Annotated in this window: 48 protein-coding genes (2 of these 48 running past the window's edge); 40 read left to right on the forward strand and 8 right to left on the reverse strand. The window is 72.2% G+C overall.

Going from position 1 to position 57541, the window contains the following annotated elements; genetic code table 11:
- From R2S09_RS08315 to R2S09_RS08400, 18 genes are all read left to right on the forward strand, one after another.
- Positions 1-215 carry the final stretch of an ABC transporter ATP-binding protein gene (locus R2S09_RS08315; RefSeq protein WP_316740289.1) on the forward strand. It extends 751 nt beyond the left edge of the window, so the window shows 215 of its 966 coding nt (coding positions 752-966); its start codon lies beyond the left edge, outside the window; its stop codon occupies positions 213-215.
- Positions 212-1015: an ABC transporter permease gene (locus R2S09_RS08320; RefSeq protein WP_316740290.1), complete on the forward strand. Its 804-nt coding sequence runs from the start codon at positions 212-214 to the stop codon at positions 1013-1015. The genes R2S09_RS08315 and R2S09_RS08320 overlap by 4 nt, the downstream gene beginning before the upstream one ends.
- 173 nt (positions 1016-1188) lie before the next feature.
- Positions 1189-2145, forward strand: a complete 957-nt coding sequence (locus R2S09_RS08325; RefSeq protein WP_316740291.1) for an ACP S-malonyltransferase — start codon at positions 1189-1191, stop codon at positions 2143-2145.
- Positions 2132-3721, forward strand: coding sequence for a class I adenylate-forming enzyme family protein (locus R2S09_RS08330; protein WP_316740292.1), 1590 nt, complete (start codon positions 2132-2134; stop codon positions 3719-3721). Before R2S09_RS08325 ends, R2S09_RS08330 begins: the two co-directional genes overlap by 14 nt.
- Entirely contained in the window at positions 3702-3980 is a 279-nt protein-coding gene (locus R2S09_RS08335) for an acyl carrier protein (RefSeq protein WP_189895502.1), read from the forward strand. Before R2S09_RS08330 ends, R2S09_RS08335 begins: the two co-directional genes overlap by 20 nt.
- A 5-nt stretch (positions 3981-3985) precedes the next feature.
- Positions 3986-5179 carry a PLP-dependent aminotransferase family protein gene (locus tag R2S09_RS08340; protein ID WP_316740293.1) on the forward strand — a complete coding sequence of 398 codons (1194 nt, stop codon included), beginning with the start codon at positions 3986-3988 and terminating at the stop codon, positions 5177-5179.
- Positions 5179-7560 carry a lantibiotic dehydratase gene (locus tag R2S09_RS08345; RefSeq protein ID WP_316740294.1) on the forward strand — a complete coding sequence of 794 codons (2382 nt, stop codon included), beginning with the start codon at positions 5179-5181 and terminating at the stop codon, positions 7558-7560. Before R2S09_RS08340 ends, R2S09_RS08345 begins: the two co-directional genes overlap by 1 nt.
- Positions 7557-8615: a 2,3-diaminopropionate biosynthesis protein SbnA gene (sbnA, locus tag R2S09_RS08350; RefSeq protein ID WP_306189522.1), complete on the forward strand. Its 1059-nt coding sequence runs from the start codon at positions 7557-7559 to the stop codon at positions 8613-8615. The genes R2S09_RS08345 and sbnA overlap by 4 nt, the downstream gene beginning before the upstream one ends.
- Positions 8612-9640, forward strand: coding sequence for a 2,3-diaminopropionate biosynthesis protein SbnB (gene sbnB / locus R2S09_RS08355; protein ID WP_316740295.1), 1029 nt, complete (start codon positions 8612-8614; stop codon positions 9638-9640). The genes sbnA and sbnB overlap by 4 nt, the downstream gene beginning before the upstream one ends.
- Complete coding sequence (gene fabG / locus R2S09_RS08360; RefSeq protein WP_306189520.1) at positions 9637-10407, forward strand: 3-oxoacyl-ACP reductase FabG; 771 nt, start codon at positions 9637-9639, stop codon at positions 10405-10407. Before sbnB ends, fabG begins: the two co-directional genes overlap by 4 nt.
- A 43-nt stretch (positions 10408-10450) precedes the next feature.
- Complete coding sequence (locus tag R2S09_RS08365) at positions 10451-10741, forward strand: acyl carrier protein (RefSeq protein WP_030176434.1); 291 nt, start codon at positions 10451-10453, stop codon at positions 10739-10741.
- A gap of 2 nt (positions 10742-10743) precedes the next feature.
- Positions 10744-11253 (forward strand): 3-hydroxyacyl-ACP dehydratase FabZ, encoded by a 510-nt coding sequence (fabZ, locus tag R2S09_RS08370; protein ID WP_316740296.1) that lies wholly within the window; start codon positions 10744-10746, stop codon positions 11251-11253.
- 86 nt (positions 11254-11339) lie between these two features.
- Positions 11340-13364 (forward strand): GNAT family N-acetyltransferase, encoded by a 2025-nt coding sequence (locus R2S09_RS08375; RefSeq protein ID WP_316740297.1) that lies wholly within the window; start codon positions 11340-11342, stop codon positions 13362-13364.
- Between the two features lie 59 nt (positions 13365-13423).
- The gene (locus R2S09_RS08380) at positions 13424-14458 is read left to right on the forward strand and encodes an aminomethyl transferase family protein (RefSeq protein ID WP_316740298.1); all 1035 of its coding nucleotides are present in this window, start codon (positions 13424-13426) and stop codon (positions 14456-14458) included.
- Positions 14458-16773, forward strand: coding sequence for a beta-ketoacyl-[acyl-carrier-protein] synthase family protein (locus R2S09_RS08385; protein WP_306189516.1), 2316 nt, complete (start codon positions 14458-14460; stop codon positions 16771-16773). The genes R2S09_RS08380 and R2S09_RS08385 overlap by 1 nt, the downstream gene beginning before the upstream one ends.
- A gap of 15 nt (positions 16774-16788) precedes the next feature.
- Complete coding sequence (locus R2S09_RS08390) at positions 16789-17448, forward strand: hypothetical protein (RefSeq protein ID WP_306189515.1); 660 nt, start codon at positions 16789-16791, stop codon at positions 17446-17448.
- Entirely contained in the window at positions 17445-18605 is a 1161-nt protein-coding gene (locus R2S09_RS08395; protein WP_316740299.1) for a hypothetical protein, read from the forward strand. The genes R2S09_RS08390 and R2S09_RS08395 overlap by 4 nt, the downstream gene beginning before the upstream one ends.
- 44 nt (positions 18606-18649) lie before the next feature.
- Complete coding sequence (locus R2S09_RS08400; RefSeq protein WP_316740300.1) at positions 18650-20122, forward strand: DHA2 family efflux MFS transporter permease subunit; 1473 nt, start codon at positions 18650-18652, stop codon at positions 20120-20122.
- 29 nt (positions 20123-20151) lie between these two features.
- Here R2S09_RS08400 and R2S09_RS08405 read toward each other — a convergent pair whose 3' ends face one another.
- Complete coding sequence (locus tag R2S09_RS08405) at positions 20152-21156, reverse strand: LuxR C-terminal-related transcriptional regulator (protein ID WP_306189512.1); 1005 nt, start codon at positions 21154-21156, stop codon at positions 20152-20154.
- 508 nt (positions 21157-21664) lie between these two features.
- Between R2S09_RS08405 and R2S09_RS08410 the strand changes: the two genes are divergently transcribed.
- The 3 genes from R2S09_RS08410 to R2S09_RS08420 all read left to right on the forward strand — a co-directional run bounded on the left by R2S09_RS08410 (position 21665) and on the right by R2S09_RS08420 (position 24346).
- A complete protein-coding gene (locus tag R2S09_RS08410; RefSeq protein ID WP_316740301.1) occupies positions 21665-21964 on the forward strand; it encodes a hypothetical protein in 300 nt (99 codons plus the stop codon).
- Positions 21965-22147: 183 nt separating this feature from the next.
- Complete coding sequence (locus R2S09_RS08415; protein WP_316740302.1) at positions 22148-22327, forward strand: hypothetical protein; 180 nt, start codon at positions 22148-22150, stop codon at positions 22325-22327.
- 102 nt (positions 22328-22429) lie between these two features.
- Positions 22430-24346 carry a BTAD domain-containing putative transcriptional regulator gene (locus R2S09_RS08420; RefSeq protein ID WP_316740303.1) on the forward strand — a complete coding sequence of 639 codons (1917 nt, stop codon included), beginning with the start codon at positions 22430-22432 and terminating at the stop codon, positions 24344-24346.
- 67 nt (positions 24347-24413) lie between these two features.
- On the opposite strand, the gene R2S09_RS08425 is transcribed toward R2S09_RS08420, so the two are convergent.
- Complete coding sequence (locus R2S09_RS08425; protein WP_316740304.1) at positions 24414-25325, reverse strand: LysR family transcriptional regulator; 912 nt, start codon at positions 25323-25325, stop codon at positions 24414-24416.
- Positions 25326-25453: 128 nt separating this feature from the next.
- On the opposite strand from R2S09_RS08425, the gene R2S09_RS08430 reads away from it, so the two are divergent.
- Positions 25454-26284 carry an oxidoreductase gene (locus R2S09_RS08430; RefSeq protein WP_306189507.1) on the forward strand — a complete coding sequence of 277 codons (831 nt, stop codon included), beginning with the start codon at positions 25454-25456 and terminating at the stop codon, positions 26282-26284.
- Positions 26285-26352: 68 nt separating this feature from the next.
- Here the strand turns inward: R2S09_RS08430 and R2S09_RS08435 are convergent, their stop codons facing one another.
- Complete coding sequence (locus R2S09_RS08435) at positions 26353-27459, reverse strand: pyridoxal-phosphate dependent enzyme (RefSeq protein ID WP_316740305.1); 1107 nt, start codon at positions 27457-27459, stop codon at positions 26353-26355.
- Positions 27460-28179: 720 nt separating this feature from the next.
- On the opposite strand from R2S09_RS08435, the gene R2S09_RS08440 reads away from it, so the two are divergent.
- From R2S09_RS08440 to R2S09_RS08460, 5 genes are all read left to right on the forward strand, one after another.
- Positions 28180-28932: a GntR family transcriptional regulator gene (locus R2S09_RS08440; protein WP_306189505.1), complete on the forward strand. Its 753-nt coding sequence runs from the start codon at positions 28180-28182 to the stop codon at positions 28930-28932.
- A gap of 607 nt (positions 28933-29539) precedes the next feature.
- A complete protein-coding gene (locus R2S09_RS08445; RefSeq protein WP_306189504.1) occupies positions 29540-29743 on the forward strand; it encodes an SPOR domain-containing protein in 204 nt (67 codons plus the stop codon).
- 73 nt (positions 29744-29816) lie between these two features.
- The gene (locus R2S09_RS08450) at positions 29817-30233 is read left to right on the forward strand and encodes a (deoxy)nucleoside triphosphate pyrophosphohydrolase (RefSeq protein ID WP_306189503.1); all 417 of its coding nucleotides are present in this window, start codon (positions 29817-29819) and stop codon (positions 30231-30233) included.
- Positions 30234-30336: 103 nt separating this feature from the next.
- The gene (locus R2S09_RS08455; RefSeq protein WP_306189502.1) at positions 30337-30765 is read left to right on the forward strand and encodes an ATP-binding protein; all 429 of its coding nucleotides are present in this window, start codon (positions 30337-30339) and stop codon (positions 30763-30765) included.
- 298 nt (positions 30766-31063) lie between these two features.
- Positions 31064-33697, forward strand: a complete 2634-nt coding sequence (locus tag R2S09_RS08460) for a SpoIIE family protein phosphatase (RefSeq protein WP_316740306.1) — start codon at positions 31064-31066, stop codon at positions 33695-33697.
- Between the two features lie 33 nt (positions 33698-33730).
- On the opposite strand, the gene R2S09_RS08465 is transcribed toward R2S09_RS08460, so the two are convergent.
- Positions 33731-35494 (reverse strand): hypothetical protein, encoded by a 1764-nt coding sequence (locus R2S09_RS08465; RefSeq protein WP_316740343.1) that lies wholly within the window; start codon positions 35492-35494, stop codon positions 33731-33733.
- A gap of 215 nt (positions 35495-35709) precedes the next feature.
- On the opposite strand from R2S09_RS08465, the gene R2S09_RS08470 reads away from it, so the two are divergent.
- The gene (locus tag R2S09_RS08470; protein WP_316740307.1) at positions 35710-36888 is read left to right on the forward strand and encodes a glycoside hydrolase family 18 protein; all 1179 of its coding nucleotides are present in this window, start codon (positions 35710-35712) and stop codon (positions 36886-36888) included.
- A 9-nt stretch (positions 36889-36897) separates the two neighbouring features.
- On the opposite strand, the gene R2S09_RS08475 is transcribed toward R2S09_RS08470, so the two are convergent.
- The 4 genes from R2S09_RS08475 to R2S09_RS08490 are packed head-to-tail and all read right to left on the reverse strand — an operon-like array spanning position 36898 to position 40802.
- Positions 36898-37674 (reverse strand): succinate dehydrogenase/fumarate reductase iron-sulfur subunit, encoded by a 777-nt coding sequence (locus R2S09_RS08475; RefSeq protein ID WP_316740308.1) that lies wholly within the window; start codon positions 37672-37674, stop codon positions 36898-36900.
- Positions 37674-39626, reverse strand: a complete 1953-nt coding sequence (locus R2S09_RS08480; RefSeq protein ID WP_316740309.1) for a fumarate reductase/succinate dehydrogenase flavoprotein subunit — start codon at positions 39624-39626, stop codon at positions 37674-37676. The genes R2S09_RS08475 and R2S09_RS08480 overlap by 1 nt, the downstream gene beginning before the upstream one ends.
- Positions 39627-39646: 20 nt before the next feature.
- Positions 39647-40495 carry a hypothetical protein gene (locus R2S09_RS08485; RefSeq protein ID WP_306189497.1) on the reverse strand — a complete coding sequence of 283 codons (849 nt, stop codon included), beginning with the start codon at positions 40493-40495 and terminating at the stop codon, positions 39647-39649.
- Between the two features lie 22 nt (positions 40496-40517).
- Positions 40518-40802, reverse strand: coding sequence for a hypothetical protein (locus R2S09_RS08490; protein ID WP_306189496.1), 285 nt, complete (start codon positions 40800-40802; stop codon positions 40518-40520).
- A gap of 366 nt (positions 40803-41168) precedes the next feature.
- Here R2S09_RS08490 and R2S09_RS08495 point away from each other — a divergent pair, with 366 nt between their 5' ends.
- From R2S09_RS08495 to R2S09_RS08550, 12 genes are all read left to right on the forward strand, one after another.
- On the forward strand, positions 41169-43256 hold the full coding sequence (locus tag R2S09_RS08495) for an ABC transporter family substrate-binding protein (protein WP_316740310.1): 2088 nt from the start codon (positions 41169-41171) through the stop codon (positions 43254-43256).
- A 129-nt stretch (positions 43257-43385) separates the two neighbouring features.
- Complete coding sequence (gene typA, locus R2S09_RS08500) at positions 43386-45302, forward strand: translational GTPase TypA (protein WP_306189494.1); 1917 nt, start codon at positions 43386-43388, stop codon at positions 45300-45302.
- A gap of 674 nt (positions 45303-45976) precedes the next feature.
- Positions 45977-47602 (forward strand): ABC transporter substrate-binding protein, encoded by a 1626-nt coding sequence (locus tag R2S09_RS08505; protein ID WP_316740311.1) that lies wholly within the window; start codon positions 45977-45979, stop codon positions 47600-47602.
- 168 nt (positions 47603-47770) lie between these two features.
- The gene (locus R2S09_RS08510) at positions 47771-48703 is read left to right on the forward strand and encodes an ABC transporter permease (RefSeq protein WP_306189492.1); all 933 of its coding nucleotides are present in this window, start codon (positions 47771-47773) and stop codon (positions 48701-48703) included.
- Positions 48696-49643 carry an ABC transporter permease gene (locus R2S09_RS08515; RefSeq protein WP_306189491.1) on the forward strand — a complete coding sequence of 316 codons (948 nt, stop codon included), beginning with the start codon at positions 48696-48698 and terminating at the stop codon, positions 49641-49643. The genes R2S09_RS08510 and R2S09_RS08515 overlap by 8 nt, the downstream gene beginning before the upstream one ends.
- An 11-nt stretch (positions 49644-49654) precedes the next feature.
- Complete coding sequence (locus R2S09_RS08520) at positions 49655-50713, forward strand: ABC transporter ATP-binding protein (RefSeq protein WP_306189490.1); 1059 nt, start codon at positions 49655-49657, stop codon at positions 50711-50713.
- Complete coding sequence (locus tag R2S09_RS08525; RefSeq protein WP_316740312.1) at positions 50706-51854, forward strand: dipeptide ABC transporter ATP-binding protein; 1149 nt, start codon at positions 50706-50708, stop codon at positions 51852-51854. The genes R2S09_RS08520 and R2S09_RS08525 overlap by 8 nt, the downstream gene beginning before the upstream one ends.
- Before the next feature lie 251 nt (positions 51855-52105).
- Complete coding sequence (locus R2S09_RS08530; protein ID WP_316740313.1) at positions 52106-53725, forward strand: ABC transporter substrate-binding protein; 1620 nt, start codon at positions 52106-52108, stop codon at positions 53723-53725.
- A 6-nt stretch (positions 53726-53731) separates the two neighbouring features.
- On the forward strand, positions 53732-54655 hold the full coding sequence (locus R2S09_RS08535; protein ID WP_306189487.1) for an ABC transporter permease: 924 nt from the start codon (positions 53732-53734) through the stop codon (positions 54653-54655).
- Positions 54648-55676, forward strand: coding sequence for an ABC transporter permease (locus tag R2S09_RS08540; RefSeq protein WP_306189486.1), 1029 nt, complete (start codon positions 54648-54650; stop codon positions 55674-55676). Before R2S09_RS08535 ends, R2S09_RS08540 begins: the two co-directional genes overlap by 8 nt.
- 7 nt (positions 55677-55683) lie before the next feature.
- Complete coding sequence (locus R2S09_RS08545; protein WP_316740314.1) at positions 55684-56658, forward strand: ABC transporter ATP-binding protein; 975 nt, start codon at positions 55684-55686, stop codon at positions 56656-56658.
- Positions 56651-57541, forward strand: the 5' portion of a protein-coding gene (locus tag R2S09_RS08550) for an ABC transporter ATP-binding protein (RefSeq protein WP_306189484.1). It continues 147 nt past the right edge of the window; only the first 891 of its 1038 coding nucleotides appear in the window; it begins with the start codon at positions 56651-56653; its stop codon lies off the right edge, out of view. Before R2S09_RS08545 ends, R2S09_RS08550 begins: the two co-directional genes overlap by 8 nt.

The raw sequence follows: 57541 nt of genomic DNA on the forward strand, positions 1-57541 counted from the left end.
GTGACGCACAGGCGGTGGCGGCCTCGCCCGCGGTCCGCTCCTGCGTGGTCCGCGGCGACCGCCACTACTTCGACGCCACCGACTCCGACGCCCTGCTGCGGGTGCTGGTCACCCAGACCTCGGCCACCGAGATCGAGGTCGCCCCGCGCAGCCTGGAGGAGGCCTTCATGGCCATCACCCACCAGGGCCGCAACGCCCAGGAGGCCTCGCGATGACCACCGTGACCGCGCCGGCCGCCGTCCCCGCCCGCGCCCGCACCTCGCCGTTCAGCGGCGTCAACCCGACCTTCGTCCGCTACGAGCTGCGCCGCCGCTTCAACCGCCAGACCACCATCTTCACCCTGCTCCTCCCGGCGGTCCTCTACCTCGCCCTGTTCCGCACCGCCCCCGCCCACGGGACGCTGCCGCACGGCAATTTCGCCGCCTGGATGATGACCGGCCTCGCGGTGTACGGCGCCGCCATGGCCGCCACCAGCTCGGCGGCCACCATCTCCGTGGAGCGGTCGGCCGGCTGGATGCGCACCATCGCGCTGAGCCCACTGGCCCCGCCCGGCTATCTGCTGGTCAAGGTGGTCTGCTCGGTCGTCATGGCCGCGGTGCCGGTCGCCATCGTCGGCGTCCTCGGCGCCCTGACCGGGGCGCACACCAGCACCAAGGTGTGGGCGACCTCCCTGCTCGTCGCCTGGCTGGGGGCCGCGGTGTTCGCCGCGCTCGGCATCGCGATGGGCCTGGTCATGAAGCCCGAGGTGGTCATGCACATGCCGGGCCTGACCATGACCGCGCTGGCCTTCCTCGGCAACCTGTTCATCCCGCTCGGCGGCACCATGCTGGAGATCTCCCGGTACACCCCGATGTACGGCGTCTCCACCCTGGCCCGCTACTGGCTCACCGACGGCTACACCTTCAGCGGCGAGCACTCCAGCCTGGCCGGCGCCGTGTTCAACATCGCCGCCTGGTTCGCCGGCTTCTCCTTCATGGCCATCCGCCGCTTCGCCAAGAGCACGGGCCGCAACTGAGCCCTCCTGTGCGGACCGTCGGGCCCGCCCTTCCCGCACACACCCTTCCATCCAAGGCCGGGGCTCCCCACGCAGCGCCCCTCCCTCCACGGCTCCCACCGCACCGCCGTACCGGCCGCCACCCGCGTCAGCGCCGCGCGACAGGTACCTGACACGAAAGGGGGATAGAACAGATGTTCGCAATCATTGCGCCGGGCCAGGGTTCCCAGACCCCCGGCATGCTCGCCGGCTGGCTGCGCGACCCGGTGTACGCCGAGCGCGTCAGGGCCTGGTCCGAGGCCGCGGACGTGGACCTGGTCCACCTGGGCACCAGGGCCCCGGCCGCGACCATCGCCCGGACCGAGCACACCCAGCCCCTGCTGGTCGCGCAGGGCTTGCTGATGCACGAGGCGCTCGCCCCGGCCGCGGCCGCGCAGACCGCGGTGGTGGCCGGCCACTCCGTCGGTGAACTGACCGCCGCCGCCCACGCCGGCGTCCTCACACCCGCCGACGCCGTACGGCTCGCCGCCGTCCGCGGCCGTGCCATGGCCGCCGCCTGCGCCGAGGCACCCACCTCGATGGCGGCCGTGGTCGGCGGCGAGGAGGCGGCGGTGCTCGCCCGGATCGCCGAACTCGGCCTGACCGCCGCCACGTTCAACGGCCCCGGCCAGATCGTCGCGGCGGGACTCCAGGAGGACCTGGGGAAGCTGGCCGCCGCACCGCCGCCCGGGGCCACCGTCAAACCGCTGCCGGTCGCCGGCGCCTTCCATACCCCCTACATGGAGCCGGCGCGCCGGACCTTCGCCGCCGCCGCCGAGGCCACCCACTTCGCCCGGCCCCACGGGCTGCTGCTCTCCAACGCGGACGGCGAGGTGCTCGCCACGCCCGAGGTGATCCGCCGGCGTCTCGTCGACCAGGTCGTACGGCCCGTGCGCTGGGACCTGTGCCTGACGAGCCTGGCCCGGCTGGCACCCGCGCTGACGGTGTCCCTGCCGCCCGCCAAGACCCTCACCAACATCCTGCGCCGCCGGCACCCCGAACTCGCCGTCCTGCCGCTCAACACCACCCGGGACATCGGCAGGGCCCAGACCCGCCTCGACGCCCTCGAGTCCGCCGTACGGGAGGAGGTGCCCGTCCATGCCGGTGTCTGACCTGCTCGCCCACCGCCGCGCCGACCGCGGCGACCACCCGGCCGTCGTCGACTCCGAGGGCCCCCTCGACTACGCCGGACTGGGCTCCGCCGTGGACCGCGCCGTCGGCTGGCTGCGCGGCCGGGGCGTCACCGCCGGCGACCGCGTCGTCCACGCCGGCCGCAACGACCGCTCCTTCCTCGCCCTCTTCTACGCCACCCTGCGCATCGGCGCGGTCTTCGTCCCCGTACACCCCGACCTGACGGACACCCAGCTCGCCCACATCGTCGACGACTGCTCCGCCGCCCTGGCGATCTGCTCGCCCGGCGCCGGAGCGAGCGCCCCGCGCACCGCCGAACCCGCCCGTGCCTGGCAGGACATCCAGCGGACCGCCGCCGACGACTTCACGGCCGAGGTCCCCGACGACGCCGTGGCCATGCTGATCTACACCTCCGGCACCACCGGCCGCCCCAAGGGCGTCGTCTGCCCGCACCGGCAGATGCGCGCCTCGCTGGAGTCCATCAACGCCTGCCTCGGCTACCGCGCCGACGACGTGGTGCTGTGCCGGCTGCCGCTCTCCTTCGACTACGGCCTCTACCAGGCGCTGCTGTGCGCCCTGACCGGCGGCACCCTCGTCCTCGCCGAACGAGCCGGGGACATGGGCCTGTTGCGGGTGATCGAGGACCACGGCGTGACGGTCGTCCCCCTGGTGCCCTCACTGGCGCAGATCCTCACCCTGCTCCAGCGCAAGCACCGGCGGCCCACGCGGGTGCGGCTGTTCACCAACACCGGGGCCCGCCCGGGCAAGGCCGTCATGGCCGAACTGCTCGACGTCTTCCCCGGATCGGGCTTCGCCTCCATGTACGGCATGACCGAGTGCAAGCGCATCTCGATCCTGGACCCCGCCGAGTACGCCGGCCACCCCGACTCCGTCGGCCGGCCCATCCCCGGCGACGAGGTCCGGATCACCGCCCCCGACGGCACCACCCTCGGCCCCCGGCAGACCGGCGAGATCGTCGTGCACGGCGCCACCGTGATGGCCGGCTACTGGGGCGTCCCCCTCGAGCAGCAGCAGCGCTACGTCCGCCGCGCCGACGGCTCGCTCGAACTGCACACCGGCGACCAGGGCTGGCTCGACGAGGACGGCCGGCTCTACTTCGTCGGCCGCGACGACGACATGATCAAACGGCGCGGCATCCGCCTCGGCCTGACCGAGATCGAGGACGCCGCCGAACGGATCCCGGGAGTGAGCGCTGCGGTCGCGCTGCGGCCCGAGCCGGAGGACGGCCCGCTGCACCTGGCGGTGCGCACCACGCTCACCGCCCAGGAGGTACGCGCCCACCTGGCGCTGCGGCTCGACCGGGCCCGCAGGCCCGACCGGATCAGCCTCATCGACACCGTGCCCCTGACCAGGAACGGCAAGCCCGACCGCAGGGCCGTCCAGCTCCTGGTCGACCCGCCCGGCCCGCCCCCCGCGGACACCGCGGCACCGGCCCCGCCGTCCGCCACCGCGGCACCGGCCCCGCCCTCCACCCCGACGCCTACCGTCGCAGAGCCCACCCAGACGAGGACCAGCCATGAACCAGTCGCAGTCTGACCAGCCGACCCAGTCGCAGTTCGACCAGCTCGTCGAGCAGGTCTGCGCCGTGACGGTCACCGATCCGGAGACCCCGCTCGTGGACCTCGGCGTGGACTCCCTGCACACCATCGCCCTGGTGATGGCGGTCGAGGAGCGCTACGGCATCGAGATCGACCCCGAGGTGATCGGCGACCCCTCGCTGACCTCCTCCGCCGGTCTGTGGCGCTCGGTGCAGGACCAGCTGGCCGCCGCGCTGCCGGCCAGAGCGGGGAGCTGAGCGGCATGTGGACCGACATACGCCCCGAGGTGGAGATGCCGCGCCTGTTCGAACGGGGCGGGGACGTCATCTCGTTCGCCGGCGGCCTGCCCGACCTGGACGTGCTGCCCCTGGAGACGATCTCCGCGCAGCTCTCCCGGCTCGTCCGGCTCGGCGGAAAACTCGCCCTGCAGTACACCACCCCGCACGTCGCCGGGGCCCTCGTCCCGGCCATCAACGACCTGATGGCCCGTGAGGGCACCACCGCCGGCGCCGAGCGGCTGGTCCCTACCGGCGGTTCCCAGATGGGCCTGGTGGCCGTCGGCCTCGGGATCGCCGCGCCCGGCGAGACCGTCCTCGTCCAGACCCCCGCCTACCCCGGCGCCGCCGCGGCCTTCCGCACCGCCGGCCTCACCCTCCACCCCGCCCCCGAGGACACCGACGGGCTCGACCCGGCCGCGCTGCGGGAGACCGTCCTGCGGCTGCGCGCCGCCGGCCGGACGGTACGGCTGCTGTACTGCAACCCCACCTTCCAGAACCCGACCGGCGCCACCCTCTGCGTCGCCCGCCGCCACGAACTGCTCGCCGCGGCCCGCGAACTGGACCTCCTGCTCATCGAGGACAACCCCTACGGCCTGCTGTCCTTCGACGGCGAGACCACCACCGCCCTGCACGCCCTCGACCCGGACCGCGTGGTCTACCTCGGCACCTTCTCCAAGGTGTTCGCACCGGGCCTGCGCTGCGGCTGGATCGCGGCGCCCGAGCAGCTGGCGCGGACCCTGCGCCGTACCACCGAGATCATGTCCCTGTCGCCGTCCGCGCTGGCCCAGGCCGCGCTCGCCGCGTTCCACACCCGGGCCGGCTGGAGCGACCTGCTCGACGCCTACCGCACGAGCTACAAGGAGCGGTGCGCGCTCATGGCCGACGCGCTGGAGGCCGAGCTGGGCACCGACGGGCCCTGGCAGTGGGAGCGGCCCGGCGGCGGCTTCTACATCTGGCTGCGCCACCGCGACGGCGTCGACACCACCCGCTTCGCCGAGGCCGCCGCCGAACACGGCGTCTCCTACGTGCCCGGCAGCCACTTCGGCATCGACGGCGAACACGCCGACGGACTGCGGCTGTGCTTCAGCAACGTTGCGCGGGGGCGGATCGCCGAGGGCGTGACCCGGCTGGCCGCCGCGCTCTCGGCACCCGTGCCGGCCCTGCGGGGAGCGGCCTGATGACCACGGCACTGGACACCGGGCAGGCCCTGGACTGGCCCGCGTTCGCCCCCGGACACCCGCTGGGCGACAGCCACTGGCGGGTGTGGGGCGTGGGCCTGCTGCGCAGCGCGGGATTCCCGGTCTCCGGACTGAAGCTGCTCGGCGGTCCGCGCGCGGCCCGCGCGGCGGCCCTGACGGACGGCGGCGGTACGGCCCACGGCGCCCTGGACGCCCAGGACACCCACAAGGCCCGGGACGCCCACGAGGCCTTCCGCGCCGCCTACCGCGCCGACACCGACGCCGAGTCCGCGCAGCTCGCCCGGCTCGCCGCCGACGACCGGGTGCGCCGGGCCATCGCCTGGCAGAACCGGACCGTCTACCACCTGCTGGACTCCGTCGCGGCCGGCAAGGGCCCGGAGTCCAAGCGCCGGCGGCGCGAGCGGACCCTCGCCATGTACTGGCTGCGCTACTGCGCCAAGGCCGAGACGATCGGCTTCTTCGGCCCGGCGGCCTGGATCGGCGTCGGGCAGGTGCAGCCGGCCATGGACGTGACGCACGGCCCGGCGCTGACCGCCGAGAGCCGCACCTTCCTGGAACGCTGGACGGTGGCCGCCCTCGCCGACTGGATGACGGCGCAGCCCGGCGCCCGCTGGTGGTTCCCGCCGGTGCTCCGGCCCGACGTCCACCTCGACGGCGACCGGCTCGTCATGCAGGGCGGCCGTACGGTGCGGCTGCGCGAGGACGACGTGGCGGTGCTGCGGCTGGCCGACGGCGACCGCGGCGGCGAGGCCATCGCCGACGCCCTCGCCGCGACCGCGGGCTGGGACCCGGCGACCGCCCGCCAACGGGTGGAGAAGGTCCTCACCCGCCTGCTGAAGCAGCGGGTCCTCACCTGGGACGCCAACATCCCCGTCGACGTACGCGCCGAGGAGATCCTGCGGCGCCGGGTGGCCGGCATCGGCGACCCGGAGCTGTTCGTCCGCTGCCAGGCGGTCCTGACCGAACTGGACCGGCTGCGCGAGGACATCGACCGCGCGGACAGCGCGGAGCAGCTGGTGGCCGCCCTGGACCGGCTCGACGACTTCTTCGTCCGTACGACCGGACAGGCTGCCTCCCGGGAGGAGGGCAAGGCGTACGCCGGGCGCACCCTCTGCTATCAGGACGCGCTGCGCGATGTCCGGATGGACCTCGGACGGGACTTCTTCGACGCCGTCGCCCGGCCGCTGGCCCTGGTCGCGGACGCGGCCGACTGGTTCGGCAACCGGCTCGCCGAGCTGGTGGAGGCGGAGGTCGCCCGCCTCGTGCGCAAGGCCGCGGAGCGCCGCAGGGACGTGACCCTCGCCGACGTCTGGACCCAGGTGCTCGGCCTGTTCTGGGGCGAGAACGCCACCCCGGTGCACACCGCGACCCGCGAACTGGCCGAGAAGTGGCGGGAGGTGCTCGGCCTGGACCCGGCGGCCGACGCGTCCGTCCCGGCGCGGCTTCGGGTGGCGGACATCGAGGAGCGGGCCCGCGCGGTCTTCGCCACCGGACCCGTACGCTCGCCGCACCTCGCCGTCCACAGCCCGGACCTCCAGGTGGTGGCGTCCTCCCCGGAGGCGGTCAACGCCGGCGAGCACACCGTCGTCCTCGGCGAACTGCACGCCTGCCTGGCCACGCTGGACCTGCCCTTCCTCGACTGGACCACCGACGCCGGCTCGCTGCGGGACAAGGTCAACGCGGCGATCGACGCCCCGCGGCTGGTGCCGCTGCTGCCGGTGGAGTGGAAGCGCAACAGCGGCCGGATGGTGCCCGCGCCGATCGGGGCGGGGGACCGGCTGATCGGGTTCACCCGGGCGCCGTACGACGACCGGACCCGCGTCGATGCGGCGGCGGCGATCGCGCTCGCCGAGACGGACGGCACGGTCACCGCGACCACCCCCGACGGCCGCACCTGGCCGCTCGCCGAGCTGCTCGCGGTGCCCGTCTCCATCATCGCCGCCGACGCCTTCAAGGTCGGGCTCGACCGGGCGCACGCCCCGCGCGTGAGCCTCGACGGCCTGGTGCTGTTCCGGGAGACCTGGCGGCTGCCGGTGACCGGGATCGCCCTGCCGGAGAAGGCCGACCGGGAGCGCGACTACCTCGCGGTGCGCCGCTGGGTGGACGGACACGCTCTGCCCGACCTGCTCTTCGTGAAGTTCCCCGAGGAGACCAAGCCGTCGCTGGTGGACTTCACCAGCCCGACCCTCGTACTCGCCTTCGCCGGCCTCGTCCGCACCGCGCGCCGGACCGACCCCGACGCCGCCGTGACCCTCAGCGAACCGCTGCCGGCCCCGGACGACTCGTGGCTGACCGACGCCGACGGCGAGCGCTACGTCAGCGAACTGCGGCTCCAGATCAGCAGAAAGGTGCCGGAATGACCGTCCTCGCCTCCGACGCGTCGGCGCCGGTGCTCGGTGCCACCCGGACCCGGGACCCCGACATCGTCGCCACCATCGGCTCCACCCCGCTCGTCGCGCTCGACCGGCTGTTCCCGCCCGCGCGGTTCCAGGTGTACGCCAAGTGCGAGCGCTTCAACCCCGGCGGCTCCATCAAGGACCGCGCCGCCAAGTCGATGATCGAGCACGCCATCCAGGCCGGCAAGCTCGTCCCCGGGGTCTCCACCGTCGTGGAGTCCTCCTCGGGCAACCTCGGCATCGCCCTCGCCCAGCTGTGCAACTTCTACCGGCTCAGCCTGATCTGCGTCGTCGACCCGCGCACCACCGCGCAGAACGCCGCGATCATGCGGGCCTACGGCGCGACGGTCGAGGTCGTCGACCGCGATCCCGCCACCGGCGAGTACCTGCCCGCCCGGATCAACCGGGTGCGGGCCCTGCTGGAGAGCGTCCCGGACGCCTACTGGCCCAACCAGTACGCCAACGAGTACAACGCCCGCGCACACCACCACACCATGCGCGAGATCTGCGAGGCGCTGCCCGGCGGCCCCGACTACCTGTTCCTCGCCGCCGGCACCACCGGCACGCTGCGCGGCTGCGCCGAGTACATCCAGGAGAGCGGGCTGGCCACCCGGGTGGTCGCGGTGGACGCGGTGGGCAGCGTGATCTTCGGCCCGCCGGAGCCGTGGGAACGCGGACACCGGCGCACCATTCCCGGGCACGGCGCGGCCGTCGTACCGCCGCTGCTGCGGCCGGGTCTGGCGGACCGGGTCGTGAAGGTCACCGACCTCGACTGCGTCCGCGGCTGCCGGCGGCTGCTCGCCCAGGAGTCCATCCTCGCCGGCGGCTCCTCCGGCGCCGTGATCGCCGCCCTCCAGGGCGCCGCCGACTGGCTGGAGCCGGGCGCGACCTGCGTCGCGGTGCTCCCGGACGGCGGCGACCGCTACCTCGACACCATCTACTCCGACGCCTGGGTCGAGACCCGTTTCCAGGAACCCCAGCCTCAGCCGAACCCCGACCACGAAAGGAGTGAGCCGTGAAGATCCTCGGACGGGACGACGTCAACACCGCCCTGAGGGGTCTCGAACCCGCCGTCCTCGACGCCGTGCGCAGCGCCTACGTGCTGCACGGCCAGGGCCACTCGCAGGTGCCGTTCTCCAGCTTCCTGCGCCCGCCGCGGCCCACCGGATCCCGCATCATCTCCCTGCCCGCCTACCTGGGCGGACCGGAGCCGGTGATGGGCCTGAAGTGGATCTCGTCCTTCCCGGCCAATGTCGAGCAGGGCCTCCAGCGGGCCTCCTCGGTGCAGATCCTCAACGACCTGAACACCGGCTACCCCAAGGCGCTGCTGGAGGGCAGCCAGATCTCCGCCTCCCGCACCGCCGCGAGCGCCGCCCTCGCCGCCGGCGCCCTGCACGGCGAGCGCCGGGTGCGCACCGCCGGCCTGATCGGCTGCGGCACCATCAACCAGCGCGTCCTCGCCTTCCTCACCCTGACCCACCCGGAGCTGGAGACGGTCGTGCTCCAGGACGTCGTACCGGGCCGCGCCGAGGTCCTCGCCGCCGAACTGGAGTCCGAATACCCGAAGGTCGCCTTCCGCACCGGAGAGGTCGGCGACGCCCTCGCCGCCGAGACCGTGTCCATCGCGACCACCGACTCCACGTACTGGCTCGACCTGGCCGAGTACCCCGAGCGGCCCGCCGGGCAGGTCATCCTGCACCTGTCCCTGCGCGACCTGAGCACCGGCTCGGTCCTGGACGCCTACAACGTCGTCGACGACATCGAGCACGCCATCCGCGAGCAGACCTCCCTGCACAAGGCCGAACAGCAGGTCGGCCACAAGGAGTTCGTGCACGCCGAGATCGCCTCGGTGCTGGGCTGCACCGAGCCGCCGGCCACCGACCGTACGGTGATCTTCTCGCCGTTCGGCCTGGGCGTCCTGGACCTCGCGGTCGCGCAGGCCGTCCTCAAGGCCGCCACCGAGGCCGGTCTGGGCACCGAGGCCGCCGGGTTCGACCCGGGCAGCCACCGCGTGACCGCGGCGATGCTGGGGAGCGCGGCATGAGCGGCGTGAGCACACCGGGAACCCTCTTCGCCGAGGGCACCAAGGCCCTGGTCACCGGCGCCTCCCGGGGCATCGGCGCCGCCGTCGCGGTCGCGCTCGCCGAACACGGCTGCGACGTCGCCCTCAACTACCGCTCCAGCTCCGCCCGGGCCGAGGAGGTCGCCGAGCGGATCCGCGCCCTGGGCCGCGAGGCCCTGCTGCTGAAGGCCGACATCTCCGACGAGGCCGAGGTGGCCGCCATGTACAAGGAGCTGAAGACCGCCTGGCGCTCCCTCGACGTGGCCGTCCTCAACTCCGGGGTGACCGCCGACGGACACCTGGCCGCCATGAGCGCGGCCAAGTGGCAGGAGGTCATCGGCACCAACCTCACGGGCACCTTCTACACCGCCCGCGAGGCCACCAAGCAGATGTACGCGAGCGGCGGCGCGATCGTCTTCATCGCCTCCACCAGCGGCATCGCGGGCCGGGCCGGCCAGGCCAACTACGCGGCCAGCAAGGGTGGGGTGATCTCGCTGGCCAAGACCCTGTCGTACGAGGTCGCCCCGCGCGGCATCCGCGTGAACGTCGTCGCGCCCGGCTTCATCGACACCGACATGGTCAAGAAGGTGCCGCCCGCGCAGATGAAGGAGGCCCTCCAGGCGATCCCCATGGGGCGCATGGGCACCCCGGCGGAGGTCGCCCGGGCGGTCGCCTTCATGGCGAGCCCCGCCGCCTCCTACATCACCGGCAAGGTGCTCACCGTCGACGGCGGAATGATCCCCAACTAACCCGTACCGCAACGGATCTGATCTCTCATCGAAAGGAACACACATGTCCGTCGCCACCTTCGAGGACATCCGCAGCCAGGCCGAGGCGCGCCTGGAGAAGAACATGAAGGTCAAGTCGATGATCATCGACCGGCTCGGCCTGGACGTGGAGCCGGCCGTCGTCTCCGACAACCAGCCGCTGTTCGGCCGCGGCCTGGAGATGGACTCGCTGGACACCCTGGAGATCGTCGTCATGGTCAACAACGAGTACGACGTGCTGATCAGCGACGACGACTTCGAGGCCTTCGGCTCCATCAACGCCCTGGTCGACTTCGTCGAAGCCCGCGAGGTGTGAGCATGACCGTCACCTCCGAGGCGCCGGCCAGGAGCGCGAAGAAGAAGTTCGCGTACTCCTCCGACGACATCAAGCGGATGCTGCCGCACCGCTGGCCGATGCTGATGATCGACCGCGCCTACGACGTCGTGCCCGGCGTCTCGGGCCGCGGGGTGAAGAGTGTCTCCGTCAACGAGCCCTTCTTCGCCGGCCACTACCCCGACCACTCGATCATGCCCGGCGTCATGATCGTCGAGGCGATGGCCCAGCTGGTCGCCGTCGTCTACGTCGCCGAGATGATCGAGTCGCCCGAGCCGCTCGGCGACGCCGACCCCGCCGCGAGCGTCGGCTACCTCGGCTCGATCAGCTCGATGAAGTTCTCCCGGCTGGTGGTCCCCGGCGACCAGCTCACCCTCGACGCCAAGCTCGGCCAGCGCCTGGGCGGCCTGCGCCAGGTCTCGGTCCGCGCGAGCGTCGGCAACGAACTGGCCGCCGCCGGCTCGCTCATCGTCACCACGGGCCGCAAGGGCTAGGGCCTCGCCACCCGCATGAGCCCGTACGCGTACGCGCCCGAGCACGAGCCCCGTACGCATCCGACCCGAAGAGAAGGAGGTGTGGAATGTCCATCACGATCCGCCCGTACCAGCAGGGCGACGCGCATGACATCGCGGAGCTCTACAACCGCCACCGCGACAACCCCAACCCGGTGGCCGGTGGCATCACCGGCGCGGAACTGGAGCGCGAGCTGGCCGAGCGGGACACCGGCACGTTCCTGGTGGCGGAGGACGGCGGGCGTGTGGTGGGCACCTTCGGCCTGTTCCACAACACCGGCCGGCGCTCCGCCCGGGCCGGTGAGCTGATCGCCGACATGTTCTTCGTCGCCCCCGCCTACCGCAACGGCGTGATCACCGGACGGCTGTTCACGGAGGCCGTGGAGTGGATGGTGCAGTCCGGCTGCCTGGTGCTGCGGCTCACCGTCAACCCGGCCAACACCGTGGCGTTCAAGCTGTACCGCCGCGTCGGCTGCGTCTCCGTCGGGCTGACCGTGCCCGGCGAGGACGGCAACGTCGAACTGCACAACTACATCCCGCTGATCCTGCGCAGCGTCTTCGCCGACCTCGGCCCCGACGTCCGGGCGGCCCTCGGCGGCCTGAACAGCTTCGCCACCGTCACCGAGTCCCGCGACGACGAACTGCGCTCCGACGTCCGCCTCGTCGACGGCGTCCGCACGGTCGACTACTGCCTGGCGCTGGGGGAGTTCCGGCTCACCGCGAGCGTCGATGTCGACCGCGGCGCCGTACGGCGGGCGGAGGTGACCGGACCCGACGGGACGAGCCGCGCGCTCAGGCTCGCGGAACCCCCGTACCGGGTCCGCGCCCCGCGCCGGGTCGAGCCGTACCGGTTCGCCTCCGGGGGGCTGGCGGTGGAGGTGGACGGCGACGACGGGACCGTGCGCGTGCTGGCCGACGGCCACCACGGGCCGGTGTTCGTCTCCACCTGGCCCAGCTGCCGCGCCGACCGCTCGGCGGGCTGGCGCGAGGGCGAACCGCGCGACCTGGAACTCGCGCCCGTCGAGGGCGGGGTGCGGGTCACCGAGCGGTGCGGGGACGACGAGGTCACCGGCACGATCACCCTCACCGACGGGGTGCTCGGCCAGGACTTCACCTTCACCCGCAGGCCCGGCCGGATCTTCCAGACCGTGGGACTGCGCCAGGGCACCTTCGCGCCGGGCGGCGGCCCGGCCGGCCCGATCGGGCTCGGCCTCGGTGTCCGCGACGCCTCCGAGGTCGTCGCCGCCGCGCACACCGCCCCGCCGGGCGGCGACCTGGCGTGGCACGGCGCGGACTGGGACGTCCGGGTGCCGGTCCGCGAACCCGTCCGGCTGATCCACAGCGCCCTGCTGGAGCGGGGCCTCGCGGTCGGCCCGGACGGGGTGGCCCGGCTGCGCACCGAGTTCCACCGCCGGGAGACCCGTGGCGACGCCGCCGCCGTGGCCGCAGGACCGGTGGCGGGCCCCCGCCGGATCCGGCTCGACGCGTCGGCCGCGGGCGTCACCGTCTGGAAGGAGGGCTCGAGCAAGGTCCTGCGCAGCCCGTTCCCGCGCACCCGGGCGTTCGGCAACAACCCCCGCTGGAGCGCCGGGATGTGGGTCACCGCCGAGCACAGCCGGTTCGGCCGCGCCGGCGGCCTCGGCTGGGGCGTGCGCTCCACCGCCGCCTGGGAGGAGAAGCACCCGCTCGCCCTGTACGGCCCGCAGGAGGGGATCGGCTTCGAGCTGACCGCGCCCGAGGACACCGGCGAACCGGTCCGCGTGGACATCCGGGCGCCCGGCTCCCACGAGGAGGCCGTCCTCTGGCTCACCCCCCACACCCCGCGCCACACCACCGCGGTGATCGACTCCGCCGGCACCCGGTGGGAACTCGACTCCTCCGAGTTCCGGCAGATCTGGGCCACGGCGGTCGCCGTACGCCTCTCCGACGGCACCTGGCTGCACTGCCGGCCCGCGGACACCACCGGCACCGGCCCGGCCGAGGCGGAGATCGTCCTGCGCACCACCCCCTCCGGCCTCCTCGTCGGCTGCGCGTCACCGGCGCGACGGGAGAACGCCTGGCACCTGTCCGTCCACCGCGAACCCGCCCTGTGAACACCGCACTCACCGACATCCACACGAACCGAGACACACACCGGAAGGAACCACCCGTCATGACCACCGCCCCGCTGCGCACCGAGACGGACGACTACACCACCGTCCGCACCACCGTCGGCGCCTACCGGATCACCGCACCCCTGGTCCGTGTCTCCGGCGACGAGCGGATCACCCTGCTCGACCAGTTCCTGGCCAAGTCCGGCGAGTTCGTCGAGCCGGACACCGTCCGCGAGGCGCTGGCGCTGAACGCCGACGGCACCCCGTTCGCGATCCTGCTGCACTTCGAGATCGGCGACGACGCCTGGCTGCTGCCGCGCACCCAGGTCACCGCCGACGAACTGCGCGCCTACCTCGAGCAGCTGGACATTCCCGAGGACGTCACCGTCGAGGTCGAGCCGGAGGGCTGGGGTGCCAGCGCCTTCGAGGGCCCCACCGCCTGGTCCGTGGCCGCGCACTTCGTCGACTTCGACATCTCCGGCCTGACCCTGCACGCCGTCACCGAGTCCGCGCTGCCCGAGGAGCCGGCCGCCCTCGCCCATCTGGCGCGCGTCGGCACCACCGGCGAGTACGGCTACCTGCTGCTGACCAACGCCCCGGACGCCGCCCACGAGGCCGTGCTGGCCGCGGTCGCCGAGCAGGGCGGCGCGCCGGTCGGGCCGGAGGGCCTGGCCCGGGTGCAGGCAGAGGCCGGCATGGCCGTCTACGCCGCCGGATTCGCCGGTCTGACGGTGGGCGAGGCCGACCTCGCCTGGATGATCGACTGGAACCGGATCGGCGAGTTCCACGGCTCCGACGGCCTGGAGCAGCCGACCACAGTCACCGCCCGGCTGACCGCGCTGGCCGCCCCCGCCGAGAGCCGGTTCACCGCCGGCGCGAAGGTGACCGCCGCCGGTGAGGAGGTCGGCACCGTCCTGTGGCAGGCACCCGCCGCCAACCCGGAGGAGGAGCTGGTCCTCGCGCTCCTGGACGCCCCCTTCTGGGTCCCCGGCCTGGAGCTGGCCGCCGGCGACGAGCAGGGCGCCGAGCGCCCGCTGCGCACCGTCACCCTGCCCCGCGTCATCGCCCGTTCGCTCACCACGAGGATCTCCTGATGACCACACCGAGAATCGCCCTCACCGGCCTGGGACTGATCACCGGGGCCGGGGACGACGTCGAGAAGGGCTGGTCGTCCATCACCGCCGGCACCTCCGGCATCCGCACCAACACCCTCTTCGACACCTCCGAGCTGCTGACCGAGTGGGCGGGCATGGTCACCGCCGAGCAGCCGTCCGAGGTGGACCGCTGCTACGCCCTCGCCGCCACCGCCATCCGGGAGGCGCTGCGCACCAGCGGCCTCGACCTCGACACCGTCGACCGGGACCGGGTCGCGGTCGTGGTCGGCTCCAGCCTCGGCGCCATGCCCACCCTGGAGGGCGTCCACGCCGGCCTGGTCCACGAGGGCAGGCTGGACGCCCAGGCCGCGGCGGCCTCCCAACTTCCCTGCGTCGGCGACTACATCGCGGCCGAGTTCGACCTGCGCGGCCCGCGCGTGGTCCTCTCCAACGCCTGCGCCGCCAGCGCCGTGGCCCTCGGCTACGCGGCCGAACTGCTGTGGAAGGGTGACGTCGACTACGTGATCTGCGGCGGCGTCGACCCCCTCGCCTCCCTGTCGGCGTACGGCTTCAGCGCCCTCGGCGCGCTGGACGCCGAGCCCTGCTCGCCGATGTCGGCCTCCAGCGGGCTGACCCTCGGCGAGGGCGCCGGGTTCATGGTCCTGGAGCCGGCCGACCGGGCCGCCGCGCGCGGCGCCCGGCCCCTGGCCGAGCTGGGCGGGTACGGACTGTCCTGCGACGGCTATCACCAGACCGCCCCCGACCCCAGCGGCAAGGGCGCCTGCGCCGCCATGGCGCAGGCCCTGGACACCGCCGGCCTCGGCCCCGAGGACGTCGACTACCTCAACCTGCACGGCACCGGCACCCCCGCCAACGACGCCTCCGAACCCAAGGCCGTCAAGCTGCTGTTCGGCTCGTCCGTCCCGCCGGCCAGCTCCACCAAGTCGATCATCGGTCACACCCTCGGTGCGGCCGGCGCGGTGGAGGCGGTGGTCAGCACCCTCGCGATCGACCGTGGCACACTGCCGCCGACCATCAACACCCGGGGCGTGGAGCAGCCGTTCGGCCTGGACATCGTCCCGGACACCGGGCGCCCGGGCACACCCGAGGTGGTGCTGTCCAACTCCTTCGCCTTCGGCGGCAACAACGCCTCCGTGGTGCTCCACCGTCCGGGCCGCCCGGGCTCGGCGCCCCGGCGCACGGAGTCCGTCCACGACGTGGTGGTCACCGGTGTCGCGGGCCTGGCGGGCGCCGCCCGCAACACCGGCGAACTGCTCGCGGCGCTGGCCGCGGACCGGCCCTGCTTCACCGGGGTGGAGGAGGTCGAGGGCGTCGGGGAGGTGCCCGTCGGCCGGATCGACGTCAAGGCCGCCTCCCGGGGCATCAACCCCAGCCGCGCCCGCCGCATGGACCCGCTCGGCCTGCTGGCCGCCGCCGCGGTCGCCGACCTGTACGGGCGGCACGGCAAGCCCTCGCGGGCCGAGGCCGAGGGCACGGGCATCGTCTTCGCGACCGGCTACGGCCCGGTGACGTCCGTCCTCCAGTTCCACAAGGGTGTCCTCCAGCAGGGCATCAACGGCGCCAACCCGGCCCTGTTCGCCAACACGGTCGTCAACGCCGCCGCCGGCCACGTGGCGATGCTGCACCGCTACCGCGGCTACACCGCCACCATCGCCAACGGCGGCACCAGCTCGGTCCTCGCCCTCCAGCTCGCGGCCCGGGTCATCGCGCGCGGCGCCGCCGACCGGATCATGGTCGTGATCGCCGACGAGTTCCCCGAGCAGGCCCTGGCCACCCAGGCCGGGCTGCCCGGCTACGCCCGCACCGCGCGGGTCGTCCCCGGCGGCCGCACCGGGACGGTGCTCAGCGAAGGCGCGGCGGCCGTTCTGCTGGAGAGCCGGCAGTCGGCCGCCGGCCGGGGCGCGGACGTCCTCGCCCGGGTCCGCGGCTACGGCGCCTCCGGGGAGCCGGCGGGCATCGGCCGCATCGGCCGCGACGGCGAGGCCTGGGCGCGGGCCCTGCGCGCCGCCATGGCCGAGGCGGAGACCGGCCCGGACGGCATCGACACCGTCGTCTCCGCCGCCTCCGGCTACAGCCTGGTCGACCTGGCCCAGTCCCGGGCCCTGCGCCTGGCGGGCCTGGACGGCCGCCCGGTGCTCGCCCCGAAGGCGCTGCTGGGCGAGACGTACGGCAGCGCGGGCGCCCTCGGCCTGGTCGCCGCCCTGAGCGGCGAGAACCCCCGGGGCCGGCTGCTGCTGTCCAGCTTCGCCTACGGCGGCAGCTACGCGGCGGCCGTGTTCGACACGGGGGAGTGAGCGGTGGGCGCGTTGATGGGGTTTGTGCTGGACCCGGTGCTGCGGGGCGGCGGGGAGTCCCGCGTGGGAGGCGGGGGCGGCCTCGCGGGTGACGAGGCGGTGATCGACTGCCTGGTCACCCACCACCCCCGCCTGCCCCGCGACCGCATGGGCCACCGCCTCAGCCGCTCCGGCCGCTCACTGATCGCCGAGGCCGCCCGGGCGGTGTACGGCCTGGAGCTCACCGCCCGCGACCTCGCCCGCGACACGCACAAAAGGTGGAGCGTCCCGGCACACGGGCTGAACGTCTCGGTCGCCCACTGCGACACCTACAGCGCCGTCGCCCTGTCGAGAGGACCGAAGGTCGGCGTGGACCTCCAGGACGAGCGGGACCGGCCGTACGCCATGCGATGGCTCGGTGAACTGCTCGGCCGGACGGAACCGGCCGGCATCCGGGACTTCGCCGAGTGCGAGGCGCTGATCAAGGCCTCGCACGTGACGAAGGAGACCTTCTCCGGAGTCCGGCTGCCGGCCTGGCAGCCGGGCTGGCGGCGCACCAACGTCCCGTCGTACCACGTCCGTTCGGCCACGGCCGGCCCCGCGATGCACCTCGCCCTGGCCGCCGGGGAGCCCGTCCCGGTGCGCTTCCTGCGGCGGACGGACGGCACCGAAGCCCTGACCCTGGAGGCGGCATGACAGCGACAGCCACCGAGGTACGGCCCTACACCCGCCGTATCTCGCAGATCGAACGCGGCTATCTGAACGCGGCGGCGACCGGCACCCCGCAGCTGATCCAGATGGTGCTCGAGGGGGAGGGACCGCTCGACCCGGCGGCCCTGCGGGAGGCCGTGCGTACCGCCACCCTCGCGAGCCCGGGGATGGCGGTACGGCGACGGGCCGCCACCTGGCGGGCGGACGGGCCGCTCCCGCCGGTCGTGGAACTGCCCTGGGAGCCCGGCTACGACCACCCCTTCTTCCACCGCGACCTGGACGTGGTGACCGGGCCGGTGTGCGAGGTCGGCCTCGCCTCGCAGGGGCCGGTGACCCGGCTGGTGGTGCGGGCCAGCCACATCGTCACCGACGGCCGTGGCCTGCGGCAGTGGATCGCCGACGTGTTCCGCGTGCTGCGCGGCGAGGAACCGGTCGGCGCCGACGCGGTGGTCGACGACACCCACTTCCGTACGGCGGCGGGGGACGTGCCGCCCGCCGAACCGCCGGCCCGGATCCCCGGCCTGCCCGCGATCCTCGGCACGGGACCGGCCGACGGCACCCCGCTGTGGCTGCGCCGCCGGGTGCCGGCCCGCCCGTCCGCGGTCACCGCCCGCGTGGCCGCCGCGCTCTCCCGGCACCTGGCCGGCGACACCGGCCGCCTGGTCGTCCCGGTCGATCTGCGCCGCCACGACCGCTCGGTGCGCTCCACCGCCAACCTGACCTCCCAGCTGGTGCTGGACTTCCGGCGGGAGGAGGAGTGGAAGGCGCTGCACGGCCGGATCGTGCGCGCCCTGCTCGCCAAGCGCGAAGTGGCCGCACTCAGCCGGGACTTCCTGCGCCGGAACCCCTTCGCCAACAGCCTGCGCGAGGCCCAGGAGCTGGACGGCACCCGCTTCCCGTGTACGGCGATCATCACCGACCACGGGCCGATCGACACCGACGGGCTGCGCACCGACCGCTTCCGCCCCACCGGGTTCTCCACCCTCCCGATGCTCGTGCCCTACGCCGAGATGTTCCTGAGCGCCTGCCGGATCGGCGACGACACCGAACTGACCCTCTCCTGCCGCAACCGCCCCGGCGCCCACGAGGCGGGCGAGCGGCTCCTGGACACCGTCGCGCACACACTCACGACGGCGGACTGAACCGACCTGCTTTCCGAACCGCTGACTTCTCCAAGGACGCCCACATGTCGCTGACCGACCGACAGACCGGCGAGGAGGCTCTTCCCGAGTCCCCGCCGCCCGCAGCGGACGCTGCGGGGAGACCCTCCGGACCCACCGTGCTGACCATCGCCGTGGCCATCACCGGCGGTTTCCTCGCGCTGCTCGACACCACCATCGTCAACGTGTCCCTGGAGGACACCACCGCACGGTTCGGCAACATCAGCCAGGTGCAGTGGGTGGTGACCACGTACCTGATCGCGCTGGCCGCGCTGATGCCGGCCGCCGGCTGGCTCGCCACCCGGTTCGGCGTCAAGCGGGTCTTCGCCGGCGCGACCACGCTGTTCGCGCTGGGCTCGGCGGCCTGCGCGCTCAGCCAGACCCTGCCGGAACTGATCGCCGCGCGCGGGGTGTCCGGGGCGGCGGCCGGCGTGCTCACGCCCGTGTCCACGATCCTGCTGACCAGCGGCGTACCGCGGGAACGACTGGGCCGGGTCCAGGCGCTGAACGGCAGCGTCATGCTGATCAGCCCGCTGCTCGGCCCGACGATCGGCGGGCTCCTGGTGGAGGCCGGAGGCTGGGCCGCGGTGTACGCGGTGAACGTGCCGCTGTGCGTCGCCCTGCTCGCCGTCACCCTGCGCGGGGTAACGGGCGGCGCCGCGGCGGGCACGGAGGCCAAGCCGCTGGACGTGGTGGGCCTGCTGTCCTCGGCCGCCTGCACCGTGAGCACCGTCCTCGCCATCCACGCCTTCTCCGGCGCCGGCCTGCACGCGCGGGCCTCCCTGCTGGTGCCGCTCGCCCTCGCGCTGCTGAGCGGCGCCGTGTTCGTCGTACGCCAGCTGCGCGCCCGGTTCCCGCTGCTGGACCTGCGTCTGTTCGGCCACCGCGTCTACCGCACGGCGGCCGTCAACATCTTCTGCCTGGGCTTCGTCCTCTACTCGCCGATGATGCTGATCCCGCTGTACTTCGAGTCCGCGCGCGGCGAGAGCGCCGTGACGACCGGTCTGCTGATGTCCACGGGCGGCATCGGCGTGGTGTCGGCCGCCTGGCTGTGCAAGATCCTGATGAAGCGGCTGGGCGGGGGCGGCACCGTCGTCGTCGGCATCTCGCTGACCATGCTCGCCACCGTGCCGCTCACCCGGCTGTCGGCGGACACCTCCTACGTGCTGCTGTGCGTGAGCCTCGCGGTGCGCGGCCTGGGCACGGGGCTGACCATCGTCCCGGCGATGACCAGGGCGTTCCAGTCGATCCGGCCGCAGTCCATCCCGGACGCCTCCTCGCAGCTCAACCTCGTCCAGCGGATCGGCGGCGCCGTCGCCCTGGCCGTGGTGACGGTGATCCTGGACGCGGCGGCCCGGCAGCGCCACGGGCTGGTGCCCGGCGCCTTCGCCCACTCCTTCGGCCGGCTGCTCGCCGTCTACGCCGTCACACTGCTCCCCGCCCTGGCGCTGCTCGCGGCGGACCGCCGCGAAGCCCGGCAAGGCGGGGAGAAGGCGTAACAGAGGCCGGGGCATGGGGACGTCCGCGGTCAGCGGGTCGAGGGGAGCCAGCCGTCCTGGACGGCGCGGACTCCGGCCTCGAAGCGGCTGCGGGCGTCCAGGCGTTCCATCAGGTTGGCCGCGACCCGGCGGGCCGTGCGCGGCGAGACGCCGAGGCGCTTGGCGATGGCCTCATCGGTGTAGCCCTGGGCGAGCATCTTCAGCACCGCGCGCTCCTGCGGGGGCATGTCCTTCGCGTCGCACTTGGGCGTGGTCCCCAGGGGGACCGCGGTCTGCCACACGCTCTCGAACAGCGCGCACAGCGCCGCGACCGTCCCGGCGCCGCTCAGCACCACCCCGCCGGCCCGGGCGTCGGAGGTGTCGATGGGCAGCACCGCCTGGCGCCGGTCGAAAATGATCATCCGGATCGGCAGGTCGGGCACCGTGCGGACCTGCCCGCCGTGCTGGTGCAGCCAGCTGACGTGCTCCAGCGTGGGCGCGTGGTTGCGCACGCTGTCGAGGTAGACGGTCCGCATCCGCACCCCGCGGCCGAGCAGGTCGGCGTTGGGTTTCCGGCTGGCCGCCAGGTCCTCGGCCGAGTGCGCGCCGCCCGGCGCGAAGGTGGTCACCTCGGTCCGCGCGGACCGCGCCAGCTCGGCCAGCCGCTCCCGGATCGCGTCCGGGCCGATCAGCTGCTCGGCGGCCTGGTCGACGGCGCGCGGGCGCAACGCCGAGCACTCGGCGATCAGCTGCGCGGCCGCCGCCCGGGAGGCCTCCACCCGCATCTGCTGGGCCGCCAGCTCCGCCTGCTGGCGGGCCAGCAGCACCTCCATCGCGGTCTCCGGGCCGATCGCCCGGAACCCTATTCCCTCGCCTCCTTCTCGTCCCGAGGGCTGGATCAGCGCCAGCTCGCTGAGCCGGTCCAGCCCTCTTCGGACCTGTTCCTCCGTCAGGCCCAGCCGGGTGGCCAGTGCCGTCACGCCGTCGTGGGGGCTGGTCAGCATTCCCCGGTAGACGGCTTCGGCAACGGCGTCTAGTCCCAGAACGTCCAACATGATGCATTCCCCCTGGTCAGCATCAAACTCGCCGAGTTCGAAACTTAGTGCCCCCGAGCTTACTGATGTTGAACTCCTGTTGCTCCTGAGATGACAGCTAGGACGGTTCCGGCCAATCTGACGAAGATTCAGTCACAGGGTGGACGGTGCGCGTCCCGCGCAGGCATGACCACTCACGGCGAACTTCCGGCCGCGGCAAATGCCGACTTCGCGCGTTCGCCGGGAGGAGCCCCGGCCGGGCAGTAGTTGCGCGTTGAATCTTCCCGCCCTCGGTCCCGGTCCCCACCCCGCTTCCGGTCTCGATCCCGGTTCCGGTCCCGATCCGGTCCAGACCGGAGCGGGCGGCCCCGCGGGCCCGTCCGTCGTCGTACTTCCGTACGGACGTCCGCCCATCCGCGTCAATTTAGGGCCGGCGCACCCCACTTCGCCGATGACGGTTCATGCCATGGCATGAACCGTCCACGCCGAGCCGCTCCCCAGCTCAATTTCCGCGCCGAAGAATGAGGGCATGCATCTCATCCATGTGCGCCTCGAGGGCCCCGGCGGCGCCGCCGGGCAGCCCGATCTGGCCACGATCGTCTCGTCGTACGCCGGAAAAGCGGACGGCCTGGAGCACATCACGGTCCATCAGGGCCCGCCGGGCGACGTCACGCTGGGCTTTTTCCTGCTCGCCGACGACCTCGCCGCCGCCGAGGAGACCGCGGCCCACCTGGTCGAGCAGGCCGTTTCCGGACACCCCGAACTGCGGGAATTCCGCATCCTGGAAGCCGAGGCGGTGCTGGTGCCCGGTCCCTGGTGGGACGGCTGAGCCCCGCGCGTCACCGCAGGTCGCGGTGGACGGCTTAGGACAGTGCAGGTTCCGTCCACCCGCTTTCCGTTCCTTCCCGACCGGAGCTCGAGCAGAGTAGGGGCATCGGCGGAAACGACCAAGCCGCCGACCGGCCCGGTGAATCGTCACCGGGAATCCGCTCGCCTTTGAAGGAGAAATTCCGTGCTGGCTACCCGTGTCTCCAAAATCGTCGCCTCCGTGCTTCTCGCCGCCGGCGGAATGACGCTTTCGGTGACCGCCGTGCACCATGTGCAGCGCATTCCGGGAGTCGTCGAGGCCGAACAGGGAACGGGCACGACCACCGCCGTGGAAACGCCGGACGACGTCACCTGGGGAAAGTGACCGCGTCCCGAGCGGGCAGTGCCGAACGGCCCGCACACCGGGGGAACGACCGACCCCCACCTCGGGAGATCGACCGACCCGCACATCGGGGGAACAGAAGAAATGGAATTCCTCGTCCTGGGTTCTCTGGAGACCCGCCAGTCGGGTGAACTCGTCCGCGTGAGGGGCATGCGCCAGCAGAAGCTCCTGGCCCTGCTGCTCCTGCACGCCAACCGGGTGGTCCCGATGGACGTGCTGGTGGACGAGCTGTGGGAGGACCCGCCGTCCTCCGCCCGTCCCCAGGTCCACAACGCCATCCGTGACCTGCGCCGCATCCTCTCCGCGGCCGACGAGACCAGTCTGGTCACGATGGACGTCGGGTACCGGCTCATGGTCCCCGACGACGCCGTGGACGCCCACCGCTTCGTCACATCGGTGCGCGGCGCCACCGCGGCCGAACGCGAGGGCCGTCACGCCGACGCCATCCGCCTGCTGCAGTCGGCGGTGGACCTCTGGCGCGGCGACGCCTTCGCCGGCATCCACTGCCCCAGCGTCACCTCCGCCGCGGTCAAGCTCCACGAGCAGCGACTGACCGCGCTGGAAGACCTCATGACGCTGCGCCTGAGGAGCGGTGAAACCAGCTCCCTGGTGGGCGAGTTGCACGCGCTGCTCGCGGAGTACCCGCTCAGGGACTCCCTGCGCGGCAGCCTGATGCTCGCCCTGTTCCGCAGCGGACGGCAGGCCGACGCGCTCGCCGTCTACGACGAGGGCCGGCGGTTCCTGGCGGAGGAACTCGGCCTGGAGCCCAGCCAGCACCTGCGCACCCTGCAGGCGGAGATCCTCGCCGACTCGCCCGCGGCCCGCGGCCCCGCACCGGCCGGGCGCGCGCCGCGCCGCGCTCGGGCCACGGGCGGACCCGGGCAGCCGGCAGGGTGCGACGACGACGCCGTACGCCCTGCGCCCGCATCCGCCTCCGGGGCCGTGTCCGCCCCCGCGACCGCACCCGTCTCCGCGCCCGGCAACCGCCGGAACTACCTGCCCCACGACCTCACCGACTTCACCGGCCGCGCCGCCGAACTGAACTCCCTGCTGGGCCTGGCAGCCCAGGAGCACGCGGACTCCCCGCTGATGATCGCCGTCGACGGCATGGGCGGCGTCGGCAAGACGACCCTCGCCGTGCGCGTCGCCCACCGCGTCGCCGCCCACTACCCGGACGGGCAGTACTTCGTAAGCCTGCACGGCTACAGCGCCGACCGGCTGCCGCTGCCGCCCGAACAGGCCCTGGCCACCCTGCTCCAGGCCAGTGGCGTGGCACCGGAGGCGATCCCGCGCAGCCTGGAGGAGCGCAGCGCCCTGTGGCGGTCACGGCTCGCGGGCGAGCGCTGCCTGGTGGTCCTCGACGACGCGGCCGACACCGCCCAGGTCACCCCCCTCCTGCCGGGCGCCGGCGGCGCGCTGGTGCTGGTGACCAGCCGCCGCAAGCTCAGCGCGCTGGACGGAGCGGTGCCCCTGTGGCTGGACGTGCTGCCGGCCGCGGACGCCGCCGCGCTGTTCACCCGCATCGTGGGGGAGCAGCGCGCGGCCCGCGAACCGGAGCAGGTGGTCCGGGCCGTCGAGCTGTGCGGCCATCTGCCGCTCGCCCTCCGCATCGCCGCGACCCGGCTGCGCTCACGCCCCACCTGGGCGGTCGCCGACCTCGTGGACCGCCTGGCCGGCGCCCCGCGGCGGGCGAACTGCCTGCACAGCGCCGACCGCGACCTGATGTCCATGCTGCGCACGTCCTACCAGCACCTGAACCCCTCCCAGCGCCGGTTCAGCCGCCTCATCAGCCGCCACCCGTCCCCGTCCTACGACGTCGCGCACGCGGCCGCCGTGACCGGTCTGCCGGCCGGCGACGTGGAACGCCACTTCGACGTGCTGATCGAGAACAACCTGATCCGCGAGGACACCCCGGCCCGCTTCTCCTTCCATGCCCTGATCCGCGACTGCACGCGTGAACTGCTGGTCGACGAACCAGAGCCCGAGCCCGAGGCGGCGTGACCCGCCCCCGGGCCGATTCCCGGACGGTTCCCGGGCGGGAGCCTCAGCCGGTCCCCGGGCCGGTGTCTCAGCCGCCCTCCGCGGCCAGCCGGCAGGCCTGCGCATAGGCGCGCACCAGCGGACGGTCGGCGTCCGCGCGGCGCCAGGCGAGCGCGTAGCGGCTCGGCCCGATGCCGCGCACCGGCCGGGTGGTGACCCCGCCCAGGCTGATCAGCGGCGCGTTGCCGGCCGCGACCAGGCACACACCGAGCCCCGCGACCAGCGCCTCGTACGTCTCCTCGGTGCTCGCCACCTCAGCGCCGACCACGGGCGGGGTGCCGCCGCGGGCGTCCAGGGCGAGCCAGTGGCCGCGCAGCGGACCGGCTGCCCGCGGCAGCGCCAGGAACGGAAGTCCGGCCAGGTCCGCGAAGTCCACCTCCGCGCGGGCGGCCAGCGGATGCGTCTCGGGCAGCGCGACCAGCCGCGGCTCCTCGGCGACCACCGTCCAGCCGTAGCGCTCGGGGTCCGGCAGCGGCAGCCATACGAAGGCGACGTCCACGGCCCCCTCCGCCAGGCCCGCCGTCGGGTCCTCCCAGCTCACCTGCCGCAGTCTGAGGGAGGTCCCGGGCCGTGCGGCCGTGAAGCGGGAGCGGATCGCCGGCAGCAGCCCGCCGCGCCCCGGGCTGGTGCTCATGCCCACCACCAGCGTGCCCCGCAGCGCCGCCCGCGCCGACTCCACCGCGCCGGCGCCCTCCGCCCAGGCGTCCAGCACCCGTCGGGCGTGGGGCAGCAGCGCCGTGCCCGCCTCGGTGAGCGCCACACCCTGCGGCCGGCGCTCGAAGAGGTCCACGCCCAGCTGCCGTTCCAGCGCGCGGATCTGCTTGCTCAGCGCGGGCTGGGACACGTACAGGCGCTCGGCGGCCCGTGTGAAGTGCAGCTCCTCGGCCACCGCGACGAAGTAGCGCAGATCTCGTACATGCACGTCCCCTGTCATAACCATCGGTTATCACGCCGGGTCTTGGACGCACCACCGGTCCGGGCCCGACGCTGGTGCCCGGACGAAGAACCCGAAGAACCCGAAGAACCCGGGGGACCCGGGGAACCCGGCAGAGGAACCCAGGAGGGGTCATGAACAAGGTGTGGCTGATCACCGGGGCGGGCGCCGGTTTCGGACGGGCGATCGCCGAGGCCGCCCTCGCCGCCGGAGACGTGGTGGTGGGCGCGGTCAGGCGGCCGGAGACGCTGGCCGACCTGGTGGCCGCGCGGCCCGACCAGATGGAGGCGCTGACGCTGGACGTCACCGACACGGCGGCCGACGAGGCCGCGGTACGGGACGTGGTGGCCCGGCACGGCCGGATCGACGTGCTGGTGAACAACGCCGGCCGCACCCACGTCGGCGCCGTGGAGGAGACCACCGACCAGGAGCTGCGCGACCTGTTCGACCTGCACGTCTTCGGTCCGGCCGCGCTGACCCGCGCGGTGCTGCCGCACATGCGCGAGCGGCGCTCGGGCGCGATCGTGCAGATGAGCAGCGTGGGCGGGCAGATGTCCTTCGCGGGCTTCGGGGCGTACAGCGGGACGAAGTTCGCCCTGGAGGGCATGTCGGAGGCGCTGGCGGACGAGGTGGCCGAGTACGGCGTCAAGGTGCTGATCGTCGAGCCGGGAGCCTTCCGCACCTCCCTGTTCGGCACCGGGCGGGCCGGGGTGAGCGCGGACAGCGGGGTGTACGCCAAGGTGGGCGAGACCCGCGCGTTCGTCTCCGGCGGCGACGGCACCCAGCCCGGCGACCCCGTGAAGGCGGCGGAGCTCATCCTCGCGGCCCTGGAGTCGGACGACACCCCGCTGCGGCTGCCCCTGGGCGACGACGGCGTCACCGGCGTCCTCGACCACCTCGACCAGGTGCGCGGCGACGTTGCCGCCTGGGAGAAGCGCGCCCGCGCCACCGTCTTCGACGACTGAGCCCAGGCTCCGCCTCCGCACCCCGGAGTGCCGTCACGCCCGTGCGAGAATCCCGCCTCGGTGTGCGGTCACGCCCGGGCGAGCCCCGACTTCAGCCCCGCCCCGCACAGCGGCACCACCGCCGACCTGCCGCCGAGCGCGCCCTCCCGTACGGCCGCCCAGCAGGCCACGCCCGTGGACTCGACGTACAGGCCGCGCGAGGCCAGGTCCAGCTGGGCGTGGCGGATCTGGTCCTCGGTGACGGTCAGGAAGGTGCCGCCCGAGTCCCGGACCGCGCGCAGGATCTGACGGGCCCGGGGCGGCCGGGCGATGGCGATGCCCTCCGCGTGGGTCGGGGCCACGGGGGTCGTCCCGGTCAGCTCCTCCGCGCCCTCCTCCCAGGCGCGGGCCAGCGGGGCCACCGCCGCCGCCTGCACCGCCCACAGCGCCGGACGCCGGTCCAGCAGTCCGGCCCCGTACAGCTCGGCGACCGCCAGCGCCGCCCCGAGCAGCAGCGTGCCGTTGCCCACCGGCAGGACCAGGACGTCGGGCAGCCGCCCGCCGAGGTCCTCCCACAGCTCGTGCACGTACGTCTTGGTGCCGTGCAGGAAGTAGGGGTTGTAGACGTGCGAGGCGTAGAAGGTGTCCGGCTCGTCCGCGGCGCGGCGCGCCGCCGCGCCCGCCGCCTCCCGGTCGCCGTCGACCACCTCCACCCGGGCGCCGTGCGCCTCGATCTGCTCCAGCTTCTTCGCGGACGTGCCCAGCGGGACGTACACCGTGCACGGCAGCCGCCCACGGGCGCAGTACGCGGCGATCGCCGTGCCCGCGTTGCCGCTGCTGTCCGCGACCACCCGGCGCGGCCCGGCCCGCAGCGCCAGCTCGGCCAGCATCACCGCGCCCCGGTCCTTGAACGACAGCGTCGGCATCATGTAGTCGAGCTTCGCCGACACCCTGTCCGTCAGCTCCACGAGCGGGGTGCGGCCCTCGCCCAGGGACACGCCGGGCGACGACAGCGGCAGCGTCTCGGCGTACCGCCACAGCGAGTTCACGCGTCCGGTGAGGGACTTCAGGGGCGCGGGGGTGGGGGCGAAGTCGAGGTCCAGGGGGCCGCGGCAGGACGGGCAGCACCAGGCGAGCGAGTCACCGGGGACGCGGCTGCCGTCGGTGGGGCAGTATCTGTCCGGCAGAGGTGTCATGTGCGCAGGGTAAGCGTGCGGGCCCGCCGCCGCCCTGGCAGGAGGGCCACGCGGCACGCCCGGCTCCCCCTCCGTCACCCGTCGCGCACTCGGTCCTCCCACGGCTCCTCGGGGAGCGGCTCCGGGTCGGTGACCCGGCCCGCGGCGAGCACCACGCGGGTGTGGCGGTGCGGGGCGGCGCAGGACGTCGAGCGCGCCGAACAACTCCCGTGCGTGGGCGGCCGCCTGATCAGCGGGCAGGCCCACGGCACCGGCGAGCTCCGTGCGTGCCGCGCCCCCGGCGTCGTAGGCCAGGAACGCCGGCAGTGGCCACACTCCGGCGGCGGAGAACACGGTGCCGTGGTCGCTGTCGCCGTCGCCCGCGTGGTCCGCCCAGCGCGCCGTCAGCCCGTTGACCGCCCGGAGGGGTCACCTCGGACACCTGCATGCGGTACCCCCGCTTCCCCGAAGTTCTGTCACCCCTCACCCGTCACTGTGAGCAAGGCTATGGGCCGGGTCTGCGCCATCGCTCGGAGTTTCCGTGATGGTGGCAGCGGGCCGGGCACGGCAGAGCGCGTGGACGGACAGGTGTGACAACGTCCGGAGCGGGGATGAAGTGCCTGGACGATGCCTCGCGGCCCCACAAGTCATCACATCGAGTGATTCTCTGGCCTTCGCTTGCACGTTACAACCCACGGTTGCCACGCTGTTGCTGTCTGTACAACCTGATGGGAGTGGCCAGTGACTTTCGGTGAGCAGCCGGCGTATCTGCGTGTCGCGGGTGACCTCCGCAAGAAGATCGTCGACGGTCAGCTGGCACCGCACACCCGACTGCCCTCGCAGGCGAGGATCCGCGAGGAGTACGGCGTCTCGGACACGGTCGCGCTGGAGGCCCGCAAGGTGCTGATGGCCGAGGGGCTGGTCGAGGGCCGCTCCGGTTCGGGGACGTATGTGCGGGAGCGGCCCGTGCCGCGCCGGGTGGCCCGCTCCGGGTTCCGGCCGGCCGCCGGGGCCACCCCGTTCCGGCAGGAGCAGGCGGCCGCCGAGGCGCGTGGCACCTGGGAGTCGCACAGCGCGCAGACCGAGGCGAGCGGCGCGATCGCCGAACGGCTCGGCATCAAGCCAGGTGACCGCGTGATGTGCACCAAGTACGTCTTCCGGGACGCGGGCGAGGCGATGATGCTCTCCACCTCCTGGGAGCCGCTCGCCCTCACCGGCCGCACGCCCGTGATGCTCCCCGAGGAAGGACCGCTCGGCGGCATGGGTGTCGTCGAGCGCCTGCGCGCCATCGACGTCATCGTCGACAACGTCACCGAGGAGGTCGGCGCTCGCCCCGGCCTTGCCGAGGAACTGCTCACCCTGGGCGGCGTCCCGGGCCACGTCGTGATGGTGATCCAGCGCACCTTCTACGCCTCCGGCCGCGCCGTGGAGACAGCAGACGTGGTGATCCCCGCCGACCGCTACCGGGTCGCCTACCACCTCCCGGTGAAGTAACCCACCAGCCGGCCGCACCTCACTCCCGCACACACGGAAAACCGGCCCGCGCGGGGGAGCCGGTTCGCGCTGGGGAGTCGGCCCGCGCGCGGGAGTGGACCCGCGATGGGGGCGCCGAGCCGCGCCGGGGGAAGCTGGCCCGTGCTGGGCGAGGTGGCCCGTGCTGGGCGAGGCGGCCCGTGTCGGGGAGTCTGTGCGAGGGGCCGTCTGCGGTGAGGAGTCGGTCCGTGTGGGGAGCCGGTCCGCGCCGTCGTGCGCTCCGCGGCGGGTGCCTCGTACGCGCCTGGGCCCGCAGACCGCCCCGCGCCTCGTCCGGCGGGCGCTGGATTCCGGCCGTTCTCGCAGGTCGTCAGTGTCGCCCGAAGGGACCGCGGCGCGTCGCTGACCGTGCGTGGCCAGGCCCCCGGGCGGCGTGTTCGGCATCGTGCGCCCCCTGCGTACTGGCCGGTTGCCTACCTCTTTGTGAAAAGCCGTGTTCGCTGCGTGAAGGTAGGGCGTAGGCTCGGGCATATGCGTATTGCGGTTTCCCCGGCGGCGGGGCGCGGTGGGGACCGCGAGCCGGATGCGGGCGCGGACCCGTAGGGCGGGAAGGAGCAGTGGGGCGGGAATGAACGACGGCACGATCACTCTTCCCTGGCTCGTCGTCCGCCAGGACGACAACGGCAATCGCTACCGCGTCGGCAGGTACGCCACCCGCGCCGAGGCGCAGAAGATCGCCGACAGCCTCGACAGCCGCGGCCACCGCCGGCTCTACTGGGTCGAACGTGTGGGGGACAGCTCCAACCCCACGGACACCACCACCGACGATTGACCCCACCACCTGCACACCACCGGCCGACCACTGGCCCACGCCGACCCCGGCCGCCTCCCGTAGGCTCCGGCGCATGACCGAACGGATCGTGGTGGTGGGTGCCGCCCTGCTCGACGGCGGCCGCCTGCTCGCGGCCCGCCGCAGTGCACCCCCGGAGCTGGCCGGCCGCTGGGAACTGCCCGGTGGCAAGGTCGAGCCGGGTGAGCGGCCCGAGGCCGCTCTCGTGCGTGAACTGCGGGAAGAACTCGGCGTCGAGGCCGAGGCCGTCGAGCGGATTCCGGGCAGCTGGCCGCTGAGACCGCCCTACGAACTCCACGTGTGGACCGCACATCTGTGCCCGGGCTCCGCCGCCCCGGCCCCTCTCGAGGATCACGACGAACTCCGCTGGCTCACGCCGTCCGACATCTGGACCGTGCCCTGGCTGGACCAGGACGTCCCCGCCGTACGGGCCGCCCTCCCGCGTCTGAGCGCCGCCCCACCGGATGCGTGAACCGCCGAGCAGGCTGCCGTCGGGGGCGGTACTGGGCACTGGATATCGGGTATGTGCCCATTAACCCCATGAAACCGGACATGAGGGCTCGCTGGCCTGGGAAGTGATCGGCGTGATCGACACCGAGGGCGACTGCGCCGAGTGGACGTTTCCCGCGGAACCCGGTGTGGTGCGCACGGCTCGCGCCGCCGTTCGGGGACAGTTGCGCACCTGGGAGCTGGACAGCGTCCAGGACATCGCGGCCCTGCTGGTGAGCGAGCTGGTCACCAACTCGCTGCGGCACGCCAGCGGCCCCATCGGGGTGAGACTGGTGCGCCCGCCGGGCCTGCCCCACGTGCTGCTGGTCGAGGTCTCCGACCCACTGCCCGACCTGCCCCGCGAACGTCCGGTCCGCCCCGAGGACGAGAGCGGGCGCGGTCTGCAACTGGTCGCGTCCGCCTCCCGCCGCTGGGGAACCCGGCCGGACGACACCGGAAAGACGGTCTGGTTCGAACTGGCGGTGCCGGCACAAGCCGTTGACGGGAGTCCCTGACGGCCGTCAACGGCGGGCGCCCGTCGTGGGTGTTCGTGACGGCCGTCCGCGGCGGCCGTCCGCGGCCGTGTTCGTGGCGGGTGTTCGCCCGCCCGGCGCGGACGCTCGCCGCAACGGGATTCGACGGGGTGTCGCCTGGTTAGAAGACTCATTGTGTTGTCACAGGCCGGACCGAAAAGCATCGGGATGGTCCTGTGATCGTGAACACCGTGTTGCGCGGCGCCGTAGTGCTGGATACTGCGGGCAGCCGCCCCCGGTGACCGGTGCCGGACGCGGTGAGCTGGAGGGGACGGTTCGCGTGAGCGAGATACCAGCGAAGGCCACGGAGTCCGAGGACCCGTCGGACGGCGCGAGGACGGGGGCCGCGGGCGGCGGTGCCACCGACGAGATGGCGCCACCCGCGGACGCGATGTGGCAGAGCAGTCCGCCCGGCTCCATCTACGACTACATCAAGGTCGCGTCCTTCTCCATCGGCCCCGACGGCCACGTCGACCAGTGGAGCCTGCGCGCCGAGCAGTTGTTCGGCATTCCCGCCGAGCAGGCCGTCGGCATGGACCCCATCGAGGCGTTCATCGACCCCGACCAGCGGGAACAGGGCCAGCGCAAGATGGCCGAGATCCTCGACGGACGGGAGTGGACCGGCGTCGTCCCCTTCCGGCTGCCGGCCCCGGCCGACGACGGGACCGCCGTACGCACCGAACGCGGCCCGAGCGGACTCGCCGAGGTGTACGTCATGCCGACCCGCACCGCCGAGGGCGACAAGGCCGCCGTCTGCATCGTCGTCGACGTGCACATCCTGCGGAGGATGGAGACCGACCTCGCCGCATCCCAGTCGATTTTCGGCCAATCCCCCTTCGGTTTCCTGCTCATCGACACCGACCTGCGGGTCCGCCGCGCCAACGAGCGCTTCGCCTCCATCTTCGGCGGCACGCCCGACGACCACCGCGGCAAGGGCGTGCACGACTACCTGCCCCGGGCCGAGGCCGACCGGGTCTCGGCGACCCTGCGCCGGGTGCTGGAGAACGGCGAGTCCATCACGGACATGCACGTCACCGGCTTCGTCCCCGGCTCCGACGAACGCCGCCACTGGTCCATCAACCTCTACCGCGTGCACAGCGGCAGCGGCCGCCCCATCGGCATCGCCTGGCTCGGCACCGACATCACCGCCCGGCGCGCCGCCGCCCGCGAGGCCGCCGCCGCGCGGCGCAATCTCGCCCTGCTCAACGAGGCGGGCGCCCGCATCGGCAACTCCCTGGACCTGGAGACCACCGCCCGAGAACTCCTCGACGTCGTCGTCCCCGGCTTCTGCGACCTCGCCACCGTCGACCTCTACCAGGGCCTGCTGGCCGGCGACGAGACCCCGTCCGGCCTCGCCGACGGCAGCGCCGAACTGCGCCGCGTCGCCTTCGCCAGCGCCGTCTCCGGGGCACCCCTGACCGGCACCGGCGAGCCCGTCGAGGTCGGCGCCGTGCACCACTTCGCCTTCAACTCCCGGTGCGCCGACGCTCTGCGCACCGCCCGGCCGCAGATCGTGCCGGGCGAGGAGGGCGGCCTGGTGCACTCCACGCTGGCCGTCCCGATGGTCGCCCACGACACCGTCGTAGGACTCGCGCAGTTCGCCCGGGCCAAGGGCAGCGAGCCGTTCGGCGACCGCGACCGCGCCCTCGCCGTCGAACTCGCCGCACGCGCCGCGGTCTGCATCGACAACGCCCGCCTCTACCGGCGCGAACACGAGCGCGCGCTGATACTGCAACGATCCCTGCTCCCGCCCGGCGACCCGGAGGCCTCCGGACTGGACATCGCCTGCCGTTACCTGCCCGGCAACGCGGCCACCGGCCGGCCCAGCGAGGTCGGCGGCGACTGGTTCGACGTCATCGAACTCCCCGGCCACCGCACCGCGCTGGTCGTCGGCGACGTCATGGGCCGCGGCCTGCGCGCCGCCGTCGCCATGGGCGAACTGCGCACGGCCGTGCGCACCCTGGCCCTGCTCGACCTCGAACCGGCCGAGGTGCTCTCCCAGTTGGACGAGATCGCCCGCGGCCTCGGCGCGCCCGGAGGTGTCCAGCAGGCCACCCGCGCCGCCCGCCGCCCCCGCGAGGCCGACCTCTCCGAGGTCTACCTCGCCACCTGCGTCTACGCCGTCTACGACTCGGTCACCCGGCGGTGCACGTTCGCCAACGCCGGCCACCTCCCGCCGGTCCTGGTGGAGCCCGGCGAGCCCGCGCTGATGCTGGACGTCCCGCCCGGCATGCCGCTCGGCGTCGGCGGCGAACCCTTCGAGGAGGTCGAGGTCGAACTCCCCGAGGGCGCCCTGCTGGCCCTCTACACCGACGGCCTGGTCGAGTCCCGCGACCACCCGCTCGACGAGGGCCTCCAGGCCTTCGTGGGGGCGCTCACGGACCCGGGCCGGCCCCTGGAGGACGTCTGCGACCACGTCCTGAACACCCTCGGCAGCCACCACGGCGAGGACGACATCGCGCTGCTGATGGCCCGCGTCCAGGGACTGCCCGCCGAGTCCGTCGGCGACTGGACCCTGCCCCGCGAGCCGCGCAGCGTCGGCCGTGCCCGCGAGTACGCCCGCGCCCAACTGCTGGCCTGGGACCTGGAACCGCTGGTCGACACCACCGAACTCCTCGTCAGCGAACTGGTCACCAACGCCCTGCGCTACGGCGAGGGCGAGATCAGACTCCGGCTGCTGCTGGACCGCACCCTGGTGTGCGAGGTGTGGGACTCCGGGCTCGTCCAGCCGCGCCGCCGCCGCGCCCGCGACACCGACGAGGGCGGCCGGGGCCTGCAACTCGTCGGCCTGCTCAGCGCCGCCTGGGGCTCCCGGCGGACCCCGCGCGGCAAGACGGTCTGGTTCGAACTCCCCCTCCCGGACGGCGAGAACACCCTCACCGACCCGGCGGAGGCACTGCTGAGCCTGTTCTGAGCCGCCGGCGAACCCCCGGCGGCCGCGCAAGACCTACGCCGACGGGCGCCACCGACCCCGGGTGTGCGGCCCGCCGAAGCCCGCCGGCGGCCCGCCGTCCGGCTCCTCGCCCAGCAGGACGCCGCCGAGCACGGCGCCCGCGATCCCGGCGGCGGGCTCGGCGTCCCCGGCGTACGGGTTGCCGTGCACGCGTACGTCCTGCTCGGCGAGGTGACGGGCCTGCCGGGCCAGGCTGTCGGCGGCCTCGGGATCGGAGCCGAGGAGGCGCCGCGCCTCCGCCAGGTGGGTGCGGGCGGCGACGCCCACGGCGGCCCGGTGCGTGGTGACGAAGTCCGCCGCGCCCGCGGTGGCGCTGCGCGCGACGAGCTCCGCGGCGGCCGAGAGCACCCCGGCCCGCCCGCCGCCCCCCGGCACCGGCGCGACCGCCCGGACGATCCGCCGCAGGGCGTCCAGCGGATCGTACGGCCCGGCGACCAGCTCCTCCCGCACACCGGCCAGCACCCGGTCCACATGCTTGAGCTGCGCCCGCAGCTCCCCGACGGGAACATCGACGGGAACCACCTCGGAAGCCGCCCCCGCGCCCCGCGGTGCCTCCGACGGCCGTGGCGCCTCCGGTGCACCCGCACCCGTACCCGTCGCGCCGACGCCCCCCGGCACGACGGCCGGAGCCCTGCCCGAGGCGGCCGGCTCTTCGGCACGGGCTCGCTCCGAGGAGGCCGGACCCCCGTCGGCGCCCGAGTCCGGCGCGGTGCCGGGCGGGCCGCCGGGCACGGGCCCCCCGGACGAGTCGCCCGGCCCCGGCGCCGTCACCGCCGTGCGGCCCGGGCCTCCGTGCAGCCGGGCGGCGGCGGCCTCGGTGCCCGGCCGGATCCGTGCGAGGTGGGCCTCCGCGCCGGTCAGCGCCGCCGGTACGAGGCGGGCGGCGGACGACAGTTCCATGGCGAGCCGCTCGACGGCGCCCACGAGCACCCCGGCCTGTGCGACGGCCCCCTCGGCGGCCCGCAGATGCGGGACGGCGTCGGCAGGGGAGCCCAAGTCCGCCGTCTGCCGCGCCTGGTTGAGCCGGGCCGTGGCGAACACCAGCCGGTCCTTGGCCTGTTCGATGTATCCCGTGACGGAGGTGACGGCCTGAGGCCCGTACCGTTCGCCGAGCGCGGTGAGCACCGGCCCGGCCGCCCCCGTGCGCCCGGTCAGCTCCCGGAACCGTGCCTCCGCGACCTCCAGTGCCTCACCCGCACCCTGCTGGAGACCGCGCAACGCGTCGAAGCCGTCGGCCGCCGCGTCCAGCAGCCGACCCGCCTCCTCGCAGCGCCCGATCATGCCGGCCAGCGCCTGCCGCCGGCCCGCGGCGTCCGCCGGAAGACCGTGGTCGTAGCGCCGGCGCATCCCGAAGGCGGCCGCCAGTTCCGTCTCGGCTGCCCGCACGGCCCGGGCGAAGGGGGCGACGGCCGCTGCGCCGAACCGGTCCTCGGCGAAGCCGAGTTCATCACGGCAGGTGAGCACGCAGTCGTCGGCCAGGACGAGCGCGTCACGGGCCCGCTCCTCCAGCGCGGCGCCCGGCGACGGCCCGGGCGGCGGGGCCGGTCCGCCCCCCGAGCCACCGCCGGGTGTCGTACGGGTTCTGGCCCGCCGGGTGCGCCGTACGTACCCGTACCCGGTGAGCACGACGGCGGTGCCCACGGCGATGAGCGGCAGGACGAGGTCGGAGGCCGACGACTCGTCCTGCCGCGGTGCGGGGGCGGCGGCCACCGGGCCGGCCCGGGGGAGCGCAACCGCGCCGCCGCCGTTGATCGTCATCACCGGAAGCACCAGCCACACGGCTCCCGCCGTGCCACCCAGCACGGCGCGCGCCACCCGCCCGGACCGACGCGCGGTCGCGCGCCGGGGCGGGGCCGCGCGGAGCTGGGGTGACGTCACATTTGGGAGCGTATGACCGCCCGCACAGGCGCGCGAGCGGGGCTGCGTCACCGGTGGGGCGGCCGAGACAGCGCGACGCGGGAGGGGACAAGGGCATGGAACACGCCACCGACAGAGGACCGACTGCGGAGCCGGACACGGACGAGGCGGAGCCGGACATGGACAAGGCGGAGCCGGACACGGCGGACGCGGAGCCGCATCCGGAGACGGAGACCGGCACCGAGCCGCAGCCGCCAGGCGGCAAGAAGGACAGGACCCCCGCCCGCCGCCGTCTGCGTCGGCTCCGCCGTGGCGCCCTCGCCCTGGTGCTCGCCCTGCTCCTTCCCCTCCTCGCCGCCGAGACGGCCTTGCGGGTGAACTACATGGGGGACCCGGCCGGCGGGGCGTACACCAGGGGGCAGGACGCGATCTGGCTGGGGCACGCCTGGGTGGACGGACGGAAGAAGGACGCCGATGTGGCGGCGCTCGCCGAGCGGCTGCGCGGGACCGGCATCCGCGACCTGTACGTGCACGCCGGCCCGCTCGAGCACGACGGCACCCTGCCGCCCTCGGCCTACCGCAACGCCCCCTGGCTGATCGGCGCCGTGCACCGGGCGCTGCCCGGTGTCCGTGTGCAGGCCTGGCTGGGCGACCAGCTGGCCACCGAGAGCCCCGACGGGCTGCGGCTGGAGCGGGCGGAGACACGGACAGCCGTGGTCGACTCCACCCGCCGGATCCTGGACACCGGCTTCGACGGCGCCCACTTCGACCTGGAGCCGCTGCACTCCGGCGACCGCCACTACCTGGACCTGCTCGACGCCCTGCGCGCGGTCACCCGCGCGCATCAGGTCCCCCTGTCCGTCGCCGCACACCAGATCGACCCGCTCCCCGCCTTCCACTCCCTCTGGGGCACGCTCACCAACCACCCCAAGTGGTGGTCGCAGGCCTTCTTCGGCGAGGTCGCCCGCCGCGTGGACCAGATCGCCGTCATGTCGTACGACACCATGCAGCCGCTGCCGAGCCTGTACGGCGGATATGTCGCCCAGCAGACCTCGCTCGCCCTGGAGGTCACCCCGCCGACCACCGACCTGCTGATGGGCCTGCCCTTCTTCCACGAGAACCGCTTCGGCCACTGGGCGCACGCCGAGACCGTCCCCGCCGCGGTCCGAGGCATCCGCCTCGGCCTGTCCCGCACGGACCCGGACCGCCTCCGCTTCGGCGTCGCCCTGTACGTCGACTTCGCCGCCACGGAGGACGACTGGACCGCGTACCGCGACGGCTGGGTCCGCCCCTGAGCGCCGCGCCTACGCCGGTGACGACCGCCTTCTGATCTTCGAGCCCAGCCACACCAGCGGGTCGTACTTGCGGTCCACCGTGCGTTCCTTCAGCGGGATGAGGGCGTTGTCGGTGATCTTGATGCCTTCGGGGCACACCTCGGTGCAGCACTTGGTGATGTTGCAGTAGCCGAGGCCGTGGTCGTCCTGGGCCGTGCGCTTGCGGTCCAGGCCCGTCTCGGCCGCCGCGTCCAGCGGATGCATGTCGAGTTCGGCGATCCGCATCAGGAAGCGCGGGCCGGCGTACGCCTTCTTGTTCTCCTCGTGGTCGCGCACCACATGGCAGACGTCCTGGCACAGGAAGCACTCGATGCACTTGCGGAACTCCTGCGAGCGGTCCACGTCCTCCTGCATCATGCGGTACTCGCCCGGGCCGAGACCGGCGGGCGGCACGAAGGCGGGCACCTCGCGCGCCTTGGTGTAGTTGAAGCCGACGTCGGTCACCAGGTCCCGCACCACCGGGAAGGTCCGCAGCGGAGTGACGGTGATCGTCTCCTCCCGGGTGAAGACCGACATCCGGGTCATGCACATCAGCCGCGGGCGGCCGTTGATCTCCGCCGAGCACGAACCGCACTTGCCGGCCTTGCAGTTCCAGCGCACCGCGAGGTCGGGCGCCTGGGTGGCCTGGAGGCGGTGGATGATGTCGAGCACCACCTCGCCGTCGTTCACCTCGACCGTGAAGTCCTCCAGGCCACCGCCCTGCGCGTCGCCCCGCCACACCTTGAAGCGGGCCTCGTAGCTGCTCATCAGTACAGCTCCTCTTCGGCGAGGTACTTGACCAGCTCCTCCTTCTCGAAGAGGGCGAGCAGGTCGGGGCGGATGGGTTCGGTGGTCTCAGGGGCGAGGGAGATCTGGCCGCGGACCGGGTCCGTCGCCGCCAGGGAGCCGGTCGGGTCGCTCAGCCGGCACAGCAGGTTCACTCGCCGCCAGGCGCGGTCCATCGACGGGTGGTCCTCGCGGGTGTGGCCGCCGCGCGACTCGGTGCGCTCCAGCGCGGCCCGTGCCACGCACTCGCTGACCAGCAGCATGTTCCGCAGGTCGAGGGCGAGGTGCCAGCCGGGGTTGAACTGCCGGTGCCCCTCCACCCCGGCCCGGCGGGCCCGTACCCGCAGCTCGGCGAGCTTCTTCAGGGCCTGCTCCATCTCGGCCTCGCGGCGGATGATGCCGACCAGGTCGTTCATGGTCTGCTGGAGTTCCTGGTGAAGGGTGTAGGGGTTCTCCGGCGGGCCGGCCACATCCTCCGCCTCCGCCGAGAACGGCCGCAGTGCCTCCGCCGCCGCCGCGTCGACCTGGGTGTCGCTCACGGGCGGCCGGTCCTGCGCCAGCCCCTGCGCGTACTCGGCCGCGTGCCAGCCCGCCCGGCGGCCGAAGACCAGCAGGTCGGAGAGCGAGTTGCCGCCGAGGCGGTTGGAGCCGTGCATGCCGCCGGCCACCTCGCCCGCCGCGAACAGGCCCGGCACCCCGCGCGCCGCCGCCGTGTCGGAGTCGACCGCGATGCCGCCCATCACGTAGTGGCAGGTCGGTCCGACCTCCATCGGCTCCGCCGTGATGTCGACGTCGGCCAGCTCCTTGAACTGGTGGTACATGGACGGCAGCCGACGGCGCACGACCTCGGCCGGCATGCGGGTGGAGACGTCCAGGAAGACCCCGCCGTGCGGGGAGCCGCGGCCCTCCTTCACCTCCGAGTTGATGGCGCGGGCCACCTCGTCGCGGGGGAGCAGCTCCGGCGGGCGCCGGTTGTGGTCCGGGTCGTCGTACCAGCGGTCGGCCTCGTCCTCCGTCTCGGCGTACTTCTCCTTGAAGACGTCGGGGACGTAGTCGAACATGAACCGCTTGCCCTCGGAGTTGCGCAGCACCCCGCCGTCGCCGCGCACCGACTCGGTGACGAGGATGCCCTTCACCGACGGCGGCCAGATCATGCCGGTGGGGTGGAACTGCACGAACTCCATGTTCAGCAGCGGCGCCCCGGCCAGCAGCGCCAGCGCGTGCCCGTCGCCGGTGTACTCCCACGAGTTCGACGTGACCTTGAACGACTTGCCGATGCCGCCGGTCGCGATCACGACCGCGGGCGCCTGGAGCACGAAGAAACGGCCCGTCTCGCGTTCGTAGGCGAAGACCCCGCTGACACGCTCGCCAGCGGCGGAGCCGCTGTCGGGCACGGTCTTGAGGATCCGGGTGACGGTGCACTCCTGGAAGACCTTCAGCCGGGACTCGTAGTCCCCGGTCTCCCGGTGGTCCTCCTGCTGGAGCGAGACGATCTTCTGCTGGAGCGTGCGGATCAGCTCCAGGCCGGTGCGGTCGCCGACGTGTGCCAGGCGCGGGTACTCGTGGCCGCCGAAGTTGCGCTGCGAGATCTTCCCGTCCTTCGTACGGTCGAACAGCGCGCCCCAGGTCTCCAGCTCCCACACCCGGTCCGGGGCCTCCTTGGCGTGCAGCTCGGCCATCCGCCACTGGTTGAGGAACTTGCCGCCGCGCAGCGTGTCACGGAAGTGCACCTGCCAGTTGTCGTGCTCGTTCACGTTGCCCATCGCCGCCGCGATGCCGCCCTCGGCCATCACGGTGTGGGCCTTGCCGAACAGCGACTTGCAGATCACCGCCGTACGGGCGCCCCGCTCGCGCGCCTCGATCGCGGCCCGCAGCCCGGCGCCCCCGGCACCGACCACGACGACGTCCCACTCCTGCCGGTCCACCACGGACATCAGTCAGTCCCTCACTAGCCCTAGAAGAAGCGCGGATCGTCGAAGACGCCGGACGCGACGAGATAGACGTAGAAGTCGGCGAGCGCCACGCTCAGCAGCGACGCCCACGCCAGCTGCATGTGGCGGGCGTTGAGCCGGCCCACGAACTGCCACGCCTTGTAGCGCACGGGGTGTTTTGAGAAGTGTTTGAGCTTGCCGCCGACGATGTGCCGGCAGGAGTGGCAGGAGATCGTGTACGCCCAGATCAGCACGATGTTGACCAGGAAGACGACCGTGCCCAGGCCCATGTGGCCCCAGCGGTAGTGCTGGTCCCGGAAGGCCAGCACGGTGTCGTAGGTCAGCACGGCCGCGACCAGCAGCGCCGCGTAGAAGAAGTACCGGTGGACGTTCTGCAGGATCAGCGGGAAGCGCGTCTCACCGGTGTACTTCCCGTGCGGCTCGGCGACCGCGCAGGCCGGCGGGGACGCCCAGAAGCTGCGGTAGTACGCCTTGCGGTAGTAGTAGCAGGTCAGGCGGAAGCCCAGCGGGAAGATCAGGATGATGATCGCCGGGGAGATCGCCCACCAGCTGCCGAAGAGGTCGGCGTTGGGGCCCATCCGCATGGTCCTGCAGTTCTCCGCCAGGCAGGGCGAGTAGAACGGCGAGACGTACGGGGCCGCGTAGTAGTGGGCGTTGGCGAAGGCCCGCCATGTCGAGTACACGACGAAGGCGAACAGGCCGGCCGCGGTGACGGCGGGCGCCAGCCACCAGCGGTCGGTCCGCAGGTGCGGTGCGGTGATCGCGGCCCGCGCCGGGGCGCGGACGCCGCCGCGGGGCGGTTGGGTGGGGGGATGGGTGTCGGTTCCTGGAGGTTCCGTACCAGTGGCCACGTAAGGACTCCGGTCGGTCGGGTCAGGGGGCGTGGCGGTCGCGGGCGCCGAGTCCCTCGTCGTCCGAGTCCGTCCACAGGGACATGTCGTAGGGCGTGTCGGGGATGGTGACGAGGGGGCGGCGCTCAGTGGCGGGGCCCTGGGAGGCCTCGCGCAGCAGCGCGACGCTCTCGCGCAGGTGGTCGGCGTCGGTGCGGACGCGGCGCATCTCCAGGGAGCCGCGGAGCTGCTGCTCCAGCCGGCCCACCGACCGCAGCAGCTCGTCGAGGCTGCGCTGGACCGACGTCAGGTCGTCGTGCACGGACATGACGTGACCTCACTTCCATGGGCTGTCGAGCCCTAGGCGGCAACGTTCATGCGCCTGCGAGTGTTGCGCGTCACACCTGTCGGTGGGAAGGCATGTGCAGCGATTGGCGGATCGCACATCCCTGCGCACACCCACCCGCGCACCCGCACGCGCTGTATGCGCGCCGGAGGCGCGTTGCTCCGCACGGGTGACCTTGAAGGTCTCCGCCGTCGTGTCGCCTCCGACAGACGAACCCTTTCCTCTTCAGTGGGGCCATAGATCTGATCAGCACCAAAATACAGCCAAATGTGAACAATCCCTACATATATCCCTACCGTGTCGCCACCCGTGTTCACCGGCGGGAGCGGCTCACCGGAGGTACTACAGATGTCGTACGACGGTGTCGGGCCGCGCGCGGTGACGCGCTCGGTCGCCTTCCTGACCGCGGGCGCCCTCGCGGTGCCCCTGCTGGCCGGCTGCGGCTCCGACGACAAGGGCAGCAAGCCGCTGGCCAAGCAGGACGTCGCACACGCCGCCCGAGCCCAGGTCGCCGACGGCGGCACCCTGCGCTGGGCCGTGGACGCGATGCCGCAGACCCTGAACACCTTCCAGGCCGACGCCGACGCCGGCACCACCCGGATCGCCCAGGCCGTCCTGCCCGCCATGTTCCGCATCGACGCGAGCGGACGCCCGCAGCGCGACGCCGACTACCTCGACTCCGCCCGGGTGGTCGACACCGAGCCCAAACAGGTCGTCGTCTACAAGCTCAACCAGCAGGCCGTCTGGAGCGACGGCCGCGAGATCGGCGCCGACGACTTCGCCGCCCAGTGGCGCGCACTGTCCGGCAAGGACTCCGCGTACTGGACCGCGCGCAACGCCGGCTACGACCGGATCGAGAAGGTCGAGCGCGGCGCCAACGACCTGGAGGTCAAGGTCACCTTCGCCCGCCCCTACGCCGACTGGAAGTCGCTGTTCTCGCCGCTGTACCCCAAGGACGTCACCGCCACCGCGAACTCCTTCAACGACGGCGCCCGCAAGAAGCTCAAGGTCAGCGCGGGCCCGTTCGCCGTGCAGAAGATCGACACCAAGAGCAAGGACGTCGTCCTCACCCGCAACCCGCGCTGGTGGGGCCACCCGGCCAAACTGAACGAGATCGTGCTGCACGAGGTGCCCCGCGACAAGCGGGCCGCCGCCCTCGCCGCCGGCACCGTGGACGTGGCCGACATCGACCCCGCCGACACCCTGGGCGCCTCCCTGAAACAGCAGCAGGCACGGCAGACCGTCGTGGTGCGCAAGTCCCTGGAGCCCGCCTTCACCCAGCTCGCCCTCAACGGCGCCGACGGCCCCCTCGCCGACGAGCGGGTCCGGCACGCGGTGGCCCACGCCCTGAACCGCAAGGAACTCGCCGAGATCGTCCTGAAGCCGCTCGGCCTGCCCGCGATCCCGGTCGGCAGCCACCTCGCCCTGTCGGGCCAGGTGGCCTACGCGGACAACAGCGACGCGCTCGGCGGACAGGACACCGCCGAGGCCAAGGCGCTGCTCGCGGACGCGGGCTGGGTGCCCGGGGCCGTCAAGGAGCAGAAGAAGGGTGAGAAGGCGGCCGGCGCCGAGGGCGACAAGGCCAGGCCCCGGCCGGGGAAGTCCCCCGGCGGCGAGAAGGGCGACGGCACGTACATCGTCGGCGTCGACGACCACGCGGAGGACAACAAGGGGCACGACGCCGGGGACAAGCAGGAGCGGGAGGACAAGGAGAAGGCCCGCGGCGGGGACGGACACGGCGCCCCGCAGCTCGCCCAGGACGGCCGGCAGTACCCCCAGGAGCACCCCAAGCAGGGCGGCGCCCCCGGCGCCTACGCCCCCAAGGGCAGCGCCGCGCCCGCCGGCGCCGCAGCCGCGCCGCGGGTGGCCAAGAACGGCAAGCCGCTCACGCTCCGCTTCGTGCTGCCCTCCGGCCCCGGCTCCGACACACTGAGCAAGGTCGCCGACCGGATCACCGCCATGCTCGGCGCGGTCGGCATCGCCACCGAGATCACCAAGGTCCCCGGCGACAGCTACTTCCGCGACCACGTCGCCGCCGGACAGTACGACCTCGCCCTCTACTCCTGGCCCAGCTCCGCCTACCCCGCCACCGACGCCCGCCCGGTCTACGCCAAGCCCGTCCCGGCCGCCGACGGCTCCCTGAACGTCCAGCAGAACTACACCCGCGTCGGCACCGACCAGGTGGACCAGCTCTTCGCCGAGGCCATCGCCACCCTGGACGAGGACGAGGAGAAGGACCTGGTCCGCAAGGCCGACGCCCGCATCTGGGCCACCGCCGGCTCCATCCCGCTCTACCAGCGCCCCCAGCTCGTCGCCACCCGCCGCACCCTCGCCAACGTGGGCGCCTTCGGTTTCCAGACACCGGTGTACGAGGACATGGGCTTCCTGAAGAAGGGCGCGGAGGGTGCGAAGCCCTCGCCGAGCCCGTCGTCCTGAGGTCCTCCGGGGCCGCTGCTTCGGCGGCCCCGTACCATGGGGTGAGGCCGTGGCGTGTTCAGCCCGGCAGGGCGCGCGTACCGAGGACGTACGCGCAGCCGTCCGCACACTCCGGGAGTACGCCTCAATATGGCCGCGTCCACTACGCGTCACGACATCCGCAACGTCGCCATCGTCGCCCACGTCGACCACGGCAAGACCACCATCGTCGACGGCATGCTGAAGCAGGCCGGTGCCTTCGCCGCCCACCAGCTCGACTCGGTCGACGACCGCATGATGGACTCCAACGACCTGGAGCGTGAGAAGGGCATCACGATCCTCGCCAAGAACACGGCGGTGAAGTACCACCCCAAGGACGGCGGGGACCCCATCACGATCAACATCATCGACACCCCCGGCCACGCCGACTTCGGCGGCGAGGTCGAGCGCGGTCTGTCGATGGTCGACGGCGTCGTGCTGCTGGTGGACGCCTCCGAGGGCCCGCTGCCGCAGACCCGCTTCGTGCTGCGCAAGGCGCTCCAGCAGCGCCTGCCCGTCATCCTGTGCATCAACAAGACGGACCGCCCGGACTCCCGCATCGACGAGGTCGTCAACGAGACCTACGACCTCTTCCTCGACCTGGACGCCGACGAGGAGCAGATCGAGTTCCCGATCGTCTACGCCTGCGGCCGTGACGGCATCGCGTCCCTGACCAAGCCCGAGAACGGCACGGTCCCGGCCGACTCCGACAGCCTGGAGCCGTTCTTCTCCACCATCCTGGAGCACATCCCGGCCCCGACCTACGACGCCGACGCCCCGCTCCAGGCCCACGTCACCAACCTGGACGCCGACAACTTCCTCGGCCGTATCGCGCTGCTGCGCGTGGAGCAGGGCGAGCTGCGCAAGGGCCAGACGGTCGCCTGGATCAAGCGCGACGGCTCCATCGGCAACGTCCGCATCTCCGAGCTGATGATGACCGAGGCGCTCACCCGCAAGCCGGCCGAGAAGGCCGGCCCCGGCGACATCTGCGCCGTCGCCGGCATCCCCGACATCATGATCGGCGAGACCCTGGCCGACCCGGAGAACCCGGTCGCGCTGCCGCTGATCACGGTCGACGAGCCCGCGATCTCCATGGTCATCGGCACCAACACCTCCCCGCTGGTGGGCCGCGGCGGCACCGGCAAGGGCGCCGACGCCAAGGCGGCCGTCAAGGACCGCAAGGTCACCGCCCGCCAGGTCAAGGACCGCCTGGACCGCGAGCTGATCGGCAACGTCTCGCTCCGCGTCCTCGACACCGAGCGCCCCGACGCCTGGGAGGTCCAGGGCCGCGGTGAGCTCGCGCTCGCCATCCTGGTCGAGACCATGCGCCGCGAGGGCTACGAGCTGACCGTCGGCAAGCCGCAGGTGGTCACCAAGGAGATCGACGGCAAGGTCCACGAGCCGGTCGAGCGGATGACGGTCGACGTGCCCGAGGAGCACATGGGCGCGGTCACCCAGCTCATGGGCGTCCGCAAGGGCCGGATGGACAACATGTCCAACCACGGCTCCGGCTGGGTCCGCATGGAGTTCGTCGTCCCCTCCCGCGGTCTGATCGGCTTCCGTACCGAGTTCCTGACCCAGACCCGCGGCACGGGCATCGGCCACTCCATCCACGAGGGCTTCGAGCCCTGGTTCGGCCCGCTCCAGACCCGCAACAACGGCTCCCTGGTCGCCGACCGCTCCGGTGCCGTCACCGCCTTCGCGATGACCAACCTCCAGGAGCGCGGCGTGCTCTTCGTGGAGCCGGGCACCGAGGTGTACGAGGGCATGATCGTCGGTGAGAACTCCCGCTCCGACGACATGGACGTCAACATCACCAAGGAGAAGAAGCTCACCAACATGCGGTCCTCGACGGCCGACGTGACCGAGTCGATCGTCCCGCCGCGCAAGCTCTCCCTGGAGCAGTCCCTGGAGTTCTGCCGCGACGACGAGTGCGTCGAGGTGACCCCGGAGGCGGTCCGCATCCGCAAGGTCGTCCTCGACCAGCGCGAGCGCGCCCGCGCGGCCAGCAGGGCCAAGCACAGCTGACGCGAGCCGACGACCGGCGTGACTGAGGTGACGGACGTGACGACGTGACGGACGTGACGGACGTGACCGACGTGAGCCGGCGGACGTGACGGACGCGAGGGGCCTGCCCGGTGCCACCGGGTGGGCCCCTTTCGTTTTCGGCGTGGAATCGGCGGGCGCCCGTCAGGGCCGTAGAGGGTTTTCCCTATAAACCTGTATCAGGTCCCTCGCTCCGGCCCCGGCGGACTGTGGCCGGTTGTTAAAGTGGCTGGAATGCGTGGCTTATCGGACCCCTCGCACCGGTCTGACCGGCGCGTCAGGACGTCCCACGGCGTCGAGAGACCGCTCCGCCGTTTCACGCAACTGGTTTTCCACCCCACCTGTCCGCTATGCGGACACCCCTGCCCGATAGTTGTGTAACAAGTCCGTTTCGCAGGGATCTTTCACCAAACCCTTTGTCCGGATTTTGGAAGAAGTAGGCGGCAGGTGTGATCGAACCGAGACCTCTAAGGTGTGGTTCGTTCCGGTTGGAATGGCAGATAGTTAGGCGCGTAGAGCTCGAATCAACGGGTCACGCGCTGCTGGCGGCGCCGACTCACGAGCAGGGGGCACCTGACCATTTCAGGCACCGGTAACGGTGATGCGTCGAGTGCCCCTCCATGCGGTGAACCAATGGACTCATGAGGAGGAGCCCCATGCGTGGTGCCAAGAGCGCCAAGTGGGTTGCGATAGCCGCGGTTGTGGCGCTGGGTGCGACGGCCTGTGGCGGCGGCGGCGGTGACAAGGGCAGCGGCAGCAAGGGTGCGGTCGACCCGAACGGCAAGTTCTCGGTCGAGGTGGGCGAGCCCCAGAACCCGCTGCAGCCGGCGAACACCATGGAGTCCAACGGCAGCATCGTCATCAAGTCGCTGTTCTCCGGGCTTGTCGACTACGACAGCAGCGGCAAGATCGTCAACGTCAACGCGCAGTCGATCGACACCAGCGACAACAAGACCTTCACGGTGAAGCTGAAGCCGGGCTGGACGTTCCACGACGGCACCCCGGTGACCGCGACGTCCTACGTCAAGGCCTGGAACTGGGCCGCCAACCCGGCCAACAAGCAGACCAACAGCTTCTGGTTCTCCGACATCCAGGGCTACGACGACGTCGCCCCGGCCAAGGGCAAGCCGAAGGCCGACAAGATGTCCGGCCTGAAGGTCGTCGACGACAACACCTTCACCATCACGCTCTCCAAGCCGATGCCGTACTTCGTCTACAAGCTCGGCTACGAGGTCTTCGACCCGCTGCCCGAGTCCTTCTACAAGGACCCGAAGGCCGCCGGTGAGCACCCGATCGGCAACGGTCCGTACAAGTTCGTCAGCTGGGAGCACAACAAGGAGATCCAGGTCGCCAAGTTCGACGGCTACAAGGGCCCGAACGCCGCCAAGAACGGCGGGGTGACCTTCAAGAACTACTCCAAGCTCGAGACCGCCTACCAGGACCTGAAGTCCGGCAACCTCGACGTGATGCGCCAGGTCGCTCCGCGTGACCTGCCGGTCTACAAGCAGGACCTCGGCGACCGCGCCGTCGACCAGTCGTACTCGGCGATCCAGACCATCGCCGTGGCCTTCTACTCCAAGCAGTGGAAGGACATCGACCCCAAGGTCCTGCAGGGCCTGTCGATGGCGATCGACCGCGACACCATCACCAAGACCGTGCTCCAGGGCACCCGTGAGCCCGCCACCGGCTGGGTCGCCAAGGGAGTCCTCGGCTACACGCCGAACGCCGCCGGCGACGTCACCAAGTACGACCCGGCCAAGGCCAAGGAGCTCATCAAGGCGGGCGGCGGCGTCCCGGGCAACAAGATCTCCATCCAGTACAACGCGGACGGCGGTCACAAGGAGTGGGTGGAGGCCGTCTGCGGCTCCATCACCAAGGCCACCGGCGTGGCGTGCACCGGCGACTCCAAGCCCGACTTCCAGTCGGACCTCAACGCCCGTGACAACAAGCAGGTCAAGTCGCTGTACCGCTCCGGCTGGGTGCTCGACTACCCGTTCATCTCCAACTTCATCCGCGACCTGTACGGCACCAAGTCCGACGGCAACCAGGGCGGCTTCTCCAGCAAGGAGATCGACGACCTGATCGCCAAGGCGGACGCCGCCAAGACGCTGGACGAGTCGGAGAAGCTGTACCAGCAGATCGAGAAGGAACTGCCGAACTACATGCCGAGCATTCCGCTCTGGTACTACAAGGTCAACGCGGGCTACTCGGAGAAGGTCACCGGCGTCAAGTACGCCCAGGACGGCGACCCGATCCTGACCGGCGTTCAGGTCAAGAAGTAACCGCTGACGACGAACAGCGTGTGCCGTGCCGCACCTTCACCACCAGGTGCGGCACGGCGTCGGCCGATCGGCCGGGGGGCCCTTTTCACCGCGTACGCACGGAATCCGTCCGGAAGCCGCTCGTACCCGGCGAAAAGGGCCTGCCGCTGTGACTGACATGGAGGCACCATGGGGCGCTATGTCGCACGACGACTGCTCCAGATGATCCCGGTCTTCATCGGGACGACCCTGCTCATCTTCCTGATGGTCTACGCCCTGCCCGGCGACCCCGTGCGCGGGCTCTTCGGGGACAAGGGCACCAGCCCGGCGGTGCTGCAGTCGCTGCGGCACCAGTACGGCCTCGACAAGCCCGTCCTGGTCCAGTACCTCGACTACATGAAGAACATGATCCTGCATCTCGACTTCGGGACGCAGATCGCCAGTGGCCGCCCGGTCACCGACATCCTGGGCGAGGCCTTCCCGGTGACGCTCCGCCTCGCCGGCTTCGCGTTCGCCATCGAGGCCGTGCTCGGCATCGTTCTCGGTGTCGTATCTGGCATGCGCGCCGGCAAGGCGGCCGACACCGTCATCCTCTTCGTGACGCTGCTGCTGATCTCGGTGCCGGTCTTCGTGCTGGGCTACATCCTGCAGACGGTGTTCGCCTTCCAGCTGAACCTGCTGGAACCCTCGGTGAGCGACGACACCGACTTCAGCCAGCTGCTGTTGCCGGCCATCGTGCTGGCCAGCGCCTCACTGGCCTATGTGGCCCGGCTGACCCGTACCTCGGTGGCGGAGAACATGCGGGCGGACTTCATGCGCACGGCCATCGCCAAGGGCCTGCCCCGCCGCCGGGTGGTCGGAGTGCACCTGCTGCGCAACTCCCTCATCCCCGTCGTCACCTTCCTCGGCACCGACCTCGGCGCCCTGATGGGCGGCGCGATCGTGACCGAGGGCATCTTCAACATCCACGGCGTCGGCGGAACGATCTACCAGTCGATCGTGCGTCGGGAGGGCACCACGCTGGTCGGGCTGGTCACCATCCTCGTCCTCGTGTACCTCTTCGCCAGCCTGATCGTCGACCTGCTCTACGCGGTCCTGGACCCGAGGATCCGTTATGCCTGAGCTGACCACTTCCGCCGACGAGGCCGCAACGGCCGCCGCGTCCGCCGCCGCGGGCGCCGAACTGCCAGAGCCCAAGCCGGAGAAGACCCGCAGCCTGTGGGGCGATGCCTGGCAGGACCTGCGCACCAACTGGGTGTTCGTCGTCTCCGCGGTGCTGATCCTGCTGCTGCTGGTGATGGCGTTCTGGCCCAGCCTGTTCACGGGCGCCGACCCGAACAACAAGGATCTGGCCAACCACTACCTGCAGCACCCGAGCTACGGCCATGTCCTCTCGGCCGACTGGCTGGGCTACGACGCCCAGGGCCGCAGTGTGTACGCCCGCGCCATCTACGGCACCCGCGCCTCGCTGCTGGTCGGCGCCGGAACCACCCTCGTGGTGACCGTCGTCGGCGGTCTGATCGGCATGATCGCCGGTTACTTCGGCGGCTGGCTCGACGCCGTCCTGTCCCGGGTGACGGACATGTTCTTCGGCATCCCCTTCCTGCTCGGCACCATGGTGATGCTGAACTCCTTCACCGACCGCTCCATCCCGGTCGTCATCGCCGCCCTGGCCTTCCTCGGCTGGACGCAGACGGCCCGTGTGATGCGCGGCGCGGTCATCACCGTGAAGTCGACGGACTACGTGCAGGCCGCCAGGGCGCTCGGCGCGGGAACCGGGCGCATCCTCATGCGCCATGTGCTGCCCAACGCGGTGGCGCCGGTGATCGTCGTCGCCACCATCTCGCTCGGTGTCTACATCGGCGCCGAGGCCACGCTGTCCTTCCTGGGCCTCGGCCTGAACGGCGTGTCGTGGGGCAATGACATCTCCGACGGAGGCAACTCCATCCGGGTAGCGAAGTGGATCATGCTCTACCCGTCGATCCTGCTCAGCATCACGGTGCTGGCGTTCATCATGCTCGGTGAGGCCGTCCGCAACGCCCTCGACCCGAAGACGCGCTGAGGGAGGCGTACGTGACCACCATCGAAGAAGTCGTGCCCGCGCCGTCGCCCCGCGACGCCGGGGCGGACGGCGGCCCACTGCTCGACGTGCGGGACCTGCACGTGGAGTTCCACACCCGTGACGGCGTGGTCAAGGCCGTCAACGGCGTCAACTACAGCGTGAACGCGGGCGAGACGCTCGCGGTGCTCGGCGAGTCCGGCTCCGGCAAGTCCGTCACCGCGCAGGCCATCATGGGCATCCTCGACATGCCGCCGGCGAAGATCCCCCAGGGGGAGATCCGCTTCCGCGGACAGGACATGCTGACCATGTCCGCCGAGGACCGCCGCAAGATCCGCGGCCGGCGCATCGCCATGATCTTCCAGGACGCGCTCAGCTCGCTGAACCCGGTGCTGAGCGTCGGCTACCAGCTGGGCGAGATGTTCCGCGTCCACCAGGGCCTGTCCAAGAAGGACGCCAAGGCCAAGGCGATCGAGCTGATGGACCGGGTGAAGATCCCGGCGGCCGCGGCGCGCGTCAACGACTACCCGCACCAGTTCTCGGGCGGTATGCGCCAGCGCATCATGATCGCCATGGCGCTGGCCCTGGAGCCGGACCTGATCATCGCCGACGAGCCGACCACGGCCCTCGACGTGACGGTGCAGGCCCAGGTGATGGACCTGCTCGCGGAGCTGCAGCGCGAGTACAACATGGGCCTGATCCTCATCACCCACGACCTCGGCGTGGTCGCCGACGTCGCCGACAAGATCGCGGTGATGTACGCGGGCCGCATCGTGGAGCAGGCACCGGTCCACGAGCTGTACAAGCGCCCGGCCCACCCGTACACGCGAGGTCTGCTGGACTCGATTCCGCGCTTGGACCTCAAGGGCCAGGAGCTGTACGCGATCAAGGGCCTGCCGCCCAACCTGCTGCGCGTTCCGACCGGCTGCGCCTTCAACCCGCGCTGCCCCAAGGCCCAGGACATCTGCCGTACGCAGATCCCGGACCTGCTGCCGGTCACCGAGCGCGACGGCGGCGAGCTGCCGGGCCGCGCCTCGGCGTGCCACTTCTGGAAGGAGACGATCCATGGCTGAGCTCAGCAAGAACGACGAGCGGCAGGACGCCACGCCGAACGTCTCCGAGGTGGGCGTCGTCGACGCCCACTCCGAGGCGAAGTCGGTCGCCGCGATCGAGGCGCGCGCCGGGCACGGTGAGCCGATCCTTCAGGTGCGTGACCTGAAGAAGCACTTCCCGCTCACCCAGGGCATCCTGTTCAAGCGGCAGATCGGCGCGGTCAAGGCCGTCGACGGCGTCTCCTTCGACCTGTATCAGGGCGAGACCCTGGGCATCGTGGGCGAGTCCGGCTGCGGCAAGTCGACGGTGGCCAAGCTCCTGATGAACCTGGAGCGCGCGACCGCGGGCGAGATCTTCTACAAGGGCCAGGACATCAGCAAGCTGTCCGGGCGCGCGCTCAAGGCGGTCCGCCGGAACATCCAGATGGTGTTCCAGGACCCGTACACCTCGCTGAACCCCCGTATGACGGTGGGCGACATCATCGGGGAGCCCTTCGACATCCACCCGGAGGTGGCTCCGAAGGGCGACCGGCGCCGCAAGGTGCAGGAGCTGCTGGACGTCGTCGGCCTGAACCCGGAGTACATCAACCGCTACCCGCACCAGTTCTCCGGCGGCCAGCGCCAGCGCATCGGCATCGCCCGCGGCCTCGCGCTCAACCCCGAGGTCATCATCTGCGACGAGCCGGTCTCCGCGCTGGATGTGTCGGTCCAGGCGCAGGTCATCAACCTGATGGAGGGACTGCAGGACGAGTTCAACCTCTCCTACATCTTCATCGCGCACGACCTGTCCATCGTCCGGCACATCTCCGACCGCGTCGGTGTGATGTACCTGGGCAGGATGGCCGAGATCGGCACGGACGAGCAGATCTACGACCACCCGACGCACCCCTACACCCAGGCGCTGCTGTCGGCGGTCCCGGTGCCGGACCCGGACGCCCGTGAGCACCGCGAGCGGATCATCCTCACCGGCGACGTGCCCTCCCCGGCCAACCCGCCCTCGGGCTGCCGCTTCCGCACCCGCTGCTGGAAGGCGCAGGACAAGTGCGCCCAGGAGGTACCGCTGCTTGCCATCCCCGAGCGCTTCAAGGGCTCGGACTCCCCGGCGGCCCACGAGTCGGCATGCCACTTCGCCGAGGAGAAGGACGTCGTGCACGCCGCGTAGTCCCTCACGGCACGTGCGCCGGTTCCCGGCACCCCGGCACAGGGGTGCCGGGAACCGGCGTTTTTCGTGTGCAACGCGAGTCGGGGGACGCCGGGTCGCGAGCCAGGGGCGCCGGACGGTGAGCCGTCCGGCTGGAGTCGGGCCGCCGCCGGTGTGGCGGGTGTGCGATGTGCGGTTGATGCGCTGATATGGCCTCGGGTCCGTCAGCCCCGCGGCCCGCCCGATCGCACACCGCACCCCAGGAGGCGCCCATGCGTGCACGCACGCGCGTGACGTGGGCCCTGGGCGCGGTGGCGGCCTTGCTGCCGCTGGCCGCCTGCGGGAGCGGCGCAGGTGTCGCCGGGGGCAGTGTGCTCAGCTCGTCCTGGGGGGACCCGCAGAACCCGCTGGAGCCCGCCAACACCAACGAGGTGCAGGGCGGCAAGGTGCTCGACATGGTCTTCCGCGGGCTGAAGCGGTACAACCCGAGGACCGGCAAGGCCGAGAACATGCTCGCCGAGCGGATCGACAGCCCCGACTCGCAGAACTACACCATCACCGTCAAGGCCGGCTGGAAGTTCAGCAACGGCGAACCGGTGACCGCGAAGTCCTTCGTCGACGCCTGGAACTACGGCGCGAGCCTGAAGAACAACCAGAAGAACGCGTACTTCTTCGGCTACATCGAGGGCTACGACAAGGTCCACCCCGACAGCGGCAGGCAGACCGCCGACACCCTCTCCGGACTGAGGGTCACCGGACCGCGGACCTTCACCGTCCGGCTCGACCAGAAGTTCTCCTCCTTCCCCGACACCCTCGGCTACGCCGCCTTCGCCCCGCTGCCCCGCACCTTCTTCACCCACCACAAGGCCTGGCTGGACAAGCCCGTCGGCAACGGCCCGTACACCATCCAGTCGTACACCAAGGGCGCCCAGATGTACCTGAAGAAGTGGGACGGCTACCCGGGCCCCGACAAGGCGCGCAACGACGGCGTGACCCTGCTGGTCTACACCGACAGCAACACCGCCTACACCGACGTGCTGGCCGGCAACCTCGACCTGGTCGACGACATCCCCGCCGGCCAGCTCAAGAACGTCCACTCCGACCTGGACGGCCGCTACATCAACACCCCTGCCGGCATCCTCCAGACCCTGGCGTTCCCGTTCTACGACAAGGCGTGGAACACCGACGGCGCGCGCAGGGTGCGCACCGGGCTGTCGATGGCCATCAACCGCGCGCAGATCACCCGGACCCTCTTCCGCGGCACCCGCACCCCGGCCACCGACTGGACCTCCCCGGTCCTCGGCACCGACGGCGGCTACAAGGCGGGGCTGTGCGGCCGGGCCTGCGAGTACCACCCCGCCGAGGCCAGGAAGCTGGTCAAGGAGGGCGGCGGACTGCCCGGGGGCCAGGTGCGGATCACCTACAACGCGGACACGGGCTCGCACAAGCAGTGGGTGGACGCCGTGTGCAACTCCATCAACAACGCCCTCGGCAACGACCACGCCTGCGTCGGCAACCCGGTCGGCACCTTCGCCGACTTCCGCAACCAGATCTCGCGGCACAGGATGACGGGGCCGTTCCGGGCCGGCTGGCAGATGGACTACCCGCTGATCCAGAACTTCCTCCAGCCGCTCTACTACACGAACGCCTCGTCCAACGACGGCAAGTGGTCGAACAAGGACTTCGACCGGCTCGTCGACCGGGCCAACGCCGAGACCGACAAGGCGGCGGCGATCCGGCTCTTCCAGCAGGCCGAGGGCGTCGTCCGCGACAACATGGCCGCCATCCCGCTGTGGTACCAGAACGGCAGCGCGGGCTACACCGACCGGCTGCACGACGTGGCCCTCAACCCCTTCAGCGTCCCCGTCTACGACGAGATCAGGGTCGGCTGAACCGCCATGGGACGCTACGTCGCGCGGCGGCTGCTGCAGATGATCCCGGTGTTCTTCGGCGCCACCCTGCTGATCTTCCTCATGGTCAACGTGATGGGCGACCCCATCGCCGGCCTGTGCGGCGAGCGCGCCTGCGACACGGCGACCGCCGCCCAGCTCAAGCGGGAGTTCGGCCTCGACAAGCCCCTGTGGCAGCAGTACGCGACCTACATGGGCAACGTCTTCACCGGCGACTTCGGCACGGCGTTCAACGGCCAGCCGGTCACGGAGCTGATGGCCACGGCGTTGCCCGTCACCGTCCGGCTGACCATCGTCGCCATCGTCTTCGAGGTCGTCATCGGCATCACCTTGGGGGTGGTGACCGGGCTGCGCCGCGGCCGGCCCGTGGACACCGCCGTCCTGCTGGGCACCCTCGTCGTCATCTCCGTCCCCACCTTCGTCACCGGGCTGCTGCTCCAGCTGCTGCTCGGCGTCAAGTGGGACTTGATCAGACCGTCCGTCCCGCCGGAGGCCACCCTTGACGAGCTGATCGTGCCGGGCCTGGTCCTCGCCTCCGTCTCCCTCGCCTACGTCACCCGTCTGACCCGCACCTCCATCGCCGAGAACCGGCGCGCCGACTACGTCCGCACGGCCGTCGCCAAGGGCCTGCCCCGCCGCCGGGTGGTCGTCCGGCACCTGCTGCGCAACTCGCTCATCCCCGTGGTCACGTTCATCGGCACCGACATCGGGGCGCTGATGGGCGGCGCCATCGTCACCGAGCGCATCTTCAACATCCACGGCGTCGGCTACCAGCTCTACCAGGGCATCCTCCGCCAGAACACCCAGACCGTGGTCGGCTTCGTCACCGTCCTGGTCCTGGTGTTCCTGGTCGCCAACCTGCTCGTGGACCTGCTGTACGCCGTACTCGACCCGAGGATCCGCTATGCCTGAGCCGCCGCCTCGGCCACAGCCGCAGCCGAACGAGCCCGAGGGCGCCGTCGCGGGCACCGGCATGGGCGGCGGCATGGACCTCGCGGCGAGCGAGGCGACCACCCTGGAACCGGCGTCCCACGGCCCGGACGGCCCGGCCGGCTCCGCCGGCACGGGCGCACCGGGCCCGCAGGACCGACCCCGCTCCCTGTGGTCCGACGCCTGGCGCGACCTGCGCCGCAACCCCGTCTTCCTGCTCTCCGCGCTGGTGATCTGCTTCCTGGTCCTGATCGCCGTCTGGCCGTCCCTGATCGCCCCCGGCAACCCGCTGCGGTGCGACCTGGCCCGGGCCCAGGACGGCCCGGGCCCCGGCCACCCCTTCGGCTACGACGGCCAGGGCTGCGACGTCTACACCCGCACCGTCCACGGCGCCCGCGCCTCCGTCACCGTCGGCGTCTGCGCGACCGCCGGAGTGGCCGTCCTGGGCTCCGTCCTGGGCGCCCTCGCCGGGTACTTCGGCGGCGTCTGGGACGCCGTGCTGTCCCGGGTCACCGACATCTTCTTCGCCATCCCGGTCGTCCTCGGCGGCCTGGTGCTGCTGTCCGTGGTGACCAGCAACACCGTCTGGCCGGTCGTCGGGTTCATCGTGCTGCTGGGCTGGCCGCAGATCTCCCGCATCGCACGCGGCGCGGTCATCACCGCCAAACAGCACGACTACGTGCAGGCCGCCCGCGCCCTGGGCGCCTCCGACACCCGCATCCTGCTGCGCCACATCGCGCCCAACGCCGTCGCCCCGGTGATCGTCGTCGCCACCATCGCGCTCGGCACCTACATCGCACTGGAGGCCACCCTGTCCTACCTGGGGGTCGGGCTGAAACCGCCCAGCGTGTCCTGGGGCATCGACATCTCCGCCGCCTCCCCCTACGTCCGCAACGCCCCGCACGCGCTGCTGTGGCCCGCCGGAGCCCTGGCGATCACGGTGCTGGCCTTCATCATGCTCGGCGACGCGGTGCGCGACGCCCTGGACCCGAAGCTGAGGTGACGGCGGCATGCTGCTCGAGGTCCGTGACCTGCGGATCGAGTTCCGCACCCGGGACGGGATCGCCCACGCCGTCAACGGGGTCACCTACGCCGTGGACGCGGGCGAGACGCTCGCCGTGCTCGGGGAGTCCGGCTCCGGGAAGTCCGTCACCGCCCAGGCGGTCATGGGCATCCTCGACATGCCGCCCGGCAGGATCACCGGCGGCGAGATCCTCTTCCAGGGAAGGGACCTGCTGCCCCTCAAGGAGGACGAGCGGCGGCGGATCCGGGGCGCCGCCATGGCGATGATCTTCCAGGACGCGCTGTCCGCCCTGAACCCGGTGCTGACCGTGGGCGACCAGCTCGGCGAGATGTTCACCGTGCACCGCGGCCTGTCGCGCAAGGACGCGCGGGCGAAGGCGGTGGAGCTGATGGACCGGGTCCGCATCCCGGCCGCCGCCCAGCGCGTGCGCGACTACCCGCACCAGTTCTCCGGCGGTATGCGCCAGCGCATCATGATCGCCATGGCGCTGGCCCTGGAACCGGCGCTGGTCATCGCCGACGAGCCGACCACGGCCCTCGACGTGACCGTCCAGGCCCAGGTGATGGACCTGCTCGCCGAACTCCGGCGCGAGTACCGCATGGGCCTGATCCTCATCACTCACGACCTCGGCGTGGTCGCCGACGTCGCCGACCGGATCGCGGTGATGTACGCCGGCCGGATCGTCGAGTCGGCCCCCGTCCACGACCTCTACAAGGCGCCCGCCCACCCCTACACCCGCGGCCTGCTGGACTCCATCCCGCGCCTGGACATGAAGGGCCGGGAGCTCTACGCCATCAAGGGCCTGCCGCCCAGCCTCCTGCGCATCCCCTCCGGCTGTGCCTTCCACCCGCGCTGCCCGATGGCCCGGGACGTGTGCCGCACCGACGTGCCACCGCTGTACGAGGTCGACGAACAGCGCGGGTCCGCCTGCCACTTCTGGAGGGAGTGCCTTGATGGCTGAGCCGTCGGCCGAACCGATCCTCGAGGTCAGCGGGCTGGTCAAGCACTACCCGCTCACCCGGGGCGTCCTGTTCAGGAAGCAGGTCGGGTCGGTCAAGGCCGTCGACGGCGTCGACTTCACCCTCGCCCGGGGCGAGACGCTGGGCATCGTGGGCGAGTCCGGCTGCGGCAAGTCGACGGTCGCCAGGCTGCTGTGCAACCTGGAGCGGCCCACGGCGGGCGAGATCCGCTACCGGGGCGAGGACATCACCAAGCTGTCCGGCCGCGCGCTCAAGGCGGTCCGGCGCAACATCCAGATGGTCTTCCAGGACCCGTACACCTCGCTCAACCCCCGTATGACGGTGGGCGACATCATCGGGGAGCCCTACGAGATCCACCCGGAGGTGGCTCCGAAGGGCGACCGGCGCCGCAAGGTGCAGGAGCTGCTGGACGTCGTCGGCCTGAACCCGGAGTACATCAACCGCTACCCGCACCAGTTCTCCGGCGGCCAGCGCCAGCGCATCGGCATCGCCCGCGGGCTGGCCCTGCGCCCGGAGATCATCGTCGCGGACGAGCCGGTGTCGGCGCTCGACGTGTCGGTCCAGGCCCAGGTGATCAACCTGCTGGAGCGCCTCCAGCGCGACTTCGACCTGAGCTACGTCTTCATCGCGCACGACCTGTCGATCGTCCGGCACATCTCCGACCGGGTGGGGGTCATGTACCTGGGCCGGATCATGGAGACGGGCACGGACGAGCAGATCTACGACCACGCCACCCACCCCTACACCCAGGCGCTGCTGTCCGCCGTGCCCGTGCCCGACCCGGAGGCGCGCGAGCACCGACGGCGGATCATCCTCACCGGTGACGTGCCGTCCCCGGCCGCCATCCCCTCCGGCTGCCGGTTC

Origin of the sequence: Streptomyces sp. MK7 (genome assembly GCF_032658145.1) — a bacterium.
GTDB lineage: Bacteria > Actinomycetota > Actinomycetes > Streptomycetales > Streptomycetaceae > Streptomyces > Streptomyces spiralis.

Excerpts from the sequence above, each read along its gene's own strand:
- R2S09_RS08320 (WP_316740290.1), top strand. The coding sequence starts at position 212 with ATGACCACCGTGACCGCGCCGGCCGCCGTCCCCGCCCGCGCCCGCACC.
- R2S09_RS08325 (WP_316740291.1), top strand. The coding sequence starts at position 1,189 with ATGTTCGCAATCATTGCGCCGGGCCAGGGTTCCCAGACCCCCGGCATG.
- R2S09_RS08330 (WP_316740292.1), top strand. The coding sequence starts at position 2,132 with ATGCCGGTGTCTGACCTGCTCGCCCACCGCCGCGCCGACCGCGGCGAC.
- R2S09_RS08335 (WP_189895502.1), top strand. The coding sequence starts at position 3,702 with ATGAACCAGTCGCAGTCTGACCAGCCGACCCAGTCGCAGTTCGACCAG.
- R2S09_RS08340 (WP_316740293.1), top strand. The coding sequence starts at position 3,986 with ATGTGGACCGACATACGCCCCGAGGTGGAGATGCCGCGCCTGTTCGAA.
- R2S09_RS08345 (WP_316740294.1), top strand. The coding sequence starts at position 5,179 with ATGACCACGGCACTGGACACCGGGCAGGCCCTGGACTGGCCCGCGTTC.
- sbnA (WP_306189522.1), top strand. The coding sequence starts at position 7,557 with ATGACCGTCCTCGCCTCCGACGCGTCGGCGCCGGTGCTCGGTGCCACC.
- fabG (WP_306189520.1), top strand. The coding sequence starts at position 9,637 with ATGAGCGGCGTGAGCACACCGGGAACCCTCTTCGCCGAGGGCACCAAG.
- R2S09_RS08365 (WP_030176434.1), top strand. The coding sequence starts at position 10,451 with ATGTCCGTCGCCACCTTCGAGGACATCCGCAGCCAGGCCGAGGCGCGC.
- fabZ (WP_316740296.1), top strand. The coding sequence starts at position 10,744 with ATGACCGTCACCTCCGAGGCGCCGGCCAGGAGCGCGAAGAAGAAGTTC.
- R2S09_RS08375 (WP_316740297.1), top strand. The coding sequence starts at position 11,340 with ATGTCCATCACGATCCGCCCGTACCAGCAGGGCGACGCGCATGACATC.
- R2S09_RS08380 (WP_316740298.1), top strand. The coding sequence starts at position 13,424 with ATGACCACCGCCCCGCTGCGCACCGAGACGGACGACTACACCACCGTC.
- R2S09_RS08385 (WP_306189516.1), top strand. The coding sequence starts at position 14,458 with ATGACCACACCGAGAATCGCCCTCACCGGCCTGGGACTGATCACCGGG.
- R2S09_RS08390 (WP_306189515.1), top strand. The coding sequence starts at position 16,789 with ATGGGGTTTGTGCTGGACCCGGTGCTGCGGGGCGGCGGGGAGTCCCGC.
- R2S09_RS08395 (WP_316740299.1), top strand. The coding sequence starts at position 17,445 with ATGACAGCGACAGCCACCGAGGTACGGCCCTACACCCGCCGTATCTCG.
- R2S09_RS08400 (WP_316740300.1), top strand. The coding sequence starts at position 18,650 with ATGTCGCTGACCGACCGACAGACCGGCGAGGAGGCTCTTCCCGAGTCC.
- R2S09_RS08405 (WP_306189512.1), bottom strand. The coding sequence starts at position 21,156 with ATGTTGGACGTTCTGGGACTAGACGCCGTTGCCGAAGCCGTCTACCGG.
- R2S09_RS08410 (WP_316740301.1), top strand. The coding sequence starts at position 21,665 with ATGCATCTCATCCATGTGCGCCTCGAGGGCCCCGGCGGCGCCGCCGGG.
- R2S09_RS08420 (WP_316740303.1), top strand. The coding sequence starts at position 22,430 with ATGGAATTCCTCGTCCTGGGTTCTCTGGAGACCCGCCAGTCGGGTGAA.
- R2S09_RS08425 (WP_316740304.1), bottom strand. The coding sequence starts at position 25,325 with ATGGTTATGACAGGGGACGTGCATGTACGAGATCTGCGCTACTTCGTC.
- R2S09_RS08430 (WP_306189507.1), top strand. The coding sequence starts at position 25,454 with ATGAACAAGGTGTGGCTGATCACCGGGGCGGGCGCCGGTTTCGGACGG.
- R2S09_RS08435 (WP_316740305.1), bottom strand. The coding sequence starts at position 27,459 with ATGACACCTCTGCCGGACAGATACTGCCCCACCGACGGCAGCCGCGTC.
- R2S09_RS08445 (WP_306189504.1), top strand. The coding sequence starts at position 29,540 with ATGAACGACGGCACGATCACTCTTCCCTGGCTCGTCGTCCGCCAGGAC.
- R2S09_RS08450 (WP_306189503.1), top strand. The coding sequence starts at position 29,817 with ATGACCGAACGGATCGTGGTGGTGGGTGCCGCCCTGCTCGACGGCGGC.
- R2S09_RS08465 (WP_316740343.1), bottom strand. The coding sequence starts at position 35,494 with ATGACGATCAACGGCGGCGGCGCGGTTGCGCTCCCCCGGGCCGGCCCG.
- R2S09_RS08470 (WP_316740307.1), top strand. The coding sequence starts at position 35,710 with ATGGAACACGCCACCGACAGAGGACCGACTGCGGAGCCGGACACGGAC.
- R2S09_RS08475 (WP_316740308.1), bottom strand. The coding sequence starts at position 37,674 with ATGAGCAGCTACGAGGCCCGCTTCAAGGTGTGGCGGGGCGACGCGCAG.
- R2S09_RS08480 (WP_316740309.1), bottom strand. The coding sequence starts at position 39,626 with ATGTCCGTGGTGGACCGGCAGGAGTGGGACGTCGTCGTGGTCGGTGCC.
- R2S09_RS08490 (WP_306189496.1), bottom strand. The coding sequence starts at position 40,802 with ATGTCCGTGCACGACGACCTGACGTCGGTCCAGCGCAGCCTCGACGAG.
- R2S09_RS08495 (WP_316740310.1), top strand. The coding sequence starts at position 41,169 with ATGTCGTACGACGGTGTCGGGCCGCGCGCGGTGACGCGCTCGGTCGCC.
- typA (WP_306189494.1), top strand. The coding sequence starts at position 43,386 with ATGGCCGCGTCCACTACGCGTCACGACATCCGCAACGTCGCCATCGTC.
- R2S09_RS08505 (WP_316740311.1), top strand. The coding sequence starts at position 45,977 with ATGCGTGGTGCCAAGAGCGCCAAGTGGGTTGCGATAGCCGCGGTTGTG.
- R2S09_RS08510 (WP_306189492.1), top strand. The coding sequence starts at position 47,771 with ATGGGGCGCTATGTCGCACGACGACTGCTCCAGATGATCCCGGTCTTC.
- R2S09_RS08515 (WP_306189491.1), top strand. The coding sequence starts at position 48,696 with ATGCCTGAGCTGACCACTTCCGCCGACGAGGCCGCAACGGCCGCCGCG.
- R2S09_RS08525 (WP_316740312.1), top strand. The coding sequence starts at position 50,706 with ATGGCTGAGCTCAGCAAGAACGACGAGCGGCAGGACGCCACGCCGAAC.
- R2S09_RS08530 (WP_316740313.1), top strand. The coding sequence starts at position 52,106 with ATGCGTGCACGCACGCGCGTGACGTGGGCCCTGGGCGCGGTGGCGGCC.
- R2S09_RS08535 (WP_306189487.1), top strand. The coding sequence starts at position 53,732 with ATGGGACGCTACGTCGCGCGGCGGCTGCTGCAGATGATCCCGGTGTTC.
- R2S09_RS08540 (WP_306189486.1), top strand. The coding sequence starts at position 54,648 with ATGCCTGAGCCGCCGCCTCGGCCACAGCCGCAGCCGAACGAGCCCGAG.
- R2S09_RS08545 (WP_316740314.1), top strand. The coding sequence starts at position 55,684 with ATGCTGCTCGAGGTCCGTGACCTGCGGATCGAGTTCCGCACCCGGGAC.